The following is a 56,849-nucleotide window of genomic DNA, read 5'->3' as shown; positions in this document are numbered from 1 at the left end:
GGTCGGGAGAATAAAGGCAATGGGAATGTATGAACCGAGAACGAAGCCGGATTCGTACGGTGCGTCGTCTTATGCGAACCGATTCACGAAGAGGCCGGTTAGATTAGTGATGTAACGGACATAGAGGAAGCCCCTGTACGGGGCTTCTACTTGGTGTTGCCGAAGAGGGAGGCGAGATGGCGAAACGGGTTCGAGTCGTCGTCATTCTCTTCGGCACTCGAATAGACGAGCTTCGTCTCATATAACGGATCTTCAGCCGCATTGTTATGCTCGAGCGTAATTTGATCGAACATCTTCACGAACAGCCGCGCGGTATTGACCGCATCGTCCAACGCCCTGTGCTGTGAGCCGTCGAAGGTGAAGCCCGCTATCTCAAGTGCCCGGGCCAATCCGATTCGCTTGCTCGCATCTTTGCCCTGCAGCTTCGTGTAGTAGAGCTGAAGATCATTCATATTGCTCAGCCAAGTCAGATCGAGCTTCATATCGCGGCATTGGCGCACGAAATGCTGTTTATCGTCGGGGCCCCAAGAGCATAAATAATAGGTGCCCTCTCCGATCCATTGCTGGAACAATTCAATCGCATCTCGAAAAGTAGGAGCAGCATCGACTTGTTCTTGCGTAATGCCAGTGAATTCAGTCGTATGAGGCGTAATGATCTTGTTGCGTTCGGGTTGTACATACGTTTGAAACCGGTCCACCTCAACCGGACCTTGTTCGCTGTCCGTCAGCTTGACGGCACCAATCTCGATAATGTCGGCGGAATACTGCTGCTTCCGGAGGACGGTAAATTCTAGATCGAATACGATATAAGTGCGTATACCGATTCACTCCCTTCTATTGTGTCATTCTATTGTAACATGCAGCGACAGTGGGAGGGAGATGGTAAATCACGAGATTGAATAGGGATAGAGGATTTAGATCCCCCGACTGGAGTCGGGGACATAAATCCGACGCTGGTCGAATGCTCAGAAGATACTCCAAATGATAATCTGATTGTAGTAGGGAAAGCAGTTAGCAATCGGCTTGACTATAAAGGGCGGAGGAAAGGACGCGGGATTGTATGTCGTTCGAGAAGGTAGAGCGCAAATCGAATTCGTTCATGCTGTGGCATAAGGAGCAAATGAATGGAAAATATGAACAAGCAGGAGCCGAAGGCGTACATAACATTGTTATTGATGTTAAGAGCGCGGACGTCACAGTAACGCGGGGAAGGAACAATACGATCGGAATTCGGTTGACCGGCAATATGAGAACAGCCTGGAATGGTGACATTAGTATTGAGACTCAACGATTCGGCGATGAGCTGGAGATTGGCATCCGGCAGGAGCGAAGCTTGCTGCGTTTACTGGATTGGGGTCAGCTACACCTCGAGGTGGAGCTGCCGCCTGCCATCTGGTCGAAGATACGAATCTATACGGGTAGCGGTAATGTACGGGTAAAAGAGTTAAAGGCAGATACGGTCTATATCGCAACGGAAAGCGGGGATTTGTTCGCCGCCGATATTGTGGCCGGACAGCTGCTGGATATGCATACCGAATCGGGTGATATCGATGTGGAATGGTTCGACGCAGGCCGTACTTGTATACGGACAGGAAGCGGCGATTTGAAGCTGATTGAAGGAATGACGACACTGATCGCAGAGACAGGGTCAGGAGATATAGAGGCAGAGGAGTTGTCGATTGAAGGGGATACGGAGCTGCATACGGGAAGCGGAGATATATTCATCCGTCTGGCGCCCGAACCGTTATCGCTCGCGCTAGATTATGTAAGCCGGTCGGGCGATGGCAGTGTAACAAGACCTGGCTTTGTTGGGGAAAGCCGTCGCAGCGATTCTGTCATTCGCGGCAAGTTCGGTGACGGCGAAGTCCAGCTTCGTGTACGAACGGGCTCGGGAGATTTTACATTAGCGTAGTTGATTACATATGATCCTCATTAAAGTAACGGAGATTTCTCTGTTACTTTTGTTGTTTGTAGAAGAGGCAGTATTAGATATTTTGAGTTACAAATATATTCATTGGCCTTATGAAAAAAATGGTTATATAGCCCCTTTGAGGAATCTTATTCCATTAACAAGTCAACTACTGCATATGTAGTCTATCAGCACGAGGGGGATACCCTCCATGTCTATGATGTAGTATCGCAGGATAAGGTCAATCTTGCAGAGCTGCTCTCGCTCATGAGAAGTGAGCATACACGGCGCGTTCAGTTTCATTTTACTCCCGTTCAGCTTATCGACCAGGTCTTGATAGAACCGATTCCTTCATATGAAGATTTGCTGTTCATCCTGTCCAAGTCGAAGATAGACCCGCAAGCGGCATTTTGTGCTCCTAAGCTGGCCCATTCTTAATGAGCGGTATTTCGTATCGAGATACAATAGGAAGTCCAGAAGCAGGATAATAGCACTGTTTCCGGGCTTCCTATTTTATTGATCGCAACTGCAATATCCATCATCGTCTAGGATGCCTGCACAATAAAGTAAAAGATATTTGACCCGATGTCGTGAAAATATTACATTCTAGTTATAGCAACGAAGAGTGGAGGAGAGTTATGGAACGCTCGCTGACGAATAATATACATGTACTTCGTGCAGAGCGAAGGTGGTCACAGAAGGAATTGGCAGAGCGGCTCGGTGTCAGCAGGCAGACGATCGTTTCTTTGGAGGCGAATCGGTATAATCCGTCGCTTATGCTTGCCTTTCGAATCGCTGAAGTGTTCGGCAGGGACATTAACGAGGTGTTCCAATTCGTAACCGAATCAAAGTGTGAATAACATGCTCATGGCGATGTTGACGCTGCTTAATTTTCTGCACATAGGTACTGAATGTATAGCCGCATGGATGCGAGATCTGTGCGGCTATCTACATCACATCATGCTTTCTAGAACGACGAGGGGAGAAGGGGATCTACAAAAACTCCCCCCAAGATTTTGGAGAGACGCCGATTGAACAATATGGGGATTCACTGAATGTAACATAACCTAACATATCTATACTGACATTATAGACAACTGAGTTATATTTGATTATATTTTGTTATAATTAAAAATAAATAATAACTACTTAGTGACTCGCTATTCAGCTTTTTCGCTTTAGCTCTCTAAGAGCACGTTCCCTGTCATCGATAAGTCATAGCCAGATAACGCCTGCAACTCTTGTTTGAACGACTTGGACGCAAGGATCGTAAGCAGCGAGTCGATCATCGCTTGATTGTCGCTCGTCTTCAAGACGACAAGATCGTATCGCTCTTTAATAAGTGGAATGAAATCGACTCCGCTGACGATGCTTGCTGCTCGCTCCGTGCCGACACCGACGTCGGCGTCGCCTGCAGCTACGGCCGCGGCTATTGACCAATGGTTCGTCATTTCGAAAGTGTAGCCTGCAAGCTGTCCTGGTTGAATGTTGTGAAGGCGAAGCTGTTCATCCAGCAGTACGCGCGCGCCGGAACCTCTTTCTCGATTGATGAGCCGCAGGCCGGGCCGAGCGAGTTCTCCCCAGTCATGAATCTTCTTCGGATTGTTCTTGGCGACATACAGTCCGGCATTGCGTGACACCAAATTGATGACAATATACGGAAAACCAACGAGCAGCTTACGGATATATGGCAGGTTATACTCCCCGGTATCCCCATCCAGCAGATGCGTACTTACGATATCCGATTCACCTCGGTACATACTGATTAAGCTGTCGAGACTTCCAGCATGAGATCGAAGCGGACGGATGCTGCCGGACGTCTGTCCTTCCAAATGCTTCGCAAGAAGGTCCAAACTCATGTCCTGTCCGGTAATAACGACGGAGCGTGAATTGTTACCGAGCGAGGGCAGAGGAGCGGCCGGCGCCGATCCTGCGGATGGAGACGGGATACCGTTTTGATATGGAGCAGCTGTGATGGTTGGAGCGGGAGCGGCCATTTTATTACGCTGTTTATAGGCTTCAAGATCGGATGCGTCGACTCGCATTTGTTTGCCGACCCGGTATGACGGAAGCAGCCCTTTTTTGATGAGATCATAGACGGTCAGCTTCGATATTTTTAACAGGGCGGCTATCTCTTCAGCTGTATAAGAAATGTCTTGAGACATGGTATACCTCCCGGCGAACGATCTATTCTGGCATTGTGTGTATTGTAGCACAAATGGTGCGGAACGAGGCGGTTAAGCGAAGAATGAAAAAGCTGTGAATGAGCTTGATTGGGAGAAGGTGGAGGTGGACCTTACTGATGAAAACCAATAACGTCATTATTATAGTTATAATATCTATCCTGCTGCTGGCAGCTTGCGGTTCCGGCTCGGATAAGGTATTGGAAATAGGGTCTTCAGCCACAACGGAAGCTTCTGATTTAGAGAAGGGCAGCACGGAAGGTGCAAAGCTGGAGACAGCCCCCGTGGAGCAGGAGCAGCCGCTAGTCGAGCTGATCGTATCGGCAGCTGCCAGCTTGACCGATGCGCTGTCAGATCTGGAAAACGAATACGAGCGGCAAAATCCGAGCATTGAGCTGACGTTCAATTTCGGTGCTTCGGGCGCATTGCAGCAGCAGATTGAACAGGGTGCGCCAGTAGACTTGTTCCTGTCGGCCTCTGCCAGAAATATGAATGCACTCATCGATCAATCGCTGATTGAAGCTGACTCCTATAGCGATCTGCTTGGCAATCAGCTCGTAGCGGTTGTTCCAGCTAACAGCAACACGCTGATTCAAACGATGGATGATTTGGGAGAAGAGGCTAAGTACCGTATCGCGATTGGCATTCCTGAAAGCGTTCCGGCGGGACAATATGCACAGGAATCATTGAACAAGGCGAACCTATGGGAAAAGCTGAAGGGCGGCATTGTTCAGGGTAAGGACGTCCGCCAGGTGCTGCAGTATGTTGAGACTGGTAACGTGGATGTCGGCTTCGTGTATATGACAGACGCGATCAATGCTTCGCAAGTGAAGATTGCTTTTGAGGTGGACCCAATGAGCTATTCATCGATTGTGTATCCAGCGGGTGTCGTGGCGGCGACGAAGCATTCCGCGGAAGCCAAAGCGTTATATGCGTATTTACAGACGGATGAAGCTGCTTCGATATTTGAAAAATACGGGTTTTCCGTTCTCCAATAGTGATTGTCTCTATTGATTGGGCTTCGCTTTGGCCGCCGATCCGTCTGTCGCTTCAGGTTACATTTCTGTCTAGTCTCATTGTAATTGTGTTAGGAACGGCTGCTGCTTGGCGATTGTCTCGGTCCAAGCTGAAGGGGCGATTGATAATAGAAACGCTCTTCCTGCTGCCGCTTGTGCTTCCACCGACGGTCGTTGGCTTTATTCTTCTCATGCTGCTCGGCAGAAGAAGCACTATAGGACGTTTCATCGAATCGTTGTTCGGTGCTCCTATCGTGTTCACCTGGTGGGCCGCTGTTATTGCAGCTGTCGTCGTCGCATTCCCCCTCGTCTACCAGACGATGAAAACGGGTTTTAGCTCTGTCGACACCGAACTGGAGGCGGCTGCGCGCTCAAGTGGTGCTAATGAGTGGCAGGTGTTCCGGTATATCAGCTTACCGCTTGCTTCCCGTTCGCTCGTAACGGCTTACATTCTCGGCTTTGCCCGGGGGATCGGTGAGTTCGGAGCGACGCTTATGATTGCAGGCAACATACCGGGACGAACTCAGACGGTTCCAACGGCAATTTATGTTGCCGTCGACGCCGGCCATACGACAATGGCGTGGGCATGGACGGTGAGTATTATCATCTTCTCGTTCCTGTTGTTGCTAATGGCTCGACAGCGACGATGACAATGAGGAGCGCCGAGCGGGCGTGAGAGCGAGAAATAGGTGCCGAAAGGCACCAATGTAAAAAAGACACGGTTCGTTTATGAACTGTACCCTTAATGTTAGGGTAACAGTTGATAGCGAATCGTGTCTTTAATTTACTCCGTCGGCGTAGGATGGATTAACTGTATTTGATCTTGCCCCTGATCTTGCTTCTCATCTAAATGTTGCTCAAGCTCGCGCTGGTGCTGCTGATCGTACGGCTTGGAATGATGCTGCTCCTGTGCTTGAAGCGGCTCCTGCTCATGCGTTTGCTCCTGCGAGTGCTTATGAGAATGTGCCTGCTTCTTCGAGCGTGCGTACTTGTGCGAACGTTCCTGTTCTAGCTTGAGTTCCCGCTCTATTATGTGTTCCTGCTCTTGTGTAAGCTTGTGGTCGTGCCCTTGAGTTTGCTCCTGCTCTTGAATCAGACCGAGCTTTTGGGCTTGCTTAAGCTCGTTCCTGCGCTTGCGTTTGTTTCGCCATTGGCGGCGAAGAAATAGGAACAGCACGATCAACGGGAAGCCGATGGCGAAAATATACATGGAGACGTCCTTCACCATGCCCTCGGCGGAGCGGCCGTAAATATAAAACAGTAACCCGACAGCATAATATTTGACTGCCCTGCCGACCGCGGCATATGCGAGCAGCTTCCATAAAGGAAACCGAAGCGCGCCGGATAGAATGGTAAACACTTTGAACGGGATCGGGGTGAACGAGCCGAGCATGATCGCGGCTTCTCCATTCTTGGAGAAAAGCTTCTCGGCGGATTCGACCCAGCTGCGTTTGACCAATCGGTACAAGATAGGCGTGCCGATCGACCGGCCGATCCAGTAGCCGACCGGTGTTCCGATTAAGCAGCCGATGAAGCCGACTGTAGCTAACCACAGGGCGTTCGAAGGATGGACAACGCTAAGCGGAATTTGGGAGAACAGAGCTGGAATCGGAAAAATGATAGCATCAATCATACCGTGAATAAACAGTCCAAGTGCACCGAATTTCTCCAGCGTTTCGATAAAATCATGGAACATCGGACATGACCTCTTCTCTGTTGCGATTGACCTAAAATATCAAGTGTACATCTTCTTCTATACGGCTAAGCGGGTGGTTCGGTTTCATATGGTACAATAGAATTATTGAAGATTTGGTGAAAAGGAGCGATTTTTTACGTGCCTACCCATACGAATGAACTAAGTGAGCTTCAGCGTGTATTAGCAGATAATGAACGGTTAACAAGCGAGAACGAGTCGCTTATGCAAGAGCTTGCGAAATGCAAGGAAGAGCTGGCGGCGGCGAGACGGGAGCTGGCTCGGCTAAGAGGGAGAAGCGGCTCTGGACGCTCGCCGGAGGCGATGTCGACGATGGCTTCTAGGCTGCGCGATGCGCTGAGAGAATAATTTATTTTATTCAGTACCTAAGGGAGACAGACTTAATAATGATCGAAAATCGTAAGGACGGGGCGGACCATGTGCTCTTAATGATGTCAAGCGGCTGTAGAAGGGTGCTTGGCCAAGAGTTATGGGAAGCTTGTGCAGATGTGCTGCGAAGAGGCCGGATGTTCTGTTGGCAGGACGTCGTGCTGTCACACGGTCCAGAATGTAAGTGGGTGTGGGGGAAGGGCCTTTCTGCTCTTGTACATCCTATGAGAAGCTCGCAGAGAAGGGAACCGTGAATTGATGGAATGGTGTTCAGTGGGGTAGCTGATGGACGAGCCGTCCTATGTGTATATATGGGCGTGTCACGAGGATGAACGGCAGCTATGCTTGATGGAGCTTCGCGCGCTGCTTGATGTGCGGGAAATCGATGATCAGATGCGGTATGTCGAGAGTAAGGTGGACGTGATGCCGTCGCGGAGTCCTTTTCTCAAAATGAGAATCGCCGTTCAAGCACAGCACTCGAAGTTGGACGGATTGATTGAGCAGGCGGCTAAGCTGGATATAGGCGGCGGTACGTTCAAAGTCCGTTATGCTGATGCCGGGGACTACCTCTCAATGATTCGGCCGGAGTACGACGATCAGCGCATCATCGAGCGGCTCGTCGGTGCAGTTATGAAGGGAAAGGCGGATATGCGCCGTCCGGACAAGCTGCTCGGCGTCGCGTTTGCGTGCGGGCGCTGGGTGCTGGGCGATGCAGTTGAGGGCGAAGCGGTGTGGCTGAAGCATAACGATAAGCCGAGGCCCTATTCTACAGCGTTAAGCACTAGAGTTGCCCGGGCTGTCGCGAATATTGCTGTACCGCATCCTTCGGAAACGCTTGAAGCGGTCGATCCATGCTGTGGCATTGGTACAGTCATCATTGAAGCTTTGTCAATGGGCATTCGGATGAGAGGCTTTGACCGGAATCCGCTTGCGGCAATTGGGGCGAGAGAGAATTTGTCGTATTTTGGATATTCGCCGTCATTGATCGTAAAAGCCGATATGCTGGAGCTTGACGGCCAGTATGCAGCGGCTGTACTCGACCTACCGTACAATCTATGCTCGAAGCTGCCGGAGGAGGAAGAGCGAGCGATGCTTCGTGCGCTGGCGGGATTAGCTCCTAGAGCGGTCGTGATTGCTACTGCGCCGCTGGATGGCAAGCTTGGGCAAGCCGGGTGGTCGATCCAAGATCGGTGCGAGGTGCGCAAAAGCCAATTCGTAAGGTATGTGTATCTAGTCGAATGCTGCTGAACTCGTTCAGACTTTTTTGCATATGAATTGAAGCGGTATTTAACAGGCTTTTATTACATTTGCTGAATATCAACCGATATAAATATAATGAGTACAGCCAAGGGGGCTGATACACGAGGAGGGTGTCAAAAGTGGAAATGAAGCGCGTACAAAACATCCAGACAAGATTTAATGAACTGCTTGGGATACTGAGCAATGATACTGAGGATTCGCAGTCGTTACAATCATTGGGGCAGTTCATTAATGATGAAGCCATTTCCATTGAAGACGTCTTGTTTGCCATTAATAATACGTATACCGGCTCGTCGATTGGTAAACTTTACAACAATCTAGGTGCTGTAATGTGGGAGCTGCAGAGCTATGATTATGTCATCCCGTTGATGCAGCAGTCTCTGATGATTAATCCTAAAGATAGAGATACTTTGTATAATCTTGGATACGTCCTGCATGTGGTCGGTGAGCATGATATGGCCATGACCTATTTGGAATCGATAGAACATAAATCAGACGAAGATCTGAAGCTTATTGAAGAAGTGTCCCAATATGCTGCACCGGATTCATTGCGGCAATATCAAGTCGAACGATTTGATGTTCCGAATATTGCTCATCCGGTATATGTCAGATTGGATACGTCAGATCGGTACGTATTTAAGCAAATATTCGAGCTGAAAGAGTATCATATTGGATCTTTGCCTTTCAAACCAAAGTTTATTATCGATGGCGGGGCGAATGTAGGCTACGCTAGTTTATGGTTCGCGAATGCTTATCCCGATGCACGTATTGTCGCTATAGAGCCGGAACAATCCAACTATGATATGATCCGCTACAATACTCGTCCTTATGAGCAAATTAAAGTGATACAAAGCGGCTTATGGCATACCGATACCTATTTGACCATTAAAGATGTTGGCTTAGGCAAATGGGGAACGATGGTAGAGGAATCAGATAAGCCTACATCCGAAAGCTTCAAAGCGGTAACGATCCAGTCGATTCTCGAAAGCAGCGGATTCGACGAGATCGATATATTAAAGATTGATATCGAGGGTGCCGAGAAGGAGGTATTCTCCAAAGGGTATGAGAATTGGCTCGGCAAAGTAAAGGTGCTCATTATCGAGCTTCACGACAGAATGAAGAGGGGCTGCAGCCAGGCGCTCTTTGCAGCAATAAGTAAATACGATTTCGCTTTCATGATGAAAGGGGAAAATATTATTCTCGTAAGAGGGGATATCTTCTACCGTGATTAGCCGAGAGAACGTAAGGGAGCTATAAAATGTCTGAGCTTAATATAAAGCTGAACGGCAACAAATACGAGCTTGTGTTTACCGACAATGGAGAGGCGCGAGTTTTAACCAAGTTTTACAACAACTTAACGGAAAAAGCGACAGATGTCTATATTGAAGGCATTATTAACATTTTTAATAGTGTCACTCCTTTGTCCAAGTATGTTCCCGAAACAAGCTGGGACGATGTTGTTGCGATTGTATCGTCGATGTTTGATTATTTGCTGCAAACCAATGGCAAAAATATTAAAATGCTAGAGTTAAGCGGCTTCCATCTGAATACGTATTACCAAGCAAAGGCTTTGCAGCTATTCTCAGAGAGCAATACGTTGTTCAGCTTCTGCCATTGGGAGCCGATGAAAGGTATCGATCAATTGCAGAACGTATCGAATGCCTATCTGCCATTCTACAATTTAATGACGAGCCTGAATGTCTCAGGTACCATTATTCCTCTTGCGGGCGACCGCTCTAAGGTGATTCATTCGCTGCACAACGGTTATTTCGATATGATTGTTGTAAGGGAAGAGCGCTACGGGAGCTTGCTGCAGCAAATCGTACAAGCGATACGTAAAATCAAGCCCGGCGGGTTGTTAATCGGGTATTTCAGTGATTGTTACTACGATCAATTGCCAGCTAAATTGCAAAGCCGATCGTTCGAGGAGGACGAACGTACGAATGGCGGCTATCATACAGGCGTTATTTACGCCTTGAAGCAGTTGTTCGATGACGATTATGAGAGACCTGTTAGCAGCTCTAACGTCTGGACCAAAACGATAACGAAAGAAGTCAAAGAGCACGTCTTGGCGAAGTTCTGTTATCCTTCCGATATTCAATCGATCAGGCAGCTAGTACAGATGGGACATTCCATTGAGAAATGTATATATCTGCTGGAAAGCTTCCCGGATACTGCCGGTCTACTGCAAAATATTGGCGCCGCGATAACAGCATGCGAGCTGCCGTCTGCGAATTTAGCCTTGGCCAGCGCGATCCCAGATGTGAAGAAAGCGATTGTCGAAATGAAAAGCCAGCACACCGAAACCATAATAAGATACCGGCAGAATGATGTCGAGAAGATGGCGGCGTCAATTGCTCACACGGAAGTTTTGCTTAAAGCTTGGCTGCAATCTTTGAACGATCTCGAAAAGTGGTGCATGTATGAAAGATAGAAAAACGTTTTATTTGCTGGCGCCGGGCTTCTCGGATGCACACTTGACGAAAGACGTCGGGCTCATTCCATATCTCATGCAGAAATATATGGGTTATGAGGCGGTGTACGCCATCTATAAGCCAAGTAAAGGAGAAATGACTTGGCCTTCCTTGCCGTTTTTTAGCGAGGATATAAAATTCGATTATATCGAACCAAGCTTCGAATATGATCCTGATCATATGATGGAGACCGTGTTCGGAAGCAATCTGTCTGATTGCGCCAAGGATGTAGAGAAATATATCCAACGTAATGCGGCGAAGATCGATGTGCTGTACCTTTTCGGTTTTTATCCGTTTTATTTCCATGCAGTGATGAAGTACAAGCAGTTGAACCCGGCAGGCAAAGTCTATTTGAAGCTGGATGCGAACATTGCATGGATTAATAAGACGCCAATCGATTCGACGTTCTTCCAATTTCTCAGAAGCTGTGATTTGATTACTACTGAGACGATGGTTGATTATATTAATCAAAAATGGCCAGTGCCGGTCTATTATTTACCGAACGGTTATTATCCGCTTGGCAGTGACGACCGATTAAATACGATTTTTGAGTTCGAGAATAAAGAAGATATCATATTTACGGCAGGGAGATTAGGGACGCCTCAGAAGCTAACGGACCAGCTGCTGCAAGCCTTTAAGCTCGCGGTGCCTCATATCCCAGCTAGCTGGAAGCTAGTTCTGGCGGGAAGTATTGAGGAGCAATTTCTTCCATACATCGATCAATTCATGAAAGACAACGAAGGCCTGGCAGAGCGTATCATCTTCACAGGCATGATAAAGGATAAAACCGTGTTGAATGATTGGTTCGCCAAGTCGAAAATATTCGCATTGCCTTCTGCATATGAAGGATTTCCTAACGTGTTTGCGGAGGCAAGGGCTCATGGCTGCTATTATATTGCTTCCGATATTGAGTACAGCCGTGATGCTGCAATGCACGAATCTAGCAAGGATACGATGAACGAATCGTATGCGGCTTCCAGTCGGCATGTCGGATTTGGCTCGCTGCATGCTGTTGGAGATACAGCGGAATTAGCGGAGCGCTTTATCGAAGCGTGCAACAACCCGGAGCTTCTGCAGAAGGTATGTTATCGTACACAGCAGGATGCAATCGAATATTTGGACTGGGTAAAGCTATGTGCCAAGATTGATATCATGCTTAATATGAAGGCTTAAACGACACAACTGTTATTGAACAGGGGACCTAAGCAGGTATGCAGCTCGTACTTGGGTCCCCGTTATTTTTAGATTTGATTGCCGCCCGTGCTTCTTACAGCAGACGGCTGAATGAAACCGTACCCATTCTTCAAATAATGTAGATGCGGCACATTCAATCGCGTTGTTCGAGAGAGAACCGCATGGAGGAAATCATGATGACGATGTCTTTAACGGTATATTTGATGGCAGGCGTAGCAACGGCAGGCCATATGTTCTCGGAATGCTGCCGCAAGCTGGAGGACATGCTTGGTCAAGAAGTCGGCAAGCTTGATATCCATGTACTGTTTCCTTATGGCGACAACAGCCGTAAGCTGTGGACGCAGGTGCTGGAGGTGGGCAGCGATTTAACGAACGGACTTCGTCTAAGTCGGGTCGGCGGGCGCAAAGCGGCGGAAAGCATTCAAGCGACATACAAGGGTGACGGACGAGTGCTATTAATTGGCCATAGCGGCGGAGGGGCAGCAGCTTATCAAGCGGCTGTCAAGCTGCATCGCGCTGGCACGCTCCGCGATTTTCGCGTCGTACAGATTGGTTCTCCTCGTATTCGGGTGCTTCCGGAGCTGAAGGATCGGGTCGGTTATTTTCATTCGGTCGATGCTAACGGCAAGGTAACGGACCCGATCAGCCGCATCGGGACTTGGGGAGGCTGGAGCTTAAGCAGCAGTGAGCGGAAGCGAAGCGTTCCATATTGGAACCGATATAAGTATGCGCCCGGTTTGGTGGAAGGCATACCGGTAATCGGCGGACATGCGGACTATTTTCGCCATCAGAAACCGTACGTCGATGACCAATCGGTATGCAATTTGGATAAAACGATTGGCCGAATCGGTAATTGGTTGAAAGGGTGGGTCTGATCCGATACACTAAGGCTAAGGCAAGTATCGGAGGGGATCATCATGATCGATATTCGGAGGGCGGACGCGATCTATGCCCAAGACGCAGGATGGCTGAGGAGCCGGCACCACTTCTCGTTCAGCAATTATTATGACGAGAATAACCGGTTTTTCGGTCCTCTTTGCGTATTCAACCACGATATTATTGAAGGCGGGCGAGGCTTCGGCGCGCATCCGCACCGCGAGATGGAAATTGTGACGGTCGTGCTTCGCGGCGAGCTTCAGCATGAGGACAGCACCGGGCATAAGGCGGTTACGACGTTCGGCGGCATTCAGCGTATGAGCGCAGGCACGGGCATTATTCATTCCGAGGTCAATCCGGGAGCGGAGCCTGTTGAATTGCTGCAAATTTGGTTTGCTCCGGAGCAGTCACGTTTAGCTCCGTCCTATGAGACGTCACATTATGACATCGCACAATTGCCCGGGAAATGGCTGCCGATTGTTACGCCTACTGGTGCTCATGGCACTGCTTTTATCCATCAGAATATAATGATGTACTTAACGAAGGTAGAGCCGGGAACGGAGCTGGGCTTCGAATCGGCAGATGGCCGACTGCAGTATTTGTACTTAATTGAAGGCGCAGCCTCCTTGACAACGATGGGCGAAGAGACGGATCGGCTGATGCAGGGAGACACAGTAAGAATGACGGGGGTAACCGGCTTCAAGCTAGCGGTTCAGGCAGAAGGAGAGCAGGCGTTTGCGCTGCTGATCGATATGCCGCCTTATACGCCGCCGGGAATTGGAGGAGGTGCGAAGCTATGACCCCGCAACCGATTACGAATCGGCGGCCAGGCGCATTCTCGCCTCCGCCGCCCGGCTCGAAGGCACTTATTAAGCTGGCGATCGGTCGATTGCTAATCGACACAGCGGTAGACGGCTGTCCTTTCGACATCCGTGAACACGATGGCCATTGGACGATCGAGGTAATAGGGGTGACGGCTGAGCAAGCTGCCTTCATTCAAGCGAATGCACCGTATTTGAATTTATTTTATTTCGAAGGACTACCTGAAGGGAATGGCGCCGTTCAGAAATTTTGGATGTACGATCAGGACCAGCCGAAGGTTAGCTACGATGAGAAGCGGAAGAGGCTGACGCTCACCGTCGATTCTTATATGGCATATTCCAACGAGAAGGTGTAAACTGATGGCTAATACGCATACTTATACGAGACGGGAAGAAGTGGCGAATGCGTTGACACATGGCATTGGCGCATTGCTCAGCGTCGCTGCCTTGTCGCTGCTCATCGTATTCGCCGCGCTCAAAGGCACGGCGGCGCACGTTGTCAGCTTTACGATCTACGGCTCCTCCATGCTGCTGCTCTATACGGCATCGACGCTCGTTCACAGCTTTCCGGAAGGAAAAGCAAAGAAAGTGTTCGAGGTGCTCGATCATTCATTTATCTATGTGTTCATCGCTGGAACGTATACGCCAATATTGTTCCATATCGTACAAGGCGCGCTCGGCTGGACGATGTTCGGCATTGTATGGGGAGTCGCCGCTTGCGGCGTCGTATTCAAATCATTCTTTGCCTCGAAGTTTTTGTTTACGTCGACGCTGCTGTACATCGCGATGGGTTGGATTATCGTGTTCGCATGGGGGCCGCTTGTTGAAGGGCTGGCACCGGGCGGACTGCAGCTGCTCATTGCAGGCGGCATTCTGTATACGGTAGGGACTGTATTCTATGTATGGCGCAGCTTTCCGTATCATCATGCGGTATGGCATCTGTTCGTTCTGGCAGGCTCCATCCTGCACTTCTTTGCCATTTTGCTGTTTGTTCTATAAATAGACAATAGCCGCTTATGTCCGAATCGTTCGGCAGCAAGCGGCTTTTTTTAACATGCTTCGGCTGGTATACGGCACTTCATCCTAATAGGCGATCCGAGCCTTACTCCTCATCGTCTGCCAAGACCGGCGTTACGGCGTTGTGCAGCTCTCTCTCCAGCTCGGCATTGTATGCCGTGTGTACGTCTTCCGGCCAGCCAAGCTGGCGGGCCATAATGCTTGAGGCGGCATTCTTCCAGCGTTGAACGAGCGCCCGATCGAACAGCAAGGCGCCTGTTCGCCGAATCCAGAAGTCAACCGGCTTGACGGCCATTTCGTAGCGGAGCGCGTAATGAAGCTGTGCCAGCAGTGCCAGCGGCATGCCGGAGGCTGCGTCTGCCTCGGCGCGGCATGCCGGCAGGAGCGCAAGCAGCAGCGGGAAGTTCGAGCCGTACCGGCAAGCCAGCTGCTCGGCATCCGCAGGCGAAAGCCCGGCTTCCACGCCGGAAGCGGTCATCGTTCGCACGAACGCGGGCATGCCGGCTGAACCGCCGACGTCTCCGCCTGATAAGGGGATGCTTTGCGTCCGGCTGGGGCTGAACGGACCTGCGCCTTCCGCTTGCAGCAGAGTAGCCGCTTTGTCGACGACTTTGTGCGCCATTTTACGATAACCGGTCAGCTTTCCGCCAGCGATGGAGATCATACCGGATGGTGAAATGAACAGTTCGTCCCGGCGCGATATTTCGGACGGATCTTTGCCTTCTTGGTGGATGAGCGGACGAATGCCGGCCCAGCTCGCTTCAACGTCGCGCGGGGCAAGCGCCAAGTCTGGAAACACCATATTTACAGCATGCAGCAGGTAAGCGAGCTCGACTAATGTCATTCTCGGCCGTGCAATGTCGGCTTTATAGCTCGTATCTGTCGTACCAACATACGTCTTGCGGTCACGCGGTATCGCGAATATCATTCGGCCGTCAGGTGCGTCGAAGTAGATGGCTTGCCGAAGCGGGAACCGCATTCTGTCGAATACAAGATGAATTCCTTTGGTCAGATGGAGCGTTGTGCCCCGCTTAGAGCCATCTGCTTCCCGAATTTTATCGACCCATGGTCCTGCAGCATTGATGACTAGGGCCGCGCTTATTTCGGCAGTGACGCCGCTTAGCTGATCACGAACCAATACGGCGATCAGACGGCCGAATCGATCGTAACGGAACGATTCGGCCGCAACATAGGAAAGGGCGACAGCGCCGAGCTCGACCGCTTTCTTGATCGTTTCGATCGTCAGTCTTGCGTCGTCGGTCCGATATTCGACATAATAACCGCTGCCTTTCAGCCCATCCTTCCGTAGTAACGGCTCAAGTTCGGCTGTCCTGCGAGCGTCTAACATTCGTCTTCGTTCCTGCTTCTTCACACCTGCAAGCCAGTCGTACAGACGCAGTCCCAAGGAGGTGGACAGCCATCCGAATGTCCCGCCTTCATAGATCGGAAGCAGCATCCGCTCCGGTGTTGTGACGTGTGGGGCATTCTCGTAGACGATAGCGCGCTCCTTGCCAACTTCGGCGACGATGCCGAAGTCGAGCTGCTTCATATAGCGCAGCCCGCCGTGAATGAGCTTGGTCGAGCGGCTGGACGTACCCGCGGCGAAATCCTGCATGTCGATTACGGCTGTCCGCATCCCCCGCGATTGCGCATCGAGGGCGATGCCGGCTCCGGTAATGCCGCCGCCTATAATAAGGAGGTCGAACGAATGCTTCCGGAGGCGGTCGAACAGCGCAGCCCGGTCTACAGCCGACCATGTCCAATCCACGGATTTATTGGCATTGGCGGCTTCATGCTCATTCTCATGTACGTGAAGACTGTGCTCCGCCATCGTATCCGCCCCTTCTTGTTAACGAAAGGCTTGTGCGGCTTTTACGGCCCGCTGCCACCCGTCGTATAATGCACTGCGAATGTCCGGCTCCATGGACGGGTAGAATGTGCGCTCAGCTGCAAGAAGCGGAGCAGCCTCTTCCCGGCTGCTCCAGTAGCCGACTGCAAGACCGGCCAAGAACGCGGCTCCAAGGGCAGTTGCTTCATTATAAGACGGCCGCTCGACTTTGACGCCAAGCAGGTCGCTTTGGAACTGCATGAGCCAGTCGTTGCCAATTGCCCCTCCATCGACTCGCAGCGTATTGAGCTGAATACCGGATGATTGCTCCATCGCATCGAGTACATCTTTCGTCTGATACGCGATCGATTCCAATGTCGCACGGACAAAGTGCTCTCGCTTCGTTCCCCGCGTCATCCCGAAAGCCGCTCCGCGGACGTCGCTGTCCCAGTAAGGCGTGCCGAGCCCGACGAAAGCTGGGACAACGTACACTCCCTCGGTTGATTCGACTGACCTTGCGAGCGTCTCCGTTTCATCGGCGGATACGATCAGGCCGAGTCCGTCGCGAAGCCATTGGACGGCGGAGCCGGCAACGAATACGCTGCCTTCAAGCGCATATTGCACTTGACCGCCGATTCCCCATGCTATCGTCGTCAGCAGTCCATTCTGTGGAAACAACGCTTCCGCCCCTGTATTCATCAGCATGAAGCAGCCGGTTCCGTACGTATTCTTGGCATCCCCTTTCTCGAAGCAGCCGTGCCCGAACAGTGCGGCCTGTTGGTCGCCGGCTGCTCCGGCGATCGGAATGGAAGCGCCGCCGAACAGCTCTTCAGCTGTATAGCCGTATAATTCGGAAGAGGAGCGAACCTGGGGCAGCATCGTTTTCGGAATTTGCAGCAGCGACAGCAGCTCCTCATCCCAGCAGAGCTCATTAATGTTGAACAGCAGCGTGCGTGAGGCATTCGAATAGTCGGTAATATGCTCGCGGCCGCCGGTTAATTTCCATATAAGCCAGCTGTCTACCGTGCCGAACAGCAGCTCTCCGCGCTCAGCCTGTTCTTGAGCTTCCGGCACATGATCGAGCAGCCAACGAATTTTCGTGCCGGCGAAATAAGGATCAAGCAGCAGCCCGGTTCGGGAGCGAAACAGCGGCTCATGTCCTTTCGCCTTTAACCGCTGGCAGATCTCGTCCGTCTGGCGGGACTGCCACACGATTGCATTCGCGATGGGACGACCTGTCTTCCGATTCCAGACAACCGTTGTCTCGCGCTGGTTCGTAATACCGAGAGCAGCAATTTGGGAACAATGAATACCAGCCTTGCCCACTGCATCTCGAATTGTCGCCAGCGAAGTCTGCCACAGCTGCTCTGCATCCTGCTCCACCCAGCCAGGCTCAGGAAACAGGCAGTCGACCGGCAGCTGCGAGGCGGCGATCCGTTTCGCTTGCTTATCCAATATGACGGCTCGTGTACTAGTCGTACCTTGGTCGAGCGCTAGGATATAAGACGCTTGCTCCATATGAACAGCCTCCCGTTTCATGATCGGAATCATTATTGCTTATGCTACAGAGATGGTACTTAGAAACGGGTCAAAAGTAAAGAATTTCAGCGGGTCTTTACATCTGTATTCGTTGTAAAGCTGCTGCATTCGACTGTAAGCCGATCATGACGAAATTGCAGTAGCGGACGTCTAGTCCGGCACGGTTTCCTTAACGTACAATGAAATAAAGCTCTAGCTGATCCGACGCCCCCGACGCAGCTTGTGTGATTTGACAAATGGGTGGCAAATTCATATACTTACAAAAAGTAACCATTGCATTGAAAGTAACGGATTCGATCGATACCTGAAGGCTACAATAGAAATACCCGAACGTCGGCGGTATGGAGGGGAGCAGGACTTATGTATACGATTCAGACGGATATCATTTCGATATTGAAGCGTAAAATAACGGCGGTACCAAGCGGCGACAAGACGATTTATCTCGTCGGTCCGGTACGTTTGCCGGTTAATTTGGGCGGAGAGACACATATCTTTCAATGGTATTGCTGGCTAAGGTGCGACAACATGGCTGGTGATGCATGTGATGACGAGACCGCTTCGACGGAGAGAATCATCGAGCGGCTGTCCGCTTCCAATCTGGCGGAGATGCAGCAGTCCAGCGTGCTTGTATACGGTGATTTTGCGAACGTCTCTGACGCTTTGATTCGGATGCACAGCATTTGCCATACGGGCGATATTTTTGGCAGTAAGAGATGCGATTGCGGCTATCAGCTTAGACAGTCGATGAAGATGATTGTCGCACACGGTGCAGGAGCATTGTTCTATTTGGCTAATCATGAAGGACGCGGCATCGGCCTATTCAGCAAAGCAATGGCTTACGTGCTGCAGGAAGAAGGCTACGACACGGTCGACGCCAATCTTCAACTCGGCTTCCAGGACGATATTCGCAGCTACGATGATGCGATTCAAGTGCTGAAGACGCTTCGTTCGAAGCCGGTCACGCTTATTACGAACAACCCCCGCAAGCTGGATGCTCTTACTGCTTCTGGAGCGGATGTATCCGGACGAATCCCGCTGTGGGGCGACGTATCCGAATTTAATAAACGGTATTTGGAAACGAAAGTGAATCGCTCCGGCCACTTCGACAGCATAAGCCACAGCAACCCATCTTCATAGACGGTTTAAGCCGATATTAGATAAATGAAGGACGAGCGAATGCTCGTCCTTCACGTTGTGTAGGCGGGAGAGGTCGCTTCTCAATAAGCGTTACTACTCTTCCGCTGGCGGTGGATCGGGAGGCGGGGGACACCAACCGATTGGACTTGCGCAGAGTGCAGCGGCATATGCAGGATCGTCTTTGGCTAGGTCAGCGAAATAGCTTCGCAGTACATGATTGCCGAAAACCGATCCCATTCGGAACGACCGTTTCACTTCTCCGCGCACATGCATGTAATAAAAAATTTTTTTTGTTTTGGGCTGACGGTATACGAGCGGCGGTAGATGAGGTACAATGTCATACTCGTTCTGAATGCGCCAATGCTGCTTCACAAGCTTGTTGTACAGCCGGGCGAATCGAGGATCTCCGACTCGTGGAGCACCGAAGGTATAGACGATCGGCTCGCGTTCTAGATTGAAGGCAATGTCGAAAGCAGCCAGAGTGGCAAGCGCTCCACCAAGACTATGGCCGGTCACAAACAATTGCTTGCTCGGATCGATCGTTTTGACCAGCTCTATAACTTGCTCTCGACAACTTGCATATATATCTGTGAACCCTTTGTGAGAGAGGCATTTTGGTTTTCCCGGCTTATAGATTATTTGTTGCGAAATGAAATCGGATACCCAATCCATCGTACTGCGGGTACCTCTGAAGGCAAGCACGGCAACCCGATCGGATTCGATTAGAAATCCGAAATATTCCGGTTTACTTTCATAAGCCTGCGCTTTGAATTTGCCGATCGTTCTGTAGCCTGTCGGTACTAGGAATGCACCGGTCGGATTGTAATACTGTACATAGGATTGCTCGCATACGGCTGCCATGAATAGAGCGGTACACGAGTCGAATGCTGCAGCTTTTTCTGCCATCAGAGAGCGCCTCCTCTATCCGGCTTGAATGAGAACAGTCATTTTTCATATTGTATGAAGGCTGCCGCGGATTTGGAACCTCCTTCCTTTGATCGCTTTTTCCACGAAATCCACTTCCCTTTGATAACAAAAATGCAATAATAATCGACAAAATCCTACATAGGATGCATGAGTACAAACCGCTATAATGTTAGGAACAATGGTGCATGCAGTCCAGTTTGCCATGCACATGTGAGAGGGTCAGCGTTGACTGCCGCGCGGCTCGCGAATATAGGGAAAGATAGGAGACGTTAACAGAATGGCAATTATACAATTTCCGCAAGGCTTCAAGTGGGGTGCAGCGACCGCCTCGTATCAGGTAGAGGGCGCGTACCAAGAGGGAGGACGCGGCTTGTCGATTTGGGACACGTTCGCACGTACGCCGGGTCGCGTATTTATGGGAGATAACGGGGATGTCGCTTGCGACATGTACCACAGATATCCGGATGACGTTAAAATGATGGCGGATATGGGACTTCAAACGTATCGGTTCTCGATCGCTTGGCCGCGCATCATTCCAGACGGCTCAGGCGCTGTGAATGAGGAAGGCTTGGCCTTCTACCATCGTCTTGTGGACGAGCTGCTGAAATACGGTATTGAGCCGATGTGCACGCTGTATCATTGGGATCTGCCGCAAGCACTGCAAGACCGGGGCGGGTGGAATAATCGGGAGACGATTGATCATTTCCTGCGGTATGCTGACACAGTCTTCGAATCGTTCAAGGGCAAAATTAAGCTGTGGGCAACGTTCAACGAGCCGTGGTGCGTATCCTATCTGTCTAACTACATTGGCGAGCATGCGCCGGGCAACCGCGATCTGCAGCTGGCGACGAATGTTGCTCATCATCTGCTCGTTGCACATGGCCGCACGGTCCGCCTGTTCCGCGAACGCGGCATCGAGGGCGAGATTGGCATTGTGCCGAATGTAGACTGGCAAGAGCCTTACAGCACCCGTCAGGAGGATATTGACGCTTGCTGGCGCAAATCTGCTTGGCAGAACGAATGGTTCATTCGTCCAGTTATGCATGGCCATTATCCGGAGAAGCTTGTGGAATGGTTCCGCGGCAAAGGCGTCGAAGTGCCGATCCAACCGGGAGATATGGAAGACATCTCGCAGAAAATTGATTTCTTAGGCATTAACTACTACACCGGTGGTGTGGGGAAATATAAAGAGAATGAAGGACTGTTCGATTGGGAAGCGGTTGATATGGGCTGGGATCGTACTGACATCGGCTGGACGTACTACCCGCAAGGCCTGTACAATTTCCTCGTCTTTATTAAAGATCAATACGGTGATATTCCGGTTTATATAACGGAGAACGGCGCATGCTATAATGATGGACCTTCCGCTGACGGTAAAGTGCATGACGACCGCCGCGTTCGTTACATTAAGTCTCATCTGGCGTCCGTTGCACGGGCGATCGATTCCGGCGTTAATGTGAAGGGCTACTATGCATGGTCGCTCATGGACAATTATGAATGGGCGTTCGGCTATTCGATGCGCTTTGGGATGACGTATGTCGATTATGATACCCAAGAGCGTATTATAAAGGACAGCTTCAAGTTCTACAGCAGAGTGGCTGCTTACAACTGGTTTGAAGTTTAGATTATAATCATTCAGCATCTTTAGGGGCTGTACAGAAGTCAGTAATACTGATTTCTGTACAGCCCTGCTTTTGTTTATTGCTAAAAAAATTGAACAAAAAACTCATTTTCCTGTAAAATGTATGTTATTACACAGAAACTTTTAGACATATTAGTTATTAACATTATTTTTTGCGATTTTTGCTTAGCAGGAAAAGTCCTTATGGGATTTATTTCAGAGCCTCATATTGTTTATTCGAGGTCTTGCTAACACATGAGCGAACTGCATAAGCTAGGTGAATGAAGTATGGAATCATCTAAACGACGGAAATTTTATTTGTCGATTAAGACCAAATTTATAATCAGTCATGCGGCTGCGATAATATGGACCATTCTGTCCATTTATTTATCTCTTCCTTGGGTAATGGATCTAGGTCAATTCGTTACCGTGTCTGTCAGTGCAGCAATTATTGCAGGCATTGCTTATGTTCCCGGATATATGAACGCCTTTATGGTCGTTAGTCTGCTGCTTGACCGCCAGCCGCCGCTCGCTGTCGAGCTGCCAGATGATCCGCTTACGATCTTGATCGCGTGCCGCAATGAGGAGAAGTCGATTGGCTCCACTCTCGCTTATGTACGTAAGCAAAACTATGCCGGTCCGCTGCATATTATCGTCATTGATAACGGCTCATCAGACCGGACAGCAGACGCTGCAGTGGAAGCGGGAGAGCAGCTTGGTCTTCGTGTCGACGTGATGCGAGTCGAGCGTCCTGGCAAGCATTATGCACTTAACGAAGCGCTTAAGAGGGTGGAGACTCCGCTTATCGTTACGCTCGATGCAGATACGCTGCTTCATCCGTATGCACTCAGCCATATCGTAGCCCGTTACCATACATCGCCCGATACGGTATGTGCCGTTGCAGGCGCTGTGCTCGTTCGGAACAGCCGCTATAATCTGGTGACAAGGGTGCAGGAGTGGGACTATTTTCTCGGAATTGCAAGCATTAAGCGGCTGCAAGGGCTGTTCCAAGGCACGCTCGTTGCGCAAGGGGCGTTCTCATTATATAAGACGGACGCCGTACGAGCTATTGGGGGCTGGCCGGATGCGATCGGTGAGGACATTGTTTTGACATGGCGGATGCTCGGTAACGGCTGGAACGTTTATTTCGAGCCGCTGTCGGTCGCGTTTACCGATGTACCGAATACGTTGAAGCATTTTGTCCGTCAGCGCAGCCGATGGGCAAGAGGGATGATCGAAGCGCTCAAGCTGATCAAGCCATGGAGTCAGCCTATTCCGTTCGTCAAATATTTAACCGGCGTGAATCTCGTCATGCCTTTTATCGATTCGGTGTACACGTTCTGCTGGCTGCCTGGGCTTATTATGGCGATGTTCGGCTATTACTGGGTCGCCGGACCTATGACGCTGCTCGTATTGCCGCTCGCCATGCTGCAGAACTATATTTTGTATCGATATCAGAAAAAGGTGTTTCGTTCGCTTCAACTCCGGATACGCAAGAACCGGTTCGCTTTCGTGTTGTATGTACTGTTTTATCAAATGATTATGAGTCCAGTATCGGTGCTCGGATATTTGCAGGAGACATTTAAATTGAAGCGGGTATGGAAGTGAGTAAACTTTTCAAATTGTTTTAATGTCAATTTAACATTTGGCAGTTATAATGGGGGTATCTATGCCATTTCAGAAAGGGAGGGACTTTGATGGGTCAAGCAGTCAGCAAGATTGACTATAAGAACAATCGCAAGGAACAGCGAGAGCGCGCCAAGAGAAGACAGCAGACGATTCGCCGGTTAATGTATGCGACGGGCGGGATCGTTGTTATAGCCATTATTCTGGTGCTGGCGTTCATGCCAAAGCCGGACCCGGCAGAATTCAATTATGAAAAGCTGCCAACATTGGGCAGCAAGGACGCGAAGGTGAAAATCGTCGAATTCGGCGATTTCAAGTGTCCGGCCTGCCAAGTTTTCACGCAAGACGTCAAGCCTGAATTAATGAAAGAATATATCGACAAAGGAATCGTATCCCTGTCATTTATGAACTACCATTTCCTTGGTCCAGACTCAGAGACAGCGGCGCTTGCGGGACTTGCCGTTTATCATCAGGATAACGACGCCTTCTGGAAATATTATGATGCCCTGTACGCGAACCAGCCGCCTGAAAACCAAATTTGGGCGACGGTTGACTATCTGGTGAAGATGGCACAAGATCTGCAGCTGGACATCGATTACGAGAAGCTCCGCTCGGATATCGAGAACAAAAAGTATGCCAAAGAATTGAAAAGCCAGATGTCCAAGATCCGTCCGCTTGGCATAACAGGTACGCCGACATTGTTCGTGAACGGAACGAAGGTAAGCGGCAGCAAAGCAATGGATTACCCTTCGGTTAAGGTTGCCATCGAGAAGGCGCTGAAGGAGCTGGAGGAAGAGGGGGCGTAATCATATGAACGCTGAGCGTTCCTCTTTCTTTCGCAATTACGGCATTGTGATGGCCTGGATCGTGTCGTTCGTGGCGACTGCAGGCAGCTTGTTTCTTAGTGAAGTGATGCATTTCGAGCCATGCCGGCTGTGCTGGTTCCAACGTATCTTTATGTATCCGCTTGTCATCCTGCTTGGGATGGCGGCGTACAGAGGAGACCGAAGAATGGCCTCCTATACGCTGCCGCTCAGCGTTATTGGTGGTCTTATTTCTGCTTATCACTACGCGGAGCAGAAAATTCCCGGGCTTGCGAAGCTGATGCCCTGCTCAGTAGGGGTGCCATGCAATGAAGATTATTTGGATTGGTTCGGTGTTATTACCATTCCATTGATGGCGTTCATAGCTTTCGTCTTGATTACCGGCAATTTGTGGCTTACGCTTCGTGCCTCTAAGTCGGAAGATGCGGAGCCAACGTACGAGCTGTCGAACTAATGGGATTGAATGGTGTAGGGACTGCCCCGGTGCGAGATGATCGCATCCCGGGGCAGTTTTTTTGTACAATAAGGGAAGTAGGAGGACAGCGGGCGTAGAGGATGGCAGGTGATTCGTCGACGTACCCGACGGGTATAAGAGAAAGACGATAGGAACCGGTGAAAGAGGACGGCAAAGCTGCTATTGGCGGCAGGTAAGAACAGCGGCATCAGAAACGAGGGTAAGCAATGAGTGGACAAGAACGAAGCGACGGACGGTACAACATGCGAATCATTATTGTCGATGATAACGCCATGAACGTTACGGTTGTGCAGGAGATGCTGAAACGGGCAGGCTATTACAATATAAGCTCATGCTCTTCGGCGCTTGAGCTTTATGAGCGGCTGGGGCTGACGGAGGACGGGAGCGATCAGCGGCCGGCTTCTGAGGAGTCGGTTGCGGATTTGATTCTGCTCGATATGATGATGCCTCGCATCGATGGCATTACTGCTTGCCGTACGATTCATCGCTCGGAACGACTTAAGGACGTGCCGATTATTATGGTGACGGCAATTGGTGATTCGAAGAAGCTGGCCGAAGCGCTGGATGCGGGAGCGGCCGATTATGTCACGAAGCCAATTAACCGGGTGGAGCTGATGGCGCGCATTCGCTCTGCACTCAGATTGAAGCAGGAGAAAAACTGGCACAAGGAGCGGGACCGCAGGCTGCGCGACGAGCTTAGACTTGCGCGGGAAGTTCAGTATGCGGTTCTGCCACAGCGGCTTGAGAATGATCAGATCGTTATCGATGCGATCTACCGCCCGTCCGAGGAGCTGTCGGGAGATTTGTACGCTTGGCATCGGCTCGATGATCACCGTTATGCGGTTGCTGTTATTGATGCGATGGGTCACGGTATTTCATCCTCGCTTGTCTGTATGTTCATCGCCTCTGTGCTGAAGGAGGTTATGAGCAAGCTGACCGATCCGGAAGATGTCATAACAGAACTGAATCGCCGGGCGATGCAGCTGCATTTCTCAGACCAGCTGATCCAATATTACTTTACCGGAATTTACATGATTATCGATTTGGAACTAGGGACGGCTGAATATGTCAATGCCGGTCATCCGCCAGGACTGGTCTTTCACCGAGGAGCCGAGGAGGCGACGCGCATAGCAGGCGGAAGCCCGGCGATCGGCTTGTTCGAAGGGATTAAAGTGCACAAGCAATCGGTCAGCATTGCTTCTGGAGACCGGATCGTACTCGTGACAGACGGATTACTGGATTGGTCCAGCCGTTCAGAGGATGATAGTGAGCCTATAGATCCGGTGGAACGGCTCCGCAATACGTTGTCTAGCGGAAGCGAGTCTACGTTCTTGGAGCAGTGGACAAGAGAGTTGTTCGGCAGCGAGGAAGCAGGAGGCCATTCGGACGATCAATGCTTGCTGTGGATCGAGTTGAAATAATAGCCCGCTTCGGATATACGAATGTGACAATAAGCCTCCCGCTTCCGATTGATCGGAGGAGGAGGCTTATTCGTCGAATGCGCTGGACTACGGGAGATTAGCTGCGTCTGCGAGACTTCCCCTCTGTGAATGACGTATCGCTGAACGCACTGACCTTCTTATGCTGACTGTCGGCATGATCTGTGTCATTCGGCTTGACGCTGATCGTGCCTTTGCGGGAGCGACGAAGCTCATGCGAAGCTGCCGACTCGAGATCTTTATTCTGCGGCGGCGGGATATTCTGCGTGTTCAGTACATTACCTGTCCAGTCCTTACGCCATATCCATAAGAAGATGAGCGCTGTTGCGGCGATAACGATTGCACACATGCTGACAAAGCCCCATGGCTTGGCAGTCCAAGGTAGATCAACAAAATTCATCCCCCACAGCGTCCCGACAACCATTGCCGGCGCGAACAGGACGGTAATCATGGTCAGCGTCTTCATAATATCGTTGCCGCGGAAGCTGGATATCGCGTCGTCCATAGAGATGAGCGTATCGATCTCGGCGGTATACGTCTTAAGCAGCGCCTCAATCCGCTCCAGCTTATGCTGCAGCCGCTGGAACGGTTCTCGTTCGAATAGTGGAAGCGATACGAACGCCTCCTTGACCGCTCCATTCAGCTCCTTAATTGACATGAACATGCGGTGCCAGTGCAATAAATCGTATCTTCGTTCGAGGATGGTCGTCATAAGATTCATCCGGCTGCGGCGTCTGGGGCGTCTTATGGCGTGCTCAAGCTTGCCAAGACTTTGTTCAAAGTCGTCCAGTCCGTAGTGAATAGGCTCTAGCAGCTCGGTAAGAATCGTAACGAACGCTTCTTGGCCCGAGGAGCACTGCTGCAGCTGGACGTCCCAAGGCGGCTGCTGGAGTCGAATGGATAACCGCCAATCCTCATGGATCGTGATGAGCTTTGCCGAGGTTACCCAGAAGCGGAAAGGCTGGATGTCAGCCTGATCGCTCGACTGCTGAATTAGCAGCGTCCCATACAGTACAGGCTCACCGTTCTGCAGCCGATGTACGACAATATGGTTCACGCTTCTATCGAAGCAGCCGTCCAACCAGGCTGAGCATTCTGGAAGCCGCTGCTTCAAGCTATGAAGACGCGAGTGTGCTTGATTATATTCGAGCTTCTTGCGTCTGGATTCGATTAGTATGCGGCTTGCAGCCGCGTGCTTGGCCGGCACTACCGTTCGACTAGAGCGTGGGGGTATCAATGATGAGGCAGATAGCTCCGCCTGTATGCCCGACCGCTCGTCTCTCGGCATCATTGCATGCAGCTCTTGTGCGAAGGGCTGCCGCAGCTGCACCCACTCCCAGCCGGACGGAAACCGAAACGTTCGTTCGTTCATACAAAGCCTCCTGCCGTTATTCCTGTCCGAATCGTAAATGCTTCTCCATCATAACCCGAACGGCTGAACCAGTTCAACTGAAGTTGACCATAAGGAACATCGCTGTAGTGAAGGGTCTTAGCATCAGATAGAGCAAACGCACCGACTTCTGCCTGTCATGCTGGCGATGTCGGTGCGCTGTGTATTAGCAGATTGTCTATAGGCTAGGATTCGTCCCGTCCATGCTCAGACAAGCTGCGCCTTAGCTTCTCAATGGCTCGTCGTTGAATTCGGGAGATGCTCATTTGGGATACGCCAAGCTGCTCAGCGATAAGCCTCTGCGGTTCGCCGTCCTCAAATACGAGCTTCAGAACCGTTCGTTCCTCTGGCTTCAATGCAGCCATCGCCGATTCGATATCAAGCTTCTTGTCGATATGCTCGAAATCATCTAGCTGTGTCCCGATTAATTCTCCAAGCGTCGTCGTACTGTCCTCCTCGCTGATCGGAGTATCCAGTGATACATAGTGGTACAAATCCCGTCCGCCTAATATTTCGACTGTTTCTTCAACGGTAAGCTCCATATGCTCTGCAATTTCTTCGATTTTTGGCGAACGCTCCAGCCGGATAGTCAGTTCATCGATGGCCTGCTGGACTGCAATACCCTTCTCTTTAATTCGTCGTGGAACTTGGATATACCATGATTTGTCACGGAGATAATTTTTCATATGACCGATAATGCTCTTCATCGCGTAAGGCTCGAATTGAACACCTACGGACGGATCATATTGGCGGAAAAGCTTGAGAAGTGACATTTGGCCAACCTGTACAAGATCCTCGAACAGATCCGGACGGTTACGAGCGATTTTGCCAGCGGCCATCCTTACCATCGGCGTGTGCCGTTCAATTAGCACAGTCGCAATGTCGTTGTTCGGAGCCCGCTGGTAAGCCGCAATTAGCTCTGTGCTCTCTTGCAGCTGCAGTGAAGATGGGGTGGTCATGCCCATTCCCCGCTTCTTGTTAATCGCTTGGTCATCAAGACTTGCGTACCTTCGCCGCTTAATACCTCCACTTGATCCATTAATGCTTGCATAAGATAAAGACCGAGTCCGCCCGCTTCAAGATCGGCGATCGATTTCCCGTGCATGGACTCGGCCTGGCGGGCGGCAGCCGCCGCATCGAAGCTTGTCCCATCGTCCTTCACGACGATTGATAATGCATCCGCTTGTTTAATAAACCGAATCTCAACACGTGGCTCTTGTGCTGTGGAGATGACAGCTGCTCCGTCCTGCAGGTCTCCGTATGCGTGTAGAATGGCGTTGTTGCAAGCTTCTGACAACGCAACCTTCATATCTTCAATTTCTTCATAAGAGAAGCCCATCTTGCAGGCGATGCCGTACAGTGCAAGTCGAACGAGATCGACATATTCAGCGGCAGCGGGAACGAAAATTGTAACGATTTCATCTTTCGTATTCATCGTACCATTGTTCTCCTCTCTGCTCATGATGTAGCTGTGCCCGTCAAGAAAGGCGTAATGCCCGTCATGTCGAACAGCTTGCGGATATTCGGCGGAATGGCTTCTACGATGAACGGCGCTTGCTTCGCATGTCGCGCTTTGAGCACCGAGACGAGAATGCCGATGCCAGTGCTGTCTATATAACGAAGCTCCCGAAGATTAAGTACAAGCTCGCGGTCGGTCAGTTCGACGAGCGTCGCCATAGCAGCACGCATCTGCGACGCAGACTCCAAATCCAGCTCGCCGTTCACATAGACCGTACAGCGTCCTTCTTGATTCTCGGTTCGAAGATAAAACTTATCGGGTGCTTTCATGACCATACCCCACTTTATTGGAATCGTTGCCGGTTGTTCTTCTATTATTATCTATGAAATAACCATAACCGCAATCCGTCCTTGTTGAAACATTACATGGCTCCGGATCTGGCTGGAGAGTAGTGGCTTCCCTTCAATTCCGTCCCTTTCTTGAATGGCGAGGCAGCAGTATGCGGGATAGAAGCAGCGGCTTCGGGCATAATGTAACCGATTATTCACAATGAGCCGACCGGAGATACACTCTCAGGCCGGGGCGGCTTTTATTCAGACAGGGAGGCGCTTCATAATGGCAAGCAAAATAGGGGTATTCGCGTCAGAACGCGAAGCGATCCATGCAGTACAGCAATTGCTCCAGGCCGGCTTCACCCCTGGTGAGATGAAGGTAATCGCGAAGGATGGCTATCATTCCCGTGCACTGGAAGCAGAAAGCGGCGTCCACGTCGATGAGCTCATGGAGCTGGTTGATACGCGTGAGCATCTGTCAGACAGCGATTATGAGAGCGGCGAGCTGCGCCGTACTTCGTTAGTAGGCAATTCGATTACTACGGCCGGCATTACGATGGGCAGCATCTCATTCGCTGGGGCTGCCCCGCTTGCCGGAGCAGCCTACTTGTCAGGGGTCGGGTTCAACCGGAATAACGGTCCGTACGATCGTGCCTTGTCATCACTTGGTATTGAGGATGCGAGAATATCCGCATGCCGAGATGCCGTGAAATCGGGCAGCACGCTTGTCGTCGTCTCTACAACGGAAAGCAAAACGCTCCTGGAGGTGGACGGAGGTCCTGAGCTGTCGGTGTTAAGTAACGCTGAGGCCATATACCGTTCCTGCGGAGCGACGCAAATTTTGTAAGCTTCCAGCTGCTGCCCTCTGATGCCGTTCGTTCGGTACAGAGGGCTTTTTGGCTTGTCGACATACTGAAATTACGGCATCGACCTTATTGTCGTCCGGTCTAGTGCGACTATGTCGGCTAGGGGCGGCGTTTCCCTATGAATCATATCGCGGATCAACTGACTGGCCATTACACTGTACACCGTACCGTTGCCGCCGTATCCAAGACTGTAATAAACACCAGTCCGGGCAGGATCTCGTCCGATGAAAGGAAGTCCGTCCCGCGATTCGCCGAACGTTGCGCTCCATTCGTAAGCGATAGGGGCTGTCATTGTCGGGAATAATTGTCGAAGCAGCCTGTACAGCGCTTCTATCCGTTCTGTGCGCGCATGTCTGCCGACAATAGGAACGGGGGGCTCTTCGTCCAAGCCTCCAATGATGATACGGTTGTCTGATGTCGTGCGCATATACAGGTAAGGCCGTGCCGTCTCCCAGATCATGAATCGTTCATGCCAGACGTCGAACGAGGACGACTGGGGCTCTGTAACAAGGACGAAGCTGCGGTTAAGATTTGATTTGATCAATTGCCCGCAAAGCGCATCCGGCTCATAACCGACAGCAAATACGACATTCGAACACGTTAGGCTTCCGCCATCTGCCGCTGTCAGGCGATGAACGCCATCTGCTGAATCGTGCGCAACGATTTCAGTGTGCTCATAGATCGTTAAGCCTGCTGCGACGCCGTCTTCGGCAATACGGTGAATGAATCGATACGGATTGAGCTCTGCATCTCCATGGGTGACAATTGCGCTGGGCTTCGAGAAAGGGAAATGCTGCCGAATCGTATTCGAAGGCCACCATTCGACATCAAAGCCGCATCGGCGAAGCGTCTCGTACTCCTGCTTCAGCTTGGGGACATCTTGTTCCGTGCTGGCGAAGTATAAGCTGGAGCGCCGTTTAAATCCGCAGTCAGCGACTAGTTTTCCCGTGAGTGCGGCAAGATGCTCCACCGCTTGTCTGCAGGCGGTATAGAACATCACGGCCTTTCGCTCGCCAATCTGATCGATCAGCTCTGACAGCATGATGTCATTGGAAAATTGAATGAGGCCGGTGCTGGCGGAAGACGCGCTGCCTGCAATGTCGCCTCGCTCAACGATTGCCGTTCGAATCCCGCTTGCAGCGAGTGCATGTCCGCACAGAATGCCAGACATCCCTCCCCCGACAACGACCGCGTCGAATTGTTGATGCTGCGCGCCTAGCGGTTCGTAAGCTGGCACGGAGCCAAGCGTTGTCGGCCAATATAACGTTCCTGTATACAACGGTTTACGTGTCATGAATATCGATCACTCCCGTTTCTTACTATGTCCCAAATCGTCGTCATCCAATGCCGGTAGATAAGAAGGACGTTTAACCGTATCGTAACGGGAATATAATCGAAGCAGGGATGGGAACAGTAGAACAAAATATCGGAGGCAAGCGAAAGGGGAGCACTTCATGGCAGCATTAAGCAGCCGGCTGATCGATAAGGCGGGCGGAGTACCGCTGGCGGTAGCCCGCAGGGGAGAGGAGATTGAGAATGTTCATTACGGTCATATCGCAGTCGTCCATGCTGATGGTCCTCTAGTCGTATCGGCAGGCGACCCGAATGTCGCTGCTTATATGCGTTCGACGGCGAAGCCTGTACAGTCCATTCCGATCATCCAGGCAGGTGTGATGGAAAGATACAGCTTACCGGAAGCGGCAATTGCGATAATGGCGGCCTCCCATCGGGGGGAACAAGCCCAAATCGATCTATTGGAGTCAATGCTTCGTTTAACCGGTGTTCAAGAGGAGGATCTGATCTTTCATGCTGGATTCCCGCTCGATCAGGAGGCGAGAAAAGCTTATTTACGCGCTGGGGGAAGTCCGCGCAAGCTGTTTCATAACTGTGCAGGGAAACATATCGGGCTGCTTGCTGCCTGTATGCTGAGAGGATGGCCGATTCAAGGGTATGCGGAACCTGAGCATCCGATTCAGCAAGAGATTAAACGGCTTGTAGCTGAGCTTACGGACGTACCGATGAACGATCTCATCGGCGGTTACGATGGGTGCGGACTTCCTGTCTATGCTATACCGCTATGGCAGCTTGCCGGTCTGTACGCAAGATTGGCTTCTCCCCGAGCGAATGCCATATATGCCGAAGAAGATTGTATGGCGATCGAGCGAATAACGAAAGCGATGAACGACTATCCTGAGCTGGTGGAAGGCTCCGGACGTCTTGCGAGCCTGCTGCTTACAGACGTGAACTGCGTGGCCAAAAGCGGCGCGCAAGGCGTATTTGCCGTCGGACTGCGCTATGAACAGTTAGGCATTGTCATGAAGCTGTCGGACGGTATGGAGTCGGCATGGCCTGTCATTTTATCGGAGGTGCTTCGGCAGCTGGCTGAGTATGGTCGAATCGCCAGCCGGGAGGCAGATGCTCTGTGCAGCCGCATTGAGAAGGCTTTTCCGTCTGAGTTGATGAATGATGCCAACCGGGTTATCGGACGCCGTGAAGCGGTCTTTCAGTTGACCAGCTCATCCATTTGAAGCACTTCCCGGCGATAGGCGGACGGCGATTGATTGTAGAACCGTTTGAATTGCTTCGAGAAATACAGCGCATCGGGAATGCCGACCGAGGCCGCAATTTGCTCTATTGTTAGCTCCGGCCGTTCCCGAAGCAGCTGGCGCGCCTTATCGATGCGCAGCCGAAGCAGGAAAGTGACGGGCGTCATACCCGTGTCACGTTTAAATACGCGTGATAAGTACGCTCGGTTATAGCCGAGCGCTTCGGCCATCTGCCCGATCGATACCGGCACCGCATACTGGGCAGATAAATAATGAGTGACCTTCCGAATAAGTGAATCCCCGCGTTCTCCACTTCGCTCGGAGTCTCCGGCATGCTCAGCAGCGGCTTCGGCATATGCTCCTAGCAATAGCTGCAAATAGCCGACGGCCCGAGCAGCGGCCGCAGCGCCTCCCGCTCTCAGCGCACGGTATACGTTATGATACAGCATGCCGATGCGTCGGTCTGCGCTGCCGATTATCGGTCCGGATGCCAGCAAGCCGCAGGCGGACAGCAGCAGTGGCGCGTCATGGCCCTCGAATGCAATCCACCGGTACTGCCACGGGTCAGAATTGCTTGAGGCATAGCTGATTAATCTTTCTGGCTCGATGAGAAATGTACTGCCCTGCTGTAACTCATACTGCTGCTCTCCGTCTGTGAAAGTACCGCAGCCCGACAGCACGTAGTGCATTAAATAATAATCGTATACTTTGGGTCCGAGCCTATGCCCTGGCTTCGTCTGGCTTTCCCCCGCGAATAATACGTTCAGTCCTCTTGGCCGTTCAGCCGCATGATTAGATGCAACTGCGTATGTGTATGGACGCCTCAATCTGGTTGTCGTCTCCTTCCTATATAGTCACATCTAAACATCAGTAATATAGAAGTAATCTGTTGATTAATTAATATAGATATACTTATGTTATTGTGCTATATTCAAGTCTTTCGCGCAAACAGAAGTCACATAAATCCATGTATTGGGCATTTCTCGCCATTCTCGATCCGCAGCGAATTCCGGTATACTGATTACATAACACAATAAGTTAAGTATCAGTGAATATATCGAAAGTACTATCACGATAGGAAAAGGAATGTGATCGCAGCGATGGCTAATCTTGATCAATTGAAGAAGCAGTTTGTTCAGCTTTACGGAGGTACGGACACAGAGATTCAAGTTTATCACGCGCCCGGTCGCGTCAACCTGATTGGCGAGCATACGGACTACAACGGCGGATATGTTTTTCCTGCGGCGCTTACTTTCGGGACAACGCTGCTGCTTCGACCTCGGCAGGATCGGAAGCTGGCGCTTGCCTCGACCAATTTTGAACTGCGAGGCTTGCTTTCACTCGAAGCAATCCTATACGATAAGAAAGACGATTGGATGAATTATCCAAAGGGGATTGTATATGAATTGCTCCAGCGCGGCGTACAGCTTAACACTGGCTTCGATCTGCTGTATCACGGGGAGATTCCGAATGGCGCAGGACTTTCCTCCTCTGCCTCGATAGAGGTTGTAACGGCCTATGCGCTGCTGTGTGCTTCCGGTCAGTCGGTGGATACGGTTGAGATTGCTAAGCTCGCGCAGAAGTCGGAGAATGAATTTATTGGCGTGCAATGCGGGATTATGGATCAATTCGCCGTTGCCAATGGCAAGAAGGAGCATGCGATTCTTCTGATGTGCGATACGCTGGAGTATTCGCTCATCCCGTTTCAGCCAGGAGCTTATAAGCTCGTAATTGGCAACACGAACAAGCGACGGGGGCTTGTCGATTCGAAATATAATGAACGGCGCAGCCAATGCGAGCAGGCGGTAGCAGATTTGCGTGCAGCATTCCCAGAGCTAACGCTGCTCGGTCAGCTGACGCTTGCGCAATTCAATGCGAATAAGCATTTGATCGGCGATGCGACAGTGCGCAGCCGCGCGCAGCACGTCGTTGAAGAGATCGACCGGGTGCTCCAATCGATCGAAGTGCTGAAAGCAGGCGATCTGGCTGCCTTCGGAGAGCTGATGAACGGCTCGCATGATTCACTTCGCGATTTGTATGAGGTAACAGGCCAGGAGCTTGATGCGATGGTAGAGGCGGCACGCAGCATCGATGGCGTGCTCGGCTCACGGATGACCGGAGCTGGCTTCGGCGGATGCACCGTATCGCTTGTTCATGAGGATGTGATTGAGCGATTTATTTCAGAGGTTGGCCGTAAGTATACCGAGGCAACGGGATTGAAGGCTGATTTCTATGTTTGCAGCATCGGTAATGGTGTCGAGAAGCTAGTGTAGATAGACCCTATTAACAGAAAGCGAGAGGATCGACAATGGCAGTCTTGGTAACAGGAGGAGCAGGATACATAGGCTCACATACGGTGGCGGCGCTGGTCGAGCGCGGTGAGGATATTGTCGTCATTGATAATTTGGAGCAGGGACACCGCGATGCCGTAATCGGCGGCAAGCTGTACGTCGGTGATTTGCGCGATGAAGCTTTCGTCGACGGCGTCTTCAAGGAGAACGAGATTGACGCCGTTATTCATTTTGCTGCGAACTCGCTTGTAGGTGAAAGTATGACGAATCCCGGCAAATATTATCACAACAACGTTTACGGAACTCTATGTCTTCTTGAGGCGATGAACAAGCATGGAGTGAAAGCGATCGTATTCTCCTCCACGGCAGCAACATACGGTGAGCCGGAGAGCGTGCCGATTCGGGAGAGCGACAGGACGAATCCGACGAATGCGTACGGCGAGACGAAGCTGGCAATGGAGAAAATGATGAAATGGTTCGATACCGCACATGGGATTCGTTATGTATCGCTTCGATATTTTAACGCAGCAGGCGCTCATGAAAGCGGCCGGATCGGCGAGGATCACCATCCGGAGACGCATCTCATTCCAATCGTGCTTCAAGCTGCATTAGGCAAGCGGTCTCACATCTCCGTATTCGGGGATGATTACGCAACGGAGGATGGCACCTGTATCCGCGACTACATCCATGTAAGCGATCTTGCCGATGCACATTTACTTGCTGTAGATCGGCTTCGCCGCGGGGAAGAAAGCGCGATTTATAATCTCGGCAGCGGTCAAGGCTTCTCCGTCAAGCAGGTTATAGATATTGCCAGGGAAGTAACGGAGCGTGAAATCCCGGTCGTTGTAGAGCAGCGCCGCGCCGGTGATCCGGCGATTCTGATTGCCTCCTCGGAGAAGGCGCGTACAGAGCTCGGCTGGAAGCCGAAGCGGGACAGGCTGGAGGAGATTATTCGCAGCGCCTGGCAGTGGCACTTATCGAGGCCGGACGGTTATGGCGATCGGTAATTCAAGCAGAAAGCAAGACATCTGATCGGTCAGATCTTGAAAGGAAGCGACAGTTATGACAGAATGCGAACAACCGGCAATGACAGCAGAGCAGGCTGCGCTATGCATCGAACGATTGGTCCGTTTTGCTTTGCAGCGCGGCATGCTCGATCCGTTCGACGAGTCGTATGCCCGCAATGCGCTGCTTGACTTATTCCGGTTTACAGCGCCGTATGAAGGGCCGCTTGAGGACGATTCGCTCGATAGCCCCGTACCGGTGCTGGAGTCTTTGCTTGATTACGCGGCTGCAATCGGGCTCATTCCGGATAACACGGCGACACAGAGGGATTTGTTCGACGCCCGCATTATGGGCTTACTTGTTCCTAGACCTTCCGAAGTGGTGCGAGTGTTCCGTGGGACGGCTGGGGCGGAAGGGATCGAGGCGGCTACGAATTGGTTCTACCGGCTTAGTATAGACTCGAACTATATTCAGATGAACCGAATTCGTAAGAACGAATATTGGCGGCATGAGACGACATACGGCAGTCTCGAAATTACAATTAATTTGTCTAAGCCGGAGAAGGACCCGAAGGAAATCGCTCTGTTAAAGACGCTGCCCCCAAGCCGATATCCGAAATGCTTGCTTTGCGAGTCGAACGTTGGCTATGCAGGCAGACCGGATCATCCAGCAAGGCAGAACCATCGTGTCATTCCGCTTGAGCTGGGCGGAGAAAGCTGGTATCTTCAATATTCACCTTATGTTTATTACAATGAGCACAGCATCGTGTTTAAGCGTGAGCATGAGCCAATGCAGATCTCGCATGCGACTTTCCGCCGACTGCTCGAATTCATTGAGCAGATGCCGCACTATTTTATCGGTTCGAATGCAGATTTGCCGATCGTTGGCGGTTCGATCTTGAACCATGATCATTTTCAAGCGGGCAGACACTCCTTTCCGATGGAGGAAGCTCCTCTCGAAGCACAGTATGCTGATCCATTGGAGCCAAGCGTTCGGTTAGGCATCGTAAAGTGGCCAATGTCGGTCATCCGACTAACTGGTTCAGATCGCGAAGCGGTGTTAAGGGCAGCTTGCCGTGTACATGATGCGTGGCGTGATTATTCTGATCCCGGAGCAGAAGTATATGCTTATAGTCAGAACGCTGACGGCTCCCGTATTCCGCACAATACGATTACGCCGATTGCACGTCGTCGGGGAAGTGAATATGAGCTGGATCTTGTGCTTCGCAACAATCGAACAAGCGAGGAGCATCCAGACGGTATTTTCCACCCTCATCGGGAGCTTCATCATATCAAAAAGGAGAATATTGGACTAATTGAAGTGATGGGTCTTGCGATATTGCCAGGAAGGCTGAAGTCAGAGCTTGATGCTATCGCGTCCTATTTGACTGGAGACAACGTCTGGAATGAGGCATCAGCGGCGGAGCCCTCGTTCCCGCTGCATTCGCATGCGTCATGGATCGGCGAACTGATTCATCGATACGGAACGCGAATGTGCCCGGAGGCGGCTGTAGAGGTGCTGCGCCAAGAGACAGGCCATAAGTTCGCTGCGGTGCTTCAGGATGCAGGCGTGTTCAAAACGGATGAAGAAGGAAGAGCGGCTTTCAATCGTTTCATGAAGTCATTTAAATTATTTATTAGTCATTCATTATAAAAAATGAAGTAAAAACCGTTATTATTCGCCAAGACCTGGCAAACGTAACGGTTTTTTTGGTATGTAGACCGCTATAATGCTCGAATATTGTCTGAAAGTTTTTTATTTGCGAGTGTTGGCAGTCTTATAAAAATTATGGTATTATTTTATATAAATTTAATAATAAATCAACAGGCATTATTAAATGATTATTTGAATGACGATTTTTATCTGAGTCGTAGATAGGAGGAAATGTAATGACTAGCACGATCATTCCATTAGATGATTTCTTAAAGCTTGATACGGAAGAACAAATTGAAAATTTGAAACGATGGAAAATGGACTATACGCTGAAGGATATTCGCGATGCATGGGGGTTTAAGCATTCTGCCCAGTACTATATGCTGTTGAAGAAACTGCGAATTTATGAGCGCGTTGTGAACAAATCGGACAAGTTCTTCCCAGGTGAAGCAGTCGCTTCCGCTCCGTATGGTATGGATCGGTTTTCGAATCCGTCGTTATATAATGCGGCAAGACAATCTGGTGATCATTTCGCTTATCATCTCAATGTAACGCTTAGCGGCAGCGAACTGGCTGAGAGGCTTGAACGTGCGGCACAGTTTTTGAAGGGCGAGAATAAGCAAGTTACAGTAAAGCTGTCGATCGAGACGATCGCACAAGCTGAATCAGTTGAATCTACTAACACGAGTTCAGCGGAATAGAACTTTATAATATTAAATAATCAAATAAAACCGAGGCGTTGTCGAACGCCCCGGTTTTTATTTGATTATTTAATGTCGAATAATACATAGTAATGTTATTAATTACTATTAGTTTTCGGGGCTAGTCGTTTTCAGCTTGCCTAATTCGGAAACGAGTGCTTCTACTTCCGAGATACTAAAGCCAGGCTTGGAAATGACGACGTCATACAAATCCTTAATATCCTCATATCTTTCCAAATCAAAGTGTGAAGCTTGCATAGCGGCAGCCGTTGCCATACGTAGCTTGGATTTGATCGTGTCGATCATATACGCCAAATTATCTGCCGTTGGCTCATTTAAGTTCATTCCAATCCCCTTCCATCATGCCATTTCAGTTATTGTACCACGCCTTCGCATCGACCGCCATTCATGCTCCGTTCCTGGTGTCAATGAGTCTTTGGATGAGGGCTGCTCGTTCATTGCTGATCGGTCTGAAATCAAGTATCATGAATGAGGATAAAAGTAGGAACGGGAAGCGGCGATTATGGGAATACGTAAAAGAGACAGACATAAGCGGAAGGCTCCGCCACGCAGGTCTACAATGACGGTAGAAGCTAAGGATATCGGCGCTTTTCTTGCGCCGGTCGCCGCCCGTATACGTCAAGGTGAAGCTTGTGCATTCGTATGCATTGGCAGCGACTGCTCGACCGGTGATGCATTCGGTCCGTTAGTCGGGTCAGCGCTTCGGGCACGAGGCTGGAGCTTGGTGTACGGAACGTTGGATCATCCGCTTGACGCCGTACGGCTTGCGGCTGAAGGAGTAGCTGTTCCGGATGATGCTGTAGTCGTGACGATCGATGCATGTCTTGGCAAAGCGGATTCGGTCGGCAAGTTCGCAGTGGCCGAAGGCCCGCTGCAGCCCGGAGAAGGCGTAGGACTTCAGCTTCCATCTATCGGTGATTATTCAATCGCAGCCGTCGTCAATCAGCTGGGTCCTAAGCCGTATCGCACCTTGCAGTCGACCTCACTTCATTTCGTCATGAGAATGGCTCAAGAAGCGGCTGATGCAATCGATTATGCGCTTCGATAGTTTTCGGATAAACCGATTTTTCTATAGTATATTTTAGGAGGAATACCAATGAACGACTTGTCGCTGGCGGATCGTACAGCACATCGCAATAACGGCAATAAAACTCTGACCATTGCATATGGAGATACACTTCCTGCCGGTGGAGCAGAGCAGAACGTCGTGCTGCTGCATGGCTATTGCGGGAGCTCGGCTTATTGGGAGCAGCTGCTGCCGCTTATTAGCAAGCCCGGCAGACGGATCATAACTCCGGATGCAAGAGGACACGGACGTTCATCGTCGCCAGATGAGGGCGTATATACGATGGATGAGATGGCTGATGACGTCATTGCACTGATGGATGAGCTTGGAATTGAACGATTCATTGTCCTTGGGCATTCAATGGGAGGCTATGTCTCGCTGTCCTTAGCGGAGCGGTATGCAGCCCGTCTGCTCGGTTTTGGACTCGTTCATTCAACGGCTTATCCTGACAGTGATGCGGCTCGTGCCAACCGTGATCGCGCAGTAGCGAAAATTGCTGAGGAAGGGATCGGCAAGTTCGTTGAGGGGCTTGTTCCGAATCTGTTCGCCCCTGATGCCGATGCTAAGCTTTTGGAGCACTCGATCCAGATCGGGCGGCAGACGAATGCTGCTGGCGCACAAGCTTCAGCGCTCGGAATGAAGGAACGTCCTGATCGGTTGAACGTAATAGAATCATCTAGTCTTCCTGTGCTGTTGTTGTCGGGTAAGAAGGATGGCGTTATTCCTTCGGAGAGAACGTTCACTTCGAGTCGCAATGGAGTCTCTCAGGTGCTGCTTGAGCAGGCTGGACATATGGGGATGATGGAAGCGCCGCAGTCGATGGCAGATGCGGTGAATCGATATTTAGACGCGATAACGGGTTAGGGGAGGAGGAGATTCCGGTGCTTCAGCGGGATTATATGATGCGTCTCATCGCAAGTATGACGGATGCGTTAGGTACGATGATGGGGCTGCGCAAGCAGCAGAAGCATGAGGAGGCGCTGGCACTATCAGGAGATCTGCTCGAAAAGCTGCTCCGCATGAAGCCGGAGCTTGCCCGCAAGCTGTCTGCTGAAGATTTGATTTCTATGCTTGGACAGCGTGGAACCGCTGATCCAGATGATTTGTACGCGCTCGGCAGGCTGATGTCGGCAGAGGCGGATACATTAGAGGAAATGGGCCGTGAATCGGAGTCGTTATCGCTACGGGGCAAAGCGCTCCACATGCTGCTTGCGGCTGAGGTGGAGGAGTATGCGCACGCAAAGACGCTTGCTGAAGGATTGCTTGCATCAGGCGGGGCAGAACGGATTATTGGGCAGCGCATCCAAAAGGAACGGCCTGATGAAGCGGTTCAGCTGATGGACAAGCTGGGTAATATTAGGCTCCCGCGCAGCACCGGGCTGCTTGTTGCGGCCGCCTACGAGAGACGCGGACAGTTCGATAAAGCGGAAAATCGCTGGTATGCTATGCTGAGCGACGGCGATGCACGTATTAGCGAGGTTTCTTCTTTCTATGAGCGGCTGCAAGCGATGACCAATGAGCAATTAGAAGCGGGAGGACTCCCGAGAGAAGAAGTTCTGCTGGGCATTGCAGAGCTTGAGCGAATGAAGGAGTGACCGATTAGGTATGGAACAGTGGCGTCCAGATATAGTGCGCTGGGGGAACGAAGGGATGGTGCTGCAGGCGACGTTCAGTCAGCTGCGGCGTAAAGACACGGACGCTCCGGCGCGCACATCGATACGGCCTGTCCAATTGAAGGACGGCCTATACATGCAGTTCGAATATCATTATGCGAATAAAGCGGTACATGAGAATGTGCCGGTGGCGCAGTCAGGCGAGAAAATGGCGGATTGGTTGGAAACCCATTACCGGCAAGCGCTTGTGAAGACGGCGGAGGCGGATTATCAGATTTTGTTTAGTAAGAAGGGGAAACCAGCTGTGCTGCGGAAGCCTGCCACGATGCAAGCAGCGGATGCAGTGGAGCATAACCGGCGCAAGAAGCGTGTCATAGCTGAAGGGGCGCCTGCCCCATTCCTCGTTGAGCTGGGCATCATGACGCCTGAAGGCAAAGTGAAGGAAAGCCGTATGGATAAATACCGGCAAATTAACCGTTTTCTCGAGATGGTAACAGATGTACTGCCGCATCTTCCGAACGACCGGCCAATTACAGTGATCGATTTCGGCTGCGGCAAGTCGTATCTGACATTCGCGCTGTATCATTTGCTAGTTGTGGAGAAAGGTTATCGGCTGTCGGTTGTGGGACTAGATTTGAAGAAGGACGTTATCGAATTCTGCCAATCGCTCGCCGATAAGCTCGGTTATGATGGTTTGAAGTTTCGGGTCGGAGATATCGCGCAGTATGACGAGAAGGCGGCCTGCGACATGGTCGTTACGCTACATGCTTGCGATACCGCGACAGACGCGGCGCTCGCGAAGGCGGTCAACTGGGGCGCAAAGGTGATTCTGTCCGTGCCGTGCTGCCAGCATGAGCTATTTCGCCAGATCGACAATGATAATTTGAAGCCACTGCTTGGTCACGGGCTGTTAAAGGAAAGATTTGCTGCGCTTGCGACGGATGCGGCTCGCGGCTCATTGCTTGAGGCTGTGGGCTACAAAGTTCAAATGCTGGAATTTATCGACCCTGAGCATACGCCGAAAAATTTGCTTATTCGAGCTGTGGCTTCGTCGTCCTCGGCTGCGGTCAGACAACGGAAGTGGGATGAATATGTACGGTATCGCGACATGCTGTCCATTCGGCCTTATTTAGAACAGGCGCTGCAAGAGCGCCTTCCGACGTCTGTGCATACAGGTGATATCATTTGATTGGCATATGGATTGAATTCAGTTATTATATCGTGCTGCTGGCGCTGTTCATTCTCGTTTTTATGCGAGGATCATTTACGACGCAGCATCGAATATATTTGCTGTTCCATCTGTTCATGCTCAATTGGCCTCTAGGCCAAACGGTGCTGTACATGGCGGAAGAGCCTGAATTTCGACAATACATATCGCAAATCATGTATGTCAGTTTAGCTGTGCTCGGATTCGGCTGGTATATTTTCGCTGTTTTCTTGACGGGACGTTCGTATATATTGACCCGGAGAAGAATAGCCCTATCTATTACGCCCTCTATTATCACGGTTTTGCTTGTACTGTGGAATCCGTCTGGCTTGTTCGTCGTTCAGCCGGGAACGAGGTTGACGAATTCCATATATGGTCCGTTGTTCTGGGTGCTTATTATGGTGCTGTCAGGCTATATAATAGCATCCATTATGATGATGAATCGGACGCTGCGCAGCGCCTCAAGCTCCGAGCAGCTTCGCAAGCAGGTGCAGATGTCGCTGCGCGGATTAATTCTACTATTATTGTTCGGACTTGCCGATATATTGGTTAACGTTGTGTTGGAAGTTGAGGGGTATGTCGTACCGGGTCTACTGTCGCTTGGGATGACGATCAGCGGCGTCTATTTTGTCTTTGCTATTCGTCGCAACCGGGTATTTGACCTTGTCCAATTCGCGCAGCGTGATGTCATTAACTCGATGACGACAGGTATTGTTGTCATGAATGAAGAAGGGATTATCGCTGATGTGAACAAGGCGATGAAGTCGATCATCGGCTTTCGCGTAGGCGATAAATTTGATGTTCGTACGATGCTTGAGACGATGCGCGCCACGGCCGATCAAGCTGAGCTATTCATGGAGTGGCATGAAGCGAATTCACCCGAACGTCTGGAGATTGAAGTGCTTGTACCGTCTTATTCATTCGAGTCATCCGCGAAGAGGCACGTTGTTATTGTATCTGCACCGATTGAACGTACGAAGCAGCGGCCAGCCGGCCGCATTGTTACCGTTCAGGATGTAACCGATTACCGGCTGTTAATGGAAGAGACGCGCAGGCAGAACAAGACGCTCCAGAAGCAGAACCAAGAACTGTTGACGATGCAGAAGGAACTGTCGGATGCTAACCAAAAGCTGGAACAAATGGCGGTAACGGACAGCTTGACAGGCTGCTATAACCGGCGTTATCTGCTCGGTAAGCTAGAGAGTGAGCTGCCGAGACTCGCTGCAGCTCGAATGCCCTTCGCTATTTTGTTGTTTGATATCGATTTGTTTAAATCTGTCAACGATACCTATGGTCATTTAGCAGGGGATGCTGTTCTCGTGAACACGGCTAATACGATTCGAGGTGAATTAAGGCCTATCGACATACTTGCGAGATACGGGGGTGAGGAATTTACAGTTTATTTGCCTGACGTGGACCTAAGGATGGCATCGGAGATGGCTGAACGGATTCGCATGGCGATAGAGCATAGTGTAGTGAGCTGGAGCAGCAGCCGAGACAATAAAGGCATTTGGGCTGGACAAGCAATGAGCGAAATCGCGGCAGCAGGTGATGGTGTGTCTAAGCTGTCAGTCACGATCAGCATGGGGGTTGTCGTGGAAGAGACGCTGCATCCAGATGCTGCTTTTGAGCCGGCATTATACTTGCGCCAATTATTTGCTTCGGCAGACGCTGCATTATATGAAGCGAAAAACTCCGGAAGAAATCTTGTTGTGTGTCGAAGATTGGAAGCCACTATCGACTCATAAAAATGTTTCCAATTGATAATTCGACAGCATAGTCAGTAATCCTAACATCTGGTACAATACGAATGCGCACTATAAATTGCGGTATACACAAAGGCGGGAAATTAGTATGAAAAAGGTAAACATTCATCAGATCAAGCCTGGTGATAAGCTCGCCAAGCCCGTTTTGCAAGAAAATGGAAATGTATTACTAGGCGTCGGCGTTGAACTGAATGAACGGTTTATCGAGCGGCTGCGTAAGCTTGGCGTAGATATGCTGTTTATTGAAGATCCTTATACTGAAGATCTTGAGCCGCCTGAAGTGATTCGAGATGCAACGAGACAGAAAGCAATCGATGCGATATACAAGACGGTTGCCAACCTTAAGGATCAGAATTATATGAAGGGGAAAACGGTTGCACCAGAGATGGGGCGCACCCTGCGGCAGGTGTTCGGGGAAATATTGAACGATGTTATGCTGCGTGACGATGTTATGGTCAATCTGACCAACATTCATGTTACGGATGCTTATTTATATCAACATGCGGTGAATGTTGCGATACTATCCGGCGTTATTGGCATAGCCAAGGGCTACAACCGGCAGCAGCTGGAGGAGCTTGGCATTGGCGCGCTTCTGTTCGATATTGGAATGTGCAATGTGCCGCCACAGCTGCTTAATAAGCAAGAGCCGCTGACTGAAGCGGAGAAAGCACTTGTAGAGCGTCACACGACGGACGGGTTTGATATTTTGCGCAAACAGCATGATATTTCTCTGTTATCTGCGCATGTTGCTTTACAGCACCATGAACGGTTTGACGGTTCAGGATATCCTAGAGGCTTGAAGCAGGATGAAATTCATATGTATGCCCAGATCGTCGGAATTGCTGATACTTATGATGCGTTAACTTCCCCTCGGCCTCATCGTAAAAGGTATACACCATCCGAGGCGATTGAGTTTCTGTTCGCGTCAGGTAATACGTTCTTTGATTTCGAATTGATAAAGTTATTCTGCCGGCATATTTCGGTTTATCCTATCTCGACGACAGTCGTGCTTAATACCGGTCAGATTGGCGTCGTGTCGGCTAACAATTCGATCGCTGTCCATCGTCCGACCGTCCGGATCATTGAGGAAGCGGACGGAAGCAGGCCACCGGCTCCGTATGAGATCGATCTTAAGGATGAGGTTAACATTTTAATTGTAAGAGAATTATAGGAACTATATATGGGTTGAGGAATAATTACGTATCGTTAATCTATTGAGAATAATGAAGAGTTAATCTTTGGTTGCTTGGCAGCTTGGCTGCCGAATTCGCTCCCTTGCACGCAGCTTTGGAGCGGCTTCTAATTTGATAGCGGCTTTTTTGCTGTACAAGTCATAGGGATAGGGAGGATCCGGTCGGATGTCGATTAAAGGCGGGAATGAAGTACTCCGTAGAGAGAGAGAATTAATTTCGCCTAAGGCGCTAGTTCATAGTAGAACGGTTGTAGAGAAGCAGGGTTACGTGACGACCGGAATATCGACTTATGTAGAAGGGGAACTGCTTGGTATCGATTTGGATGAATACAAGCGGTTCGAGCTCGGCGATTCGGTGCAGTTGACATTCTATTCTCCAGTCGGCATCCATCAGTTACAGTCAACCATTATTGGTAAGGATGAAGGCTCCATTGCCGTTATTTTTCCGCCTAAAGCGTTTCAATTCACAGAGAAGCGGGAAAGCCCGCGTGTACAGGTTGAAGCGGAGGGTCGAATTCGGTTGGGGATGACGGATCTTACTTCGCTCGAACAGATGAAGCTGCAGTGGTCGCAGGAATTGTCGGTCGATGACCTTGATGAGACATTGCTCACCCGATTGGAGCAGCTAGCCGATACCGAGGCTGATGCTGAGGAAGACGAAGAGGAACAAGGAGTCGTTCCCATTGTGGTTCGCAACATTAGTACGTCGGGCATTGGCTTTACAATTGAGAAGTCATCCTATGCACCGCTCGATAAAGGCGATGCTGTAGCGGCAGAGCTCCGGATTGATGGGCAGCTGCCTTTGCTCGTCAAGCTTGTTATCGTACGTTCGGAAGTACGGTCGGATGGGCGGTACTACGGTGCGCGGATCGAGGAGATTCGTGAGGAGAAGCAGCGGACATTGCGTGCATATATTCTACGAGAACAGGTAAATATGTACTATCGGAACCGGACCAAGAAAGCTGGTACATCCGAAGATTCATAAGAAGACATAATACATAGAACGCTGCTGATGTTGTAACCGTTCATTCGAAGCAAATGAAAAGCTGCGCTGCAAGTCTTGGGAATAAGACTTACAGCGCAGCTTTATTAGTTTATAGGTCGCGTCTTAGTGCACGGAGAACGTCGATACCGGTTGCACGCGCCGCTGGACGCAAGCCGGACAAAATGGCGACGCCAGCGCTTATCACTACGCTTAGAACGGTCAGCGTCCAAGGGATGTAGGAAAAGACAAAGCCGTCCGGCAGGCTTGAATCAAGGGATGCATGTACGATTGGCGGTACGATTGCATTAACGAGCATGCTGAGGACGTATGCGGCCGCGGTTCCAATGACCGCCCCAACGATGCCGATACCGAAGCTTTCGAGCAGGAAGACGCTTCGAATCGTTCGCGGATGCGCGCCAATCGCTTTCATAATACCAATATCGGGAGCACGCTCTGTGACGGCCATCGTCATGGTGTTATAAATTCCGATCGAGGCGATGATGACGGCAATAGTTCCGACGAAAATTAAGCCGATTTTCATAATGAGAAATACGATGTCAATTTCCTTCAGTTCATCAGCTACCGAATAAATGAGAAAGCCTTCAGCACGCAGCGCTTTCGCTACGCTGTTCACTTTGTTAGCGCTCTTTACGAATACGGTCACCGCGGCTGGATCTTGATCGGCCAAGAAGCCGCTCGACTCGAACAAGGCTTGATCCACTAAATAAGAATAATCCTGCGTAATTTCTTTAGTCGGCTTCGCTCGTATTCCGACAATTGTAATCTGCCGTACCTCGGTACGCTCCTGCACGTTATCGCCGCTTTCAGGCGGGAAGACAGTGAAGGCTGTCGTTAATGTTGTGCCGATCAATGTACCGTTATAGGCTTGCCCGTCTTCGTTGATCAAGCTCTGAGCAAAATGGTACCCGACGACGGCCTCATCTGCTGCTTGCGGCAGTCTTCCCTCGGATAAAGGCAGCTCCGATTTAATCTCTTCCGCCATATTCGAAACCGCAATCATACCTTCCGATGTATAACCGCCCTCAAGCTCCCATTTCCCTTGAGCTGCGTAAGCGGCAGTAACAGCTTTAATGTGCTTCGATTGATGGAGCGCTTCAATGTCAGAAGCTGCGACGGGCCGGGGGTTGCTTCTGTCGGCATTAACTGCGCGCGCGTTAATCTCGATTTGCGTCACTGTACGCCCGTGAAGCATATCGTCCACAATACTTTTCTGCAATCCGAAAGCGACAGATGCGATCATAATTAGAAACGTACAGCCCATAGAAGTCGCGAGTACGGTTAGGGCAATACGAGATTTGTTCTTGCCCATGTTCTGGCGCACGAAGCGGAAACGGTCTTTCATTCTCATCGTGAGGACACCTCCTGCTGCGAGGAGATGCCACTAACATGGCGTGATGAGGTAATTTCGGCTAAGCGGCCGTCCTCAATCCGAATAATTCGATGCCCGATAGAAGCGACGTGTTCATCGTGTGTAATAATGAGGAATGTAATTTTTTCTTCCGTGTTAAGCTGTTGAAGCGTATCTAGAAAGTGCCGCTCATTATCGGAATCTAGACTGCCAGTCGGTTCATCAGCCATTACGATGCGCGGCTTGAGAGCGAGCGCACGGGCGATGCCGACACGCTGCTGCTGTCCGCCGGAAAGCTCTCCCGGGTAGTGCTCTGCATATTCCGCTATGCCGAATCGCTCAAGAAGCTGCAGTGTCCGTTTGCGGCGTTCGGATTCGCTGGCACCGTCTAGAACAAGCGGCAGTTCAATATTTTCGTAGGCGGTCATGCTTGGAATGAGTTGAAAGCTTTGAAAAATAACGCCGATTCTCGTCCGACGGAAATCGGCCCAATCACCCTCCCTGAAGCCTGTTGTATCTTGGCCGTCTATGACGACACGGCCCTCGGAAGGTCGGATAAATCCGCATGCTGCATGCAGAAGTGTCGATTTTCCCGAGCCGCTGCGACCGACGAGTGTGACAATTTCTGCTTCCCTTACGTGCAGATTAATATTATGAAGCACCGGTACGCTTCGGTCCTTGCTCTTGGTGCCCAGCTGATATTGATGGCTGAGTCTTTCTAGTTGGATCATTGAATACCCTCCAGTTCTACTTATGTAGAAAGTAATATTATTTAACTGGCTGCGGTTGATTAACCATTCATCTAGAACCATGGAACGAATAAGCTGGAAGAAAAGTTTTACAAGATGTCCTGGCGGACATAATGTATAGCAGAAGACAATGCTGAACGGGAGTAAGGAGGGGGAGCTGATGCCTGGGAGGGGACTGGACACCGGCGCAGCATGATGCGGGATTGGACGATTGAGAGAACGGGCTTTGCTTCAGCGGCTGTGCAAGGGGCGATTGTTGTCATGACGGGCGCTGCAACGGCGGAGGCCGGTCTGTATGCGGATGGCGCTGCCGCTATTGCGGCGCTGGTTGTGACGTTAGGTGCGGTGGCTATGGCTGTTCAAGCGGGACGAATAGAGTGTTATCCGGCACCAGCAGTAGAGCCGCTATTCGATATGTATAAGGCAATAATTGTATCCTGCTTTGGTGTGGCGATTATCGGCATGGCTATGCTGTTACTTGGCTGGGTGGGATCGGAGCAGGCGGCAGCCGCGTCGGCAGGCGCCTGTGTACGTTGGCTTGGCGTCGCCGCATTGGCTTATCTGATGCTCGGCCGTCGCCGTAACAATAAAGAAGACATTACCAGCACATTAATTCTTATAATAACGGCCCTGCTGATCGGACCTGCTTCAACAGCGGCTTGGCTTGGATGGCTTCCATCGGCTAATGGATTCATTCTGATGACAGAGGATACTCGAATTTCAGCGGTAGGAGCGAGGCTGTCGGGCTTGCTGCAATATCCGAACGCTCAAGGCGCGTGGGCGGCTGTGCTGCTGCTTTGGGCGCTTGCGAGGCTGACGGAGTCTTACCCGGCAAGGAAATGTAATTCTGATGCCCGCAGCGATAGGGGGGATAGACGCAATAGAAACGTCAGCTGCGTACAACTTTTGGTGGTGTCACTGCTGACTGTGCCGCTGCTGCATGCGCTGCTGCTGTCCGAATCGCGCGGGGCTTGGCTTGTCTATGCGGCCGGCATTGCAATTGGAGCGCTACTGCTGCGCGGTCGGCGGCTCGCGCTTTGGCTGTCGAGCGCCGGCTGGACGTGCGCCTGCGCAGCGCTCGCATACACGTTCGCCGGTATACAGCCGGCGGCGCAGGCTGCGGCAGCGCTGCCGGCCGGGGTGCGAATCGCAGCGCTGCTGCTGTGCTGTGCTGCCGGAGCCGCGGGGCTTGCGGCGCTTCACCGCCGACTGCTGAGGCGCGCCGAGTGCCGCGCACGCACGCATGCCGCCGCCTTAGCGCTGCTTGCGCTTGGCGCTGCGGCGATTACTTCGCTGCTGCCGCCGACGTTGCTGACGCGGGGCGGCCATTACGAGACAGCTATATCGCGTGTATCGATGTACAGCGAGGCGATCCGCCTATGGCGGCAATCGCCGTTGTTAGGCCATGGCGGGGACGCCTGGCAGCGTCTTGCCGGTGAGCAGCTTGGTGTGCACGAGGTACACAGCGGCTACTTGGATGTTCTGCTCGACTTTGGGTTAGTCGGGCTTGTTTTTATAATCGCAATCGCTATATGTATGATTATCATCGTCATGCGGAACGAGGGGAGGAAAATTGTGGCCGCCCCAATAGCCGCACTGCTGCTGCATGCGGCTATTGATTTCGATATGAGCTATGGCAGCTGGTGGCTGCTGCTGCTGGCGCTTGGTGCGTACGGATCGAACTATTCATATACGCGTACGCGTGAACCGAGTAAGCCTCATCCGATATGAGCATCATCCTCCGAAAGCTTGGCGGAACGCTGCACACAGCGCGGTACGGTCGACTTCCCATAGATTGGCAATCTCAGCACTTACGTTCTCGTCCCACCAATCGGCCAGCACTTTGCGGTTGCTTTGATGCTCGACAATCCAAGGAAGATGCATTGCGACCTTCTTGAAATATATTTGCTCCGCTTCCTCCCGCTTATCGGCAGGAATCCATGTGCCCAGTCTTTTGATCGTCCGGTATAGCTCATTGCTGCACGCTCGTTTAATTTTTCTTGCGGTCGGATAAGGGGTCGTATGCTTCTCATTCGCAGGCTTCACAGGGCAGCCGCCTCCTCTCTAAGGCTATCGTATGCGCCGGCTTGAAGAGCGGCTACTTTTCATATGAGGATGTTAGTGGACGAAAATATAACCGACCATTGGACCGCCGCTTCGCATATCGGCATGAGTTAAGCAGCGAATTGCGTACGTACCCGCTTCCTTCGGCGTGAACCGGACGATCGTCGTTTTGCCTTTGAGCACCTCGCCTTTAATGCCGAGTCCCTCGATCTCGAACGGATGGCGGTCGCCGCTGATTCCGGTAATTTGAAGCTCAACAGGCTTCCCTTTCGTTACATAGATAGAGCCAGGGCTCCACTGGTACGCTTCCAGCATTGCGCCTGCGCGGTCTGTCGTTTCGAACTCGCCGGTCACAATCTGGAACACTTGTGGCTCCGTAACCGCTGCGGAAGCGGGCTTATCGCTGTTCAGACGCCATACGGCGGCCGTGAGCAGCAGCAAGACGAGAAAGGCAGCGGCTAGCAGGAAAGACCTTTTGGGTACGACGATAAATTTGGCCATTGGAACTTAACCTCCGTTTCAACGTATCCATTCTTGGCTAGTCTATGCTTGGGCTTGTCAGAACATGCCGGGTTCTAGCAACCCGGAAGCGGTATATGCTAGAATACGAAGCAGAGACATGCCTGTGGAGAGGCAGAAGGAGAGGCGAAAGGAGAGATCATGCACATACTGTCGGATGTGGTGTCGACAATGCTGGAATGGATGAAGGATTTAGGCTATTTCGGCATTTTGTTCGGAATGATGGTTGAAGTCATACCTAGTGAGGTCGTGCTTTCGTACGCTGGCTACTTAGTGTCAGCCAATGAAATCTCGTTCGTTGGTGCGGTCATATTTGGAACCGTCGGCGCTGTGTTGCAGAACTGGATTTTATACGCGATTGGGCGCTTTGGAGGCCGTCCCTTCCTTGAGAAATATGGCAAGTTCCTGAAGCTGAAGAAGAAGCATATCGATATTGCCGAAGGCTGGTTTAATAAATATGGTGCAGGCATCGTGTTCACGGCACGATTCGTACCGGTCATGCGGCAAGTGATCTCAGTTCCAGCCGGGATGGCGCGTATGTCATTCGGACTGTTCACGCTGCTGACGGCGCTTGCCTCGCTGCCTTGGTCTCTATTGTTCGTGTATCTAGGCTGGAAGCTTGGCGACCAGTGGGAGACTATTGATGAAGAAGCGGGCAAATATGTTCAAGAGGCAATTCTTATTGCACTTGGCCTGCTTGTTGTGTATGTCGTATACAAAATTGTACGTTCACGCCGCAAATCGGCCTAAATGTACCATAAGCGGACAGCTTCTATGGCAATCTTCTGCCGGACGTTGTCTGCTTTTTTTTTGTTCGGTACTGATTTTGCCTATATCTGCCGTCTTCTGATACAATGGGTAGGAGAATGACGACTATTTATCTCGGAATGAAAGCGAGGTTTGCTATTGTGGGTAAGAATGTAGCAGCAAAGCTGAACAAAGGGATTTCGCCGCAGCAATTCATGGACGGCATGAATAAGAACAAAGAAGAGTTTCGTTCATGGTATGACCAATTCGAATGGCCGAGTGAAGACGATCGTGAGTTCTTCGAATCGTTGAACAATCGTGACGACATCCGTTGTCTTATTCTAGCGGCAGAGTGGTGCGGTGACGTTGTGCGCAACGTGCCGGTTGTGTTCCAAGCTCTGTCGATCAGCGGTATTCCAACGGAAGTGCTCGTGATCGAAGAGCATCTCGATACGATGGACGAGTTTCTGACGATGGGTGGTCGCGCGATTCCGATCGTTATTTTTGCGGATACGGGCGGTCATGTGCTCGGTCAATGGGGACCTCGTCCGAAGCATGTACAAGAGGCGATGATCGCCTTCAAGCTGGCGAATCCGGATCGCGAGGCAGCAGATTATCAGGAGAAGCTGGCGGCTACGCGCCAGGAGATGGGACGCCGCTACGGCGAGGGCACGGCTTATCAAGCCGTCATCGTCAGCGAATTACGCGACCTGCTCTCCTCATTCTAAGACGATGAGCAAGCTGAATATTGAGTCGTTCCAGCTCGGACCGCTTCAGACGAACTGTTACCTGCTGACCGATGACAGTGGGCAACGCGGTATTATTATCGATCCGGGGATGAATCCGAAGCGATTGCTAGAACGCATACAGAACATTCATATTGAAGCGATTATTCTAACTCATGCGCATTTCGATCATATGGGCGGCGTAGACGAGGTCCGGAAGGCGAAGGGGTGCCCGGTCTACATTCACGACTTGGAGGCGGACTGGCTTACGAACGCCCAACTCAACGGCTCCAGCCGTTGGTCGGATGTAACGCCTCCGCTGACGACTGATCCGGCCGAATATGCGCTTGACGAAGGTCAGACCTTGGAGCTGATTGGCCATCGTTTCTCGGTCATGCATACACCAGGCCATTCGCCAGGCAGCGTCAGTCTACTGTGCGGCAATGATCTGTTCAGCGGGGACGTATTATTCCGCTCGTCGATCGGCCGGACCGACTTGCCAGGCGGCAGAGAACGAGATTTGTACGATTCGATCCATCTGAAGCTGTTCAAGCTGGCAGATGATGTCGTCGTCTATTCGGGCCACGGACCGAAGACAACGATCGGTTTCGAGAAGGCCAACAATCCTTTCGTCGGGTTGCAGCGTTAGCATGTACGGACAGATCCGGCGGGACGCCCGGGCGTCGAATGACGACCGGGCATTCTTATGTGAGTATAGCTATTTTTAATGGGAAGGTGTTGGCAGACTTGGCAGTTAACAATCAAAGCGAGACGGCGGACGTTAACGAAACGAAGCAGACGGCAGCTGCAGAGAATGAACGGATAGTCAAGGAAGTCGCAGCCGAGCTGTCGATCCCGCTCACGAAGGTCAAGGCGGCGGTATCGTTGCTCGATGAGGGCAACACGATTCCGTTCATCGCCCGTTACCGCAAGGAGATGACAGGGGAGCTCGACGAGAATGCGCTGCGCGATATCGAGGAGAAGCTTCAATACAGACGCAATCTGGAGGAGCGCAAGCGTGAAGTCATTCGGCTTATTGAGGAGCAGGGTAAGCTGACCGAAGAGCTGCGCAAGAGCATTGAAGCAGCGGGTAAGCTTCAGGAAGTCGAAGATTTGTACCGTCCCTATCGGCAAAAGCGTAAAACGAGAGCAAGCGTTGCCAAGGAGCGTGGTCTTGAACCGCTTGCGGATTGGATTTGGTCGCAGCCGAAGCAGGGAGAGCCGCTTGTTGAAGCTGCTCGTTATATCAATACAGACAAAGGCGTAGAGACAGCGGAAGCCGCATTGCAGGGCGCGATGGACATCATTGCTGAGAATATCGCGGACGATGCAGCGGTGCGCGCGTGGGTGCGCAAGCATACGCAGGAGCATGGCGTGCTGAAGACAGAGGCGAAGGATAGAGAGGCGGAGACCGTATATGAGATGTATTATTCCTATCAAGAGCCGGTTAAGCGTCTTCCGCCTCACCGTGTGCTTGCCATCAACCGCGGAGAACGGGAGGAAGTGCTCCGAGTTACGCTCGATGTCGAGGCTGAGCGGGTACACGATTGGATCGGCCGCCGAATCATTCGCAAGTTTACGGCGCCGTCCATTCAAGCGGTTCTCGAATCAACGATTGAAGATGCATACAAAAGGCTGATCGCGCCGTCAATCGAACGCGAGGTTCGCGGCGAGATGACGGAGAAGGCAGAAGAGCACGCGATTTCGATCTTTTCTGTTAACTTGCGTAATTTGCTGTTGTCTCCGCCGGTTCGCGGACAAATCGTGCTCGGCGTCGATCCAGCTTACCGTACGGGCTGTAAGCTTGCTGTCGTAGATGATACTGGGAAGCTGCTGGAGGTCGCCGTAACGTATCCGACACCGCCTAACAATAAAGTGGCAGAAGCAGAGCGGATCGTAAGCGGATTAATCGATAAGTACAGCGTCAATTTGATCGTCATCGGCAACGGCACGGCTTCCCGCGAGACGGAACAGTTTATTGCTGATTTGATCAGTAAGAGACGTCAGTCTGGCGCAGCAGGCGCGGATCAATTGAAATATGTGATTGTCAGCGAAGCGGGCGCTTCCGTCTATTCCGCTTCCAAGCTGGCAGCCGAGGAGTTTCCGACACTCGATGTATCGGAGCGCAGCGCCGTATCGATCGCCCGCCGTCTGCAGGACCCGCTCGCTGAGCTTGTGAAGATCGAGCCGAAGGCGATCGGCGTCGGCCAATACCAGCACGATGTCAGTCAGAAACGTTTGGAGGAAAGCCTTGGCGGCGTCGTCGAATCGGCGGTGAACCATGTCGGCGTCGACGTGAATACGGCATCCCCAGCGCTCCTGTCATATGTGGCGGGCATTAATGCGACGATTGCGCGCAACATTGTGAAATATCGCGAAGAGAATGGTAAGTTCCGCGAGCGCAAGCAGCTTCAGAAGGTGCCGCGCCTCGGGGCGAAGTCATACGAGCAGTGCATCGGCTTCCTTCGCATCCCGGAAGGCAGCAACCCACTCGACCGGACGCCGATTCATCCGGAATCGTACGGCGTCGTGGACAAGCTGTTCCATGAGCTTGGATTGAACCTAGCGGATGTCGGCTCGGAACAGGTGCGCGCCAAGCTGAGCGAGGTTGACCCGGTGCAGCTTGCGCCGTCGCTTGGCGTTGGTGTGCCTACGTTACGGGATATTATCGAGAGCCTGCAGCGTCCCGGACGAGATCCGCGCGAGGAGCTTCCGCCGCCTGTATTCCGCACGGATGTGCTGAAGATCGAAGATTTGAAGCCGGGTATGGAGCTTCAGGGCACGGTGCGCAACGTAATTGACTTTGGTGCATTCGTTGACATTGGCATTAAGAACGACGGTCTCGTGCATATCTCGCGGCTCTCCAAGAAGTTCGTCAAGCATCCGACGGACGTTGTCTCCGTAGGTGATGCGGTTACAGTATGGGTGCTTGAGGCAGATGTGAAGAAAGGCCGCGTCAGCTTGACGATGGTGAAGCCGGACATAGAATCCAACGAATAAAAATATATGGAAAAAGCCGCTCCCGACAATAGTCGTTGGGAACGGCTTTTTAGTTAAAATCACGATAACAGGATGCATATTTACACGCTTAGTTGATCGTGACGGTATCCTCATTCTGCTCGCTTGGACGCTGCTTCGCGCGATAGAAAAACCAGCAATCGTTCAGCAGACGGATTTGCCGGACATCCTTCTTCTGGTAGGCGCGCATCAATTGGTTGCACAGCCACTGCGGCATATGCGTCGTCCTCCTCCCGGACCGTACTGTATGAATAGCATATGGGCACTTATGGGAGGATGTGCAGGTCCTAGCTTTGGATCGTTCAATTGAATGAAGCTCTATTGTTCGTACTCTTCCTCATACCATTGCTCGAGCTGCGCTTGGAGAGCTCGGATCTCTGTCAGCAGTGAGATAAGCGGGTATGATTTCTCTTGAATGGAGGCGAAGTCCCGTTCAAGCTCGTTAATGTAGTCGAGGCCTGATAGGATTCGCACGGAAGTATCATGAAGCTCGACGTTATCGCATTCCGCAATCGCGTATGGAAGTGCAGGAACATTGTCGGCGGTCAATTTGTCGATCTCTTTATGCAGTCGCAAATTGAGTGCGCTTAGCTGATAAGCGTGCGATTGCGGCATCTCGACGAATAAGTTCTGGTTATTCTGTAACATTAGAACATAGCGCATCGTTGGCATAACTGAATCGTTCTCCCCTCATTAACGAAACACACGGCCATCCATGACTAGCCGTGACATTGCTCTTTGTAAGTTCTACTTGAAGTGTATCGTACTGCACCTTTACAATTCAAGTAGGCGAAAGGAGATAAATGATGAATGACGAGACGCTGCAAGCATGGGTTGAACGGGTGTCGATGGCAAGCTTCGGACTGCCGTTTAAGCATCGGGCGACGTTTAACAGCCGATTGAAGGCGACGGGTGGACGCTATTTTACAACCACGCACAATATAGAAATTAGCCCTCACCAGCTGGCCGCATTCGGGGAAGAAGAGACGGAAAAGATCATCAAGCATGAGCTGTGCCACTATCACTTGCACATTATGAAGCGCGGATACCGGCACAGGGACGAGGATTTTCGCAGACTGCTTAAACAGGTCGGTGCTGCACGGTTCTGCAAGACGCTGCCAGAGCGCGAGGCGAGAAAGCCAAGACCTTTCAAATATAAGCTTGTTTGCCGCTCGTGCGGCATGGAATATTTGCGGAGACGCAAGCTCGATCCGGCTCGATATGCCTGCGGAAAATGCGCCGGAAAATTATTATTAAAGATACTTGACTAGTAGCACATAGGCATGATAAATTATTAATTGTCACTGTACGATATT

Annotated in this window: 59 protein-coding genes (1 of these 59 running past the window's edge); 40 read left to right on the top strand and 19 right to left on the bottom strand. The window is 51.1% G+C overall.

Features of this window, described 5'->3' with window-relative positions:
• On the top strand, window positions 1-115 hold the 3' end of the coding sequence (locus PXY01_RS16760; RefSeq protein WP_127571361.1) for a ribonuclease H-like YkuK family protein. 458 nt of this gene lie to the left of the window's left edge; the window shows 115 of its 573 coding nt (coding positions 459-573); the start codon falls outside the window, past its left edge; its stop codon occupies window positions 113-115.
• Between the two features lie 31 nt (window positions 116-146).
• On the opposite strand, the gene PXY01_RS16755 is transcribed toward PXY01_RS16760, so the two are convergent.
• On the bottom strand, window positions 147-752 hold the full coding sequence (locus PXY01_RS16755; RefSeq protein ID WP_373864304.1) for a 3'-5' exonuclease: 606 nt from the start codon (window positions 750-752) through the stop codon (window positions 147-149).
• Window positions 753-1,060: 308 nt separating this feature from the next.
• On the opposite strand from PXY01_RS16755, the gene PXY01_RS16750 reads away from it, so the two are divergent.
• Window positions 1,061-1,912, top strand: a complete 852-nt coding sequence (locus tag PXY01_RS16750; RefSeq protein WP_127571357.1) for a DUF4097 family beta strand repeat-containing protein — start codon at window positions 1,061-1,063, stop codon at window positions 1,910-1,912.
• A gap of 635 nt (window positions 1,913-2,547) precedes the next feature.
• Complete coding sequence (locus PXY01_RS16745) at window positions 2,548-2,769, top strand: helix-turn-helix transcriptional regulator (RefSeq protein ID WP_127571355.1); 222 nt, start codon at window positions 2,548-2,550, stop codon at window positions 2,767-2,769.
• A 318-nt stretch (window positions 2,770-3,087) separates the two neighbouring features.
• Here the strand turns inward: PXY01_RS16745 and PXY01_RS16740 are convergent, their stop codons facing one another.
• A complete protein-coding gene (locus PXY01_RS16740) occupies window positions 3,088-4,074 on the bottom strand; it encodes a substrate-binding domain-containing protein (protein ID WP_127571353.1) in 987 nt (328 codons plus the stop codon).
• A 137-nt stretch (window positions 4,075-4,211) separates the two neighbouring features.
• On the opposite strand from PXY01_RS16740, the gene modA reads away from it, so the two are divergent.
• Window positions 4,212-5,090, top strand: a complete 879-nt coding sequence (modA, locus tag PXY01_RS16735; RefSeq protein WP_127571351.1) for a molybdate ABC transporter substrate-binding protein — start codon at window positions 4,212-4,214, stop codon at window positions 5,088-5,090.
• Window positions 5,087-5,758, top strand: coding sequence for a molybdate ABC transporter permease subunit (modB, locus tag PXY01_RS16730; protein WP_174721845.1), 672 nt, complete (start codon window positions 5,087-5,089; stop codon window positions 5,756-5,758). Before modA ends, modB begins: the two co-directional genes overlap by 4 nt.
• Window positions 5,759-5,892: 134 nt before the next feature.
• Here the strand turns inward: modB and PXY01_RS23185 are convergent, their stop codons facing one another.
• Entirely contained in the window at window positions 5,893-6,804 is a 912-nt protein-coding gene (locus PXY01_RS23185) for a DedA family protein (RefSeq protein ID WP_127571349.1), read from the bottom strand.
• Between the two features lie 138 nt (window positions 6,805-6,942).
• Here PXY01_RS23185 and PXY01_RS16720 point away from each other — a divergent pair, with 138 nt between their 5' ends.
• The 10 genes from PXY01_RS16720 (at window position 6,943) to trhA (ending at window position 14,815) form a co-directional block, all read left to right on the top strand.
• Window positions 6,943-7,170, top strand: a complete 228-nt coding sequence (locus PXY01_RS16720; protein WP_127571347.1) for a hypothetical protein — start codon at window positions 6,943-6,945, stop codon at window positions 7,168-7,170.
• A gap of 38 nt (window positions 7,171-7,208) precedes the next feature.
• Window positions 7,209-7,445: a hypothetical protein gene (locus PXY01_RS16715; RefSeq protein ID WP_127571345.1), complete on the top strand. Its 237-nt coding sequence runs from the start codon at window positions 7,209-7,211 to the stop codon at window positions 7,443-7,445.
• Window positions 7,446-7,476: 31 nt separating this feature from the next.
• Window positions 7,477-8,439, top strand: a complete 963-nt coding sequence (locus PXY01_RS16710) for a TRM11 family SAM-dependent methyltransferase (protein ID WP_127571343.1) — start codon at window positions 7,477-7,479, stop codon at window positions 8,437-8,439.
• 137 nt (window positions 8,440-8,576) lie between these two features.
• A complete protein-coding gene (locus PXY01_RS16705; RefSeq protein WP_246027983.1) occupies window positions 8,577-9,683 on the top strand; it encodes a protein arginine N-methyltransferase in 1,107 nt (368 codons plus the stop codon).
• A 26-nt stretch (window positions 9,684-9,709) separates the two neighbouring features.
• Window positions 9,710-10,885 carry a hypothetical protein gene (locus PXY01_RS16700; protein ID WP_127571339.1) on the top strand — a complete coding sequence of 392 codons (1,176 nt, stop codon included), beginning with the start codon at window positions 9,710-9,712 and terminating at the stop codon, window positions 10,883-10,885.
• The gene (locus tag PXY01_RS16695; RefSeq protein ID WP_127571337.1) at window positions 10,875-12,098 is read left to right on the top strand and encodes a glycosyltransferase family 4 protein; all 1,224 of its coding nucleotides are present in this window, start codon (window positions 10,875-10,877) and stop codon (window positions 12,096-12,098) included. The genes PXY01_RS16700 and PXY01_RS16695 overlap by 11 nt, the downstream gene beginning before the upstream one ends.
• A 194-nt stretch (window positions 12,099-12,292) precedes the next feature.
• Window positions 12,293-12,994 carry a hypothetical protein gene (locus PXY01_RS16690; RefSeq protein ID WP_127571335.1) on the top strand — a complete coding sequence of 234 codons (702 nt, stop codon included), beginning with the start codon at window positions 12,293-12,295 and terminating at the stop codon, window positions 12,992-12,994.
• A 42-nt stretch (window positions 12,995-13,036) separates the two neighbouring features.
• Window positions 13,037-13,795 carry a pirin family protein gene (locus PXY01_RS16685; RefSeq protein WP_127571333.1) on the top strand — a complete coding sequence of 253 codons (759 nt, stop codon included), beginning with the start codon at window positions 13,037-13,039 and terminating at the stop codon, window positions 13,793-13,795.
• Window positions 13,792-14,172 carry a hypothetical protein gene (locus tag PXY01_RS16680; RefSeq protein WP_127571332.1) on the top strand — a complete coding sequence of 127 codons (381 nt, stop codon included), beginning with the start codon at window positions 13,792-13,794 and terminating at the stop codon, window positions 14,170-14,172. Before PXY01_RS16685 ends, PXY01_RS16680 begins: the two co-directional genes overlap by 4 nt.
• Window positions 14,173-14,176: 4 nt before the next feature.
• Window positions 14,177-14,815, top strand: coding sequence for a PAQR family membrane homeostasis protein TrhA (gene trhA, locus PXY01_RS16675; protein ID WP_127571330.1), 639 nt, complete (start codon window positions 14,177-14,179; stop codon window positions 14,813-14,815).
• A 103-nt stretch (window positions 14,816-14,918) separates the two neighbouring features.
• Here trhA and PXY01_RS16670 read toward each other — a convergent pair whose 3' ends face one another.
• Both PXY01_RS16670 and glpK read right to left on the bottom strand, forming a co-directional pair.
• Window positions 14,919-16,601 carry a glycerol-3-phosphate dehydrogenase/oxidase gene (locus tag PXY01_RS16670; protein WP_373864303.1) on the bottom strand — a complete coding sequence of 561 codons (1,683 nt, stop codon included), beginning with the start codon at window positions 16,599-16,601 and terminating at the stop codon, window positions 14,919-14,921.
• Between the two features lie 81 nt (window positions 16,602-16,682).
• Complete coding sequence (gene glpK / locus PXY01_RS16665) at window positions 16,683-18,179, bottom strand: glycerol kinase GlpK (protein ID WP_127571326.1); 1,497 nt, start codon at window positions 18,177-18,179, stop codon at window positions 16,683-16,685.
• A gap of 381 nt (window positions 18,180-18,560) precedes the next feature.
• Here glpK and PXY01_RS16660 point away from each other — a divergent pair, with 381 nt between their 5' ends.
• On the top strand, window positions 18,561-19,337 hold the full coding sequence (locus PXY01_RS16660) for a GTP cyclohydrolase II (protein WP_127571325.1): 777 nt from the start codon (window positions 18,561-18,563) through the stop codon (window positions 19,335-19,337).
• A gap of 93 nt (window positions 19,338-19,430) precedes the next feature.
• Here the strand turns inward: PXY01_RS16660 and PXY01_RS16655 are convergent, their stop codons facing one another.
• Window positions 19,431-20,243, bottom strand: a complete 813-nt coding sequence (locus tag PXY01_RS16655; protein ID WP_127571323.1) for a lipase family protein — start codon at window positions 20,241-20,243, stop codon at window positions 19,431-19,433.
• A gap of 298 nt (window positions 20,244-20,541) precedes the next feature.
• Here PXY01_RS16655 and PXY01_RS16650 point away from each other — a divergent pair, with 298 nt between their 5' ends.
• The 5 genes from PXY01_RS16650 to PXY01_RS16630 all read left to right on the top strand — a co-directional run bounded on the left by PXY01_RS16650 (window position 20,542) and on the right by PXY01_RS16630 (window position 26,231).
• A complete protein-coding gene (locus tag PXY01_RS16650) occupies window positions 20,542-21,888 on the top strand; it encodes a GH1 family beta-glucosidase (protein ID WP_127571321.1) in 1,347 nt (448 codons plus the stop codon).
• Between the two features lie 285 nt (window positions 21,889-22,173).
• Window positions 22,174-23,493: a glycosyltransferase family 2 protein gene (locus PXY01_RS16645; RefSeq protein ID WP_127571319.1), complete on the top strand. Its 1,320-nt coding sequence runs from the start codon at window positions 22,174-22,176 to the stop codon at window positions 23,491-23,493.
• A gap of 89 nt (window positions 23,494-23,582) precedes the next feature.
• A complete protein-coding gene (locus PXY01_RS16640; protein WP_127571317.1) occupies window positions 23,583-24,317 on the top strand; it encodes a DsbA family protein in 735 nt (244 codons plus the stop codon).
• A 4-nt stretch (window positions 24,318-24,321) separates the two neighbouring features.
• Window positions 24,322-24,789, top strand: coding sequence for a disulfide oxidoreductase (locus tag PXY01_RS16635; RefSeq protein ID WP_127571315.1), 468 nt, complete (start codon window positions 24,322-24,324; stop codon window positions 24,787-24,789).
• Window positions 24,790-25,016: 227 nt separating this feature from the next.
• Window positions 25,017-26,231, top strand: a complete 1,215-nt coding sequence (locus PXY01_RS16630) for a PP2C family protein-serine/threonine phosphatase (RefSeq protein WP_127571313.1) — start codon at window positions 25,017-25,019, stop codon at window positions 26,229-26,231.
• Window positions 26,232-26,328: 97 nt separating this feature from the next.
• Here the strand turns inward: PXY01_RS16630 and PXY01_RS16625 are convergent, their stop codons facing one another.
• From PXY01_RS16625 to PXY01_RS16610, 4 genes are all read right to left on the bottom strand, one after another.
• Window positions 26,329-27,621, bottom strand: a complete 1,293-nt coding sequence (locus PXY01_RS16625; protein ID WP_127571311.1) for a CorA family divalent cation transporter — start codon at window positions 27,619-27,621, stop codon at window positions 26,329-26,331.
• 203 nt (window positions 27,622-27,824) lie between these two features.
• Window positions 27,825-28,598 (bottom strand): sigma-70 family RNA polymerase sigma factor, encoded by a 774-nt coding sequence (locus PXY01_RS16620; RefSeq protein ID WP_174721842.1) that lies wholly within the window; start codon window positions 28,596-28,598, stop codon window positions 27,825-27,827.
• On the bottom strand, window positions 28,595-29,074 hold the full coding sequence (gene rsbW, locus PXY01_RS16615; RefSeq protein ID WP_127571307.1) for an anti-sigma B factor RsbW: 480 nt from the start codon (window positions 29,072-29,074) through the stop codon (window positions 28,595-28,597). Before rsbW ends, PXY01_RS16620 begins: the two co-directional genes overlap by 4 nt.
• A gap of 23 nt (window positions 29,075-29,097) precedes the next feature.
• A complete protein-coding gene (locus PXY01_RS16610) occupies window positions 29,098-29,427 on the bottom strand; it encodes an STAS domain-containing protein (protein ID WP_246027980.1) in 330 nt (109 codons plus the stop codon).
• Between the two features lie 286 nt (window positions 29,428-29,713).
• Between PXY01_RS16610 and PXY01_RS16605 the strand changes: the two genes are divergently transcribed.
• Window positions 29,714-30,277: a general stress protein gene (locus PXY01_RS16605; protein ID WP_164744467.1), complete on the top strand. Its 564-nt coding sequence runs from the start codon at window positions 29,714-29,716 to the stop codon at window positions 30,275-30,277.
• 71 nt (window positions 30,278-30,348) lie between these two features.
• On the opposite strand, the gene PXY01_RS16600 is transcribed toward PXY01_RS16605, so the two are convergent.
• Window positions 30,349-31,590 carry an NAD(P)/FAD-dependent oxidoreductase gene (locus PXY01_RS16600; RefSeq protein ID WP_127571301.1) on the bottom strand — a complete coding sequence of 414 codons (1,242 nt, stop codon included), beginning with the start codon at window positions 31,588-31,590 and terminating at the stop codon, window positions 30,349-30,351.
• A 160-nt stretch (window positions 31,591-31,750) separates the two neighbouring features.
• Here PXY01_RS16600 and PXY01_RS16595 point away from each other — a divergent pair, with 160 nt between their 5' ends.
• On the top strand, window positions 31,751-32,824 hold the full coding sequence (locus tag PXY01_RS16595) for an asparaginase (RefSeq protein ID WP_127571299.1): 1,074 nt from the start codon (window positions 31,751-31,753) through the stop codon (window positions 32,822-32,824).
• Here the strand turns inward: PXY01_RS16595 and PXY01_RS16590 are convergent.
• Entirely contained in the window at window positions 32,800-33,669 is an 870-nt protein-coding gene (locus tag PXY01_RS16590; protein WP_127571297.1) for an AraC family transcriptional regulator, read from the bottom strand. The genes PXY01_RS16595 and PXY01_RS16590 overlap by 25 nt on opposite strands.
• Before the next feature lie 273 nt (window positions 33,670-33,942).
• On the opposite strand from PXY01_RS16590, the gene PXY01_RS16585 reads away from it, so the two are divergent.
• The 4 genes from PXY01_RS16585 (at window position 33,943) to PXY01_RS16570 (ending at window position 38,492) form a co-directional block, all read left to right on the top strand.
• Window positions 33,943-35,115 (top strand): galactokinase, encoded by a 1,173-nt coding sequence (locus PXY01_RS16585; RefSeq protein WP_127571425.1) that lies wholly within the window; start codon window positions 33,943-33,945, stop codon window positions 35,113-35,115.
• Between the two features lie 35 nt (window positions 35,116-35,150).
• Window positions 35,151-36,140, top strand: coding sequence for a UDP-glucose 4-epimerase GalE (galE, locus tag PXY01_RS16580; RefSeq protein ID WP_127571295.1), 990 nt, complete (start codon window positions 35,151-35,153; stop codon window positions 36,138-36,140).
• 55 nt (window positions 36,141-36,195) lie between these two features.
• Window positions 36,196-37,791: a UDP-glucose--hexose-1-phosphate uridylyltransferase gene (locus PXY01_RS16575; RefSeq protein WP_127571293.1), complete on the top strand. Its 1,596-nt coding sequence runs from the start codon at window positions 36,196-36,198 to the stop codon at window positions 37,789-37,791.
• Between the two features lie 236 nt (window positions 37,792-38,027).
• Window positions 38,028-38,492: a hypothetical protein gene (locus tag PXY01_RS16570; RefSeq protein ID WP_127571291.1), complete on the top strand. Its 465-nt coding sequence runs from the start codon at window positions 38,028-38,030 to the stop codon at window positions 38,490-38,492.
• A gap of 108 nt (window positions 38,493-38,600) precedes the next feature.
• Here the strand turns inward: PXY01_RS16570 and PXY01_RS16565 are convergent, their stop codons facing one another.
• Complete coding sequence (locus tag PXY01_RS16565; protein ID WP_127571289.1) at window positions 38,601-38,837, bottom strand: DUF1128 domain-containing protein; 237 nt, start codon at window positions 38,835-38,837, stop codon at window positions 38,601-38,603.
• Between the two features lie 235 nt (window positions 38,838-39,072).
• On the opposite strand from PXY01_RS16565, the gene yyaC reads away from it, so the two are divergent.
• From yyaC to PXY01_RS16530, 7 genes are all read left to right on the top strand, one after another.
• On the top strand, window positions 39,073-39,561 hold the full coding sequence (gene yyaC, locus PXY01_RS16560; RefSeq protein WP_246027979.1) for a spore protease YyaC: 489 nt from the start codon (window positions 39,073-39,075) through the stop codon (window positions 39,559-39,561).
• Window positions 39,562-39,609: 48 nt separating this feature from the next.
• Window positions 39,610-40,443, top strand: a complete 834-nt coding sequence (locus PXY01_RS16555) for an alpha/beta fold hydrolase (protein ID WP_127571285.1) — start codon at window positions 39,610-39,612, stop codon at window positions 40,441-40,443.
• A 17-nt stretch (window positions 40,444-40,460) separates the two neighbouring features.
• Window positions 40,461-41,174 (top strand): DUF6483 family protein, encoded by a 714-nt coding sequence (locus PXY01_RS16550; protein ID WP_127571283.1) that lies wholly within the window; start codon window positions 40,461-40,463, stop codon window positions 41,172-41,174.
• Window positions 41,175-41,184: 10 nt separating this feature from the next.
• Window positions 41,185-42,381, top strand: coding sequence for a class I SAM-dependent methyltransferase (locus PXY01_RS16545; protein WP_164744466.1), 1,197 nt, complete (start codon window positions 41,185-41,187; stop codon window positions 42,379-42,381).
• Window positions 42,378-44,147: a histidine kinase N-terminal 7TM domain-containing diguanylate cyclase gene (locus tag PXY01_RS16540; protein ID WP_127571281.1), complete on the top strand. Its 1,770-nt coding sequence runs from the start codon at window positions 42,378-42,380 to the stop codon at window positions 44,145-44,147. Before PXY01_RS16545 ends, PXY01_RS16540 begins: the two co-directional genes overlap by 4 nt.
• A 106-nt stretch (window positions 44,148-44,253) precedes the next feature.
• Window positions 44,254-45,336 carry an HD-GYP domain-containing protein gene (locus PXY01_RS16535; protein ID WP_127571280.1) on the top strand — a complete coding sequence of 361 codons (1,083 nt, stop codon included), beginning with the start codon at window positions 44,254-44,256 and terminating at the stop codon, window positions 45,334-45,336.
• Between the two features lie 187 nt (window positions 45,337-45,523).
• Entirely contained in the window at window positions 45,524-46,342 is an 819-nt protein-coding gene (locus PXY01_RS16530; RefSeq protein ID WP_127571278.1) for a PilZ domain-containing protein, read from the top strand.
• A 109-nt stretch (window positions 46,343-46,451) separates the two neighbouring features.
• Here PXY01_RS16530 and PXY01_RS16525 read toward each other — a convergent pair whose 3' ends face one another.
• Both PXY01_RS16525 and PXY01_RS16520 read right to left on the bottom strand, forming a co-directional pair.
• Window positions 46,452-47,711, bottom strand: coding sequence for an ABC transporter permease (locus tag PXY01_RS16525; protein ID WP_127571276.1), 1,260 nt, complete (start codon window positions 47,709-47,711; stop codon window positions 46,452-46,454).
• On the bottom strand, window positions 47,708-48,442 hold the full coding sequence (locus PXY01_RS16520) for an ABC transporter ATP-binding protein (protein WP_127571274.1): 735 nt from the start codon (window positions 48,440-48,442) through the stop codon (window positions 47,708-47,710). Before PXY01_RS16520 ends, PXY01_RS16525 begins: the two co-directional genes overlap by 4 nt.
• A 210-nt stretch (window positions 48,443-48,652) precedes the next feature.
• Here PXY01_RS16520 and PXY01_RS16515 point away from each other — a divergent pair, with 210 nt between their 5' ends.
• On the top strand, window positions 48,653-50,191 hold the full coding sequence (locus PXY01_RS16515) for an O-antigen ligase family protein (RefSeq protein ID WP_127571272.1): 1,539 nt from the start codon (window positions 48,653-48,655) through the stop codon (window positions 50,189-50,191).
• A gap of 3 nt (window positions 50,192-50,194) precedes the next feature.
• Here PXY01_RS16515 and PXY01_RS16510 read toward each other — a convergent pair whose 3' ends face one another.
• Both PXY01_RS16510 and PXY01_RS16505 read right to left on the bottom strand, forming a co-directional pair.
• Entirely contained in the window at window positions 50,195-50,506 is a 312-nt protein-coding gene (locus tag PXY01_RS16510) for a dehydrogenase (protein WP_127571270.1), read from the bottom strand.
• Window positions 50,507-50,578: 72 nt separating this feature from the next.
• Entirely contained in the window at window positions 50,579-51,025 is a 447-nt protein-coding gene (locus PXY01_RS16505; RefSeq protein ID WP_127571268.1) for a cupredoxin domain-containing protein, read from the bottom strand.
• Window positions 51,026-51,184: 159 nt separating this feature from the next.
• Between PXY01_RS16505 and uptA the strand changes: the two genes are divergently transcribed.
• The 4 genes from uptA (at window position 51,185) to PXY01_RS16485 (ending at window position 55,515) form a co-directional block, all read left to right on the top strand.
• Entirely contained in the window at window positions 51,185-51,793 is a 609-nt protein-coding gene (uptA, locus tag PXY01_RS16500; RefSeq protein ID WP_127571266.1) for an undecaprenyl phosphate transporter UptA, read from the top strand.
• A gap of 137 nt (window positions 51,794-51,930) precedes the next feature.
• Window positions 51,931-52,518, top strand: a complete 588-nt coding sequence (locus tag PXY01_RS16495; protein WP_174721844.1) for a thioredoxin family protein — start codon at window positions 51,931-51,933, stop codon at window positions 52,516-52,518.
• Window positions 52,519-52,522: 4 nt separating this feature from the next.
• Window positions 52,523-53,164, top strand: a complete 642-nt coding sequence (locus PXY01_RS16490; RefSeq protein ID WP_127571264.1) for an MBL fold metallo-hydrolase — start codon at window positions 52,523-52,525, stop codon at window positions 53,162-53,164.
• An 89-nt stretch (window positions 53,165-53,253) separates the two neighbouring features.
• Window positions 53,254-55,515 (top strand): Tex family protein, encoded by a 2,262-nt coding sequence (locus PXY01_RS16485; protein WP_373864302.1) that lies wholly within the window; start codon window positions 53,254-53,256, stop codon window positions 55,513-55,515.
• A gap of 88 nt (window positions 55,516-55,603) precedes the next feature.
• On the opposite strand, the gene cmpA is transcribed toward PXY01_RS16485, so the two are convergent.
• Together cmpA and PXY01_RS16475 are read right to left on the bottom strand one after the other, a co-directional pair.
• Window positions 55,604-55,750 (bottom strand): cortex morphogenetic protein CmpA, encoded by a 147-nt coding sequence (gene cmpA / locus PXY01_RS16480; protein WP_127571260.1) that lies wholly within the window; start codon window positions 55,748-55,750, stop codon window positions 55,604-55,606.
• A gap of 101 nt (window positions 55,751-55,851) precedes the next feature.
• Window positions 55,852-56,205 (bottom strand): hydrolase/acyltransferase, encoded by a 354-nt coding sequence (locus PXY01_RS16475; protein ID WP_127571258.1) that lies wholly within the window; start codon window positions 56,203-56,205, stop codon window positions 55,852-55,854.
• A 134-nt stretch (window positions 56,206-56,339) separates the two neighbouring features.
• Between PXY01_RS16475 and PXY01_RS16470 the strand changes: the two genes are divergently transcribed.
• Entirely contained in the window at window positions 56,340-56,804 is a 465-nt protein-coding gene (locus PXY01_RS16470; RefSeq protein ID WP_127571419.1) for a SprT family protein, read from the top strand.
• Window positions 56,805-56,849: the final 45 nt, after the last annotated feature.

It is taken from the genome of Paenibacillus xylaniclasticus (assembly GCF_004001065.1).
GTDB lineage: Bacteria > Bacillota > Bacilli > Paenibacillales > Paenibacillaceae > Paenibacillus_T > Paenibacillus_T xylaniclasticus.
This window is presented reverse-complemented; position numbering and strand designations above follow the sequence as displayed.

Excerpts from the sequence above, each read along its gene's own strand:
- PXY01_RS16530 (WP_127571278.1), top strand. The coding sequence starts at position 45,524 with ATGTCGATTAAAGGCGGGAATGAAGTACTCCGTAGAGAGAGAGAATTA.
- PXY01_RS16645 (WP_127571319.1), top strand. The coding sequence starts at position 22,174 with ATGGAATCATCTAAACGACGGAAATTTTATTTGTCGATTAAGACCAAA.
- yyaC (WP_246027979.1), top strand. The coding sequence starts at position 39,073 with ATGACGGTAGAAGCTAAGGATATCGGCGCTTTTCTTGCGCCGGTCGCC.
- uptA (WP_127571266.1), top strand. The coding sequence starts at position 51,185 with ATGCACATACTGTCGGATGTGGTGTCGACAATGCTGGAATGGATGAAG.
- PXY01_RS23185 (WP_127571349.1), bottom strand. The coding sequence starts at position 6,804 with ATGTTCCATGATTTTATCGAAACGCTGGAGAAATTCGGTGCACTTGGA.
- PXY01_RS16750 (WP_127571357.1), top strand. The coding sequence starts at position 1,061 with ATGTCGTTCGAGAAGGTAGAGCGCAAATCGAATTCGTTCATGCTGTGG.
- PXY01_RS16520 (WP_127571274.1), bottom strand. The coding sequence starts at position 48,442 with ATGATCCAACTAGAAAGACTCAGCCATCAATATCAGCTGGGCACCAAG.
- PXY01_RS16620 (WP_174721842.1), bottom strand. The coding sequence starts at position 28,598 with ATGACCACCCCATCTTCACTGCAGCTGCAAGAGAGCACAGAGCTAATT.
- PXY01_RS16690 (WP_127571335.1), top strand. The coding sequence starts at position 12,293 with ATGATGACGATGTCTTTAACGGTATATTTGATGGCAGGCGTAGCAACG.
- rsbW (WP_127571307.1), bottom strand. The coding sequence starts at position 29,074 with ATGAATACGAAAGATGAAATCGTTACAATTTTCGTTCCCGCTGCCGCT.
- PXY01_RS16655 (WP_127571323.1), bottom strand. The coding sequence starts at position 20,243 with ATGGCAGAAAAAGCTGCAGCATTCGACTCGTGTACCGCTCTATTCATG.
- PXY01_RS16745 (WP_127571355.1), top strand. The coding sequence starts at position 2,548 with ATGGAACGCTCGCTGACGAATAATATACATGTACTTCGTGCAGAGCGA.
- PXY01_RS16680 (WP_127571332.1), top strand. The coding sequence starts at position 13,792 with ATGACCCCGCAACCGATTACGAATCGGCGGCCAGGCGCATTCTCGCCT.
- PXY01_RS16495 (WP_174721844.1), top strand. The coding sequence starts at position 51,931 with ATGAAAGCGAGGTTTGCTATTGTGGGTAAGAATGTAGCAGCAAAGCTG.
- PXY01_RS16505 (WP_127571268.1), bottom strand. The coding sequence starts at position 51,025 with ATGGCCAAATTTATCGTCGTACCCAAAAGGTCTTTCCTGCTAGCCGCT.
- PXY01_RS16710 (WP_127571343.1), top strand. The coding sequence starts at position 7,477 with ATGGACGAGCCGTCCTATGTGTATATATGGGCGTGTCACGAGGATGAA.
- galE (WP_127571295.1), top strand. The coding sequence starts at position 35,151 with ATGGCAGTCTTGGTAACAGGAGGAGCAGGATACATAGGCTCACATACG.
- glpK (WP_127571326.1), bottom strand. The coding sequence starts at position 18,179 with ATGGAGCAAGCGTCTTATATCCTAGCGCTCGACCAAGGTACGACTAGT.
- PXY01_RS16525 (WP_127571276.1), bottom strand. The coding sequence starts at position 47,711 with ATGAGAATGAAAGACCGTTTCCGCTTCGTGCGCCAGAACATGGGCAAG.
- PXY01_RS16740 (WP_127571353.1), bottom strand. The coding sequence starts at position 4,074 with ATGTCTCAAGACATTTCTTATACAGCTGAAGAGATAGCCGCCCTGTTA.
- PXY01_RS16605 (WP_164744467.1), top strand. The coding sequence starts at position 29,714 with ATGGCAAGCAAAATAGGGGTATTCGCGTCAGAACGCGAAGCGATCCAT.
- PXY01_RS16570 (WP_127571291.1), top strand. The coding sequence starts at position 38,028 with ATGACTAGCACGATCATTCCATTAGATGATTTCTTAAAGCTTGATACG.
- PXY01_RS16595 (WP_127571299.1), top strand. The coding sequence starts at position 31,751 with ATGGCAGCATTAAGCAGCCGGCTGATCGATAAGGCGGGCGGAGTACCG.
- PXY01_RS16575 (WP_127571293.1), top strand. The coding sequence starts at position 36,196 with ATGACAGAATGCGAACAACCGGCAATGACAGCAGAGCAGGCTGCGCTA.
- PXY01_RS16635 (WP_127571315.1), top strand. The coding sequence starts at position 24,322 with ATGAACGCTGAGCGTTCCTCTTTCTTTCGCAATTACGGCATTGTGATG.
- PXY01_RS16705 (WP_246027983.1), top strand. The coding sequence starts at position 8,577 with ATGAAGCGCGTACAAAACATCCAGACAAGATTTAATGAACTGCTTGGG.
- PXY01_RS16475 (WP_127571258.1), bottom strand. The coding sequence starts at position 56,205 with ATGCCAACGATGCGCTATGTTCTAATGTTACAGAATAACCAGAACTTA.
- PXY01_RS16585 (WP_127571425.1), top strand. The coding sequence starts at position 33,943 with ATGGCTAATCTTGATCAATTGAAGAAGCAGTTTGTTCAGCTTTACGGA.
- PXY01_RS16470 (WP_127571419.1), top strand. The coding sequence starts at position 56,340 with ATGAATGACGAGACGCTGCAAGCATGGGTTGAACGGGTGTCGATGGCA.
- PXY01_RS16640 (WP_127571317.1), top strand. The coding sequence starts at position 23,583 with ATGGGTCAAGCAGTCAGCAAGATTGACTATAAGAACAATCGCAAGGAA.
- PXY01_RS16650 (WP_127571321.1), top strand. The coding sequence starts at position 20,542 with ATGGCAATTATACAATTTCCGCAAGGCTTCAAGTGGGGTGCAGCGACC.
- PXY01_RS16490 (WP_127571264.1), top strand. The coding sequence starts at position 52,523 with ATGAGCAAGCTGAATATTGAGTCGTTCCAGCTCGGACCGCTTCAGACG.
- PXY01_RS16660 (WP_127571325.1), top strand. The coding sequence starts at position 18,561 with ATGTATACGATTCAGACGGATATCATTTCGATATTGAAGCGTAAAATA.
- PXY01_RS16695 (WP_127571337.1), top strand. The coding sequence starts at position 10,875 with ATGAAAGATAGAAAAACGTTTTATTTGCTGGCGCCGGGCTTCTCGGAT.
- PXY01_RS16715 (WP_127571345.1), top strand. The coding sequence starts at position 7,209 with ATGATCGAAAATCGTAAGGACGGGGCGGACCATGTGCTCTTAATGATG.
- cmpA (WP_127571260.1), bottom strand. The coding sequence starts at position 55,750 with ATGCCGCAGTGGCTGTGCAACCAATTGATGCGCGCCTACCAGAAGAAG.
- PXY01_RS16700 (WP_127571339.1), top strand. The coding sequence starts at position 9,710 with ATGTCTGAGCTTAATATAAAGCTGAACGGCAACAAATACGAGCTTGTG.
- modA (WP_127571351.1), top strand. The coding sequence starts at position 4,212 with ATGAAAACCAATAACGTCATTATTATAGTTATAATATCTATCCTGCTG.
- PXY01_RS16610 (WP_246027980.1), bottom strand. The coding sequence starts at position 29,427 with ATGAAAGCACCCGATAAGTTTTATCTTCGAACCGAGAATCAAGAAGGA.
- PXY01_RS16545 (WP_164744466.1), top strand. The coding sequence starts at position 41,185 with ATGGAACAGTGGCGTCCAGATATAGTGCGCTGGGGGAACGAAGGGATG.
- PXY01_RS16625 (WP_127571311.1), bottom strand. The coding sequence starts at position 27,621 with ATGAACGAACGAACGTTTCGGTTTCCGTCCGGCTGGGAGTGGGTGCAG.
- PXY01_RS16515 (WP_127571272.1), top strand. The coding sequence starts at position 48,653 with ATGATGCGGGATTGGACGATTGAGAGAACGGGCTTTGCTTCAGCGGCT.
- PXY01_RS16535 (WP_127571280.1), top strand. The coding sequence starts at position 44,254 with ATGAAAAAGGTAAACATTCATCAGATCAAGCCTGGTGATAAGCTCGCC.
- trhA (WP_127571330.1), top strand. The coding sequence starts at position 14,177 with ATGGCTAATACGCATACTTATACGAGACGGGAAGAAGTGGCGAATGCG.
- PXY01_RS16600 (WP_127571301.1), bottom strand. The coding sequence starts at position 31,590 with ATGACACGTAAACCGTTGTATACAGGAACGTTATATTGGCCGACAACG.
- PXY01_RS16565 (WP_127571289.1), bottom strand. The coding sequence starts at position 38,837 with ATGAACTTAAATGAGCCAACGGCAGATAATTTGGCGTATATGATCGAC.
- PXY01_RS16630 (WP_127571313.1), top strand. The coding sequence starts at position 25,017 with ATGAGTGGACAAGAACGAAGCGACGGACGGTACAACATGCGAATCATT.
- PXY01_RS16555 (WP_127571285.1), top strand. The coding sequence starts at position 39,610 with ATGAACGACTTGTCGCTGGCGGATCGTACAGCACATCGCAATAACGGC.
- PXY01_RS16685 (WP_127571333.1), top strand. The coding sequence starts at position 13,037 with ATGATCGATATTCGGAGGGCGGACGCGATCTATGCCCAAGACGCAGGA.